At 69.9% G+C, this 56100-nt stretch carries 55 protein-coding genes, 1 tRNA gene, 1 pseudogene and 1 riboswitch (2 of these 58 cut by a window edge); of the genes and pseudogenes, 20 read left to right on the forward strand and 37 right to left on the reverse strand.

All coding sequences use genetic code 11. The annotated features are described in order from the left end of the window. Together AC1DS4_RS02965 and AC1DS4_RS02970 are read left to right on the forward strand one after the other, a co-directional pair. Positions 1-201, forward strand: the end of a protein-coding gene (locus tag AC1DS4_RS02965; protein WP_477612953.1) for a polyprenol monophosphomannose synthase. Its footprint begins 585 nt before the window's first position; 201 of the gene's 786 nt are visible here — the last part of the coding sequence; the start codon falls outside the window, past its left edge; it ends in the stop codon at positions 199-201. Continuing rightward, positions 186-719 carry an FxsA family protein gene (locus AC1DS4_RS02970; protein WP_477632172.1) on the forward strand — a complete coding sequence of 178 codons (534 nt, stop codon included), beginning with the start codon at positions 186-188 and terminating at the stop codon, positions 717-719. Before AC1DS4_RS02965 ends, AC1DS4_RS02970 begins: the two co-directional genes overlap by 16 nt. 77 nt (positions 720-796) lie before the next feature. Here the strand turns inward: AC1DS4_RS02970 and AC1DS4_RS02975 are convergent, their stop codons facing one another. The 4 genes from AC1DS4_RS02975 to AC1DS4_RS02990 all read right to left on the reverse strand — a co-directional run bounded on the left by AC1DS4_RS02975 (position 797) and on the right by AC1DS4_RS02990 (position 4951). Then, on the reverse strand, positions 797-1156 hold the full coding sequence (locus AC1DS4_RS02975; RefSeq protein WP_179423005.1) for an RNA polymerase-binding protein RbpA: 360 nt from the start codon (positions 1154-1156) through the stop codon (positions 797-799). 141 nt (positions 1157-1297) lie between these two features. After that, entirely contained in the window at positions 1298-2860 is a 1563-nt protein-coding gene (locus tag AC1DS4_RS02980; RefSeq protein WP_477632173.1) for an MFS transporter, read from the reverse strand. 81 nt (positions 2861-2941) lie between these two features. After that, positions 2942-4126 (reverse strand): D-alanyl-D-alanine carboxypeptidase family protein, encoded by a 1185-nt coding sequence (locus tag AC1DS4_RS02985; RefSeq protein WP_477623756.1) that lies wholly within the window; start codon positions 4124-4126, stop codon positions 2942-2944. 330 nt (positions 4127-4456) lie between these two features. Further along, positions 4457-4951 (reverse strand): GNAT family N-acetyltransferase, encoded by a 495-nt coding sequence (locus tag AC1DS4_RS02990; RefSeq protein ID WP_477632174.1) that lies wholly within the window; start codon positions 4949-4951, stop codon positions 4457-4459. A gap of 172 nt (positions 4952-5123) precedes the next feature. Between AC1DS4_RS02990 and AC1DS4_RS02995 the strand changes: the two genes are divergently transcribed. From AC1DS4_RS02995 to AC1DS4_RS03020, 6 genes are all read left to right on the forward strand, one after another. Continuing rightward, complete coding sequence (locus AC1DS4_RS02995; RefSeq protein WP_477632175.1) at positions 5124-6782, forward strand: HAD family acid phosphatase; 1659 nt, start codon at positions 5124-5126, stop codon at positions 6780-6782. A gap of 26 nt (positions 6783-6808) precedes the next feature. Then, a complete protein-coding gene (gene cax, locus AC1DS4_RS03000) occupies positions 6809-7939 on the forward strand; it encodes a calcium/proton exchanger (protein ID WP_477645985.1) in 1131 nt (376 codons plus the stop codon). Between the two features lie 140 nt (positions 7940-8079). After that, entirely contained in the window at positions 8080-8421 is a 342-nt protein-coding gene (locus AC1DS4_RS03005; RefSeq protein WP_477632177.1) for a single-stranded DNA-binding protein, read from the forward strand. Between the two features lie 125 nt (positions 8422-8546). Then, positions 8547-8996 carry a helix-turn-helix transcriptional regulator gene (locus tag AC1DS4_RS03010; protein WP_477612961.1) on the forward strand — a complete coding sequence of 150 codons (450 nt, stop codon included), beginning with the start codon at positions 8547-8549 and terminating at the stop codon, positions 8994-8996. Positions 8997-9001: 5 nt separating this feature from the next. Next, positions 9002-9409 carry a VOC family protein gene (locus AC1DS4_RS03015; RefSeq protein ID WP_477612962.1) on the forward strand — a complete coding sequence of 136 codons (408 nt, stop codon included), beginning with the start codon at positions 9002-9004 and terminating at the stop codon, positions 9407-9409. Positions 9410-9487: 78 nt separating this feature from the next. Continuing rightward, positions 9488-11878, forward strand: coding sequence for an ATP-binding cassette domain-containing protein (locus tag AC1DS4_RS03020; RefSeq protein WP_477612963.1), 2391 nt, complete (start codon positions 9488-9490; stop codon positions 11876-11878). Here AC1DS4_RS03020 and helR read toward each other — a convergent pair. Next, a pseudogene (gene helR, locus AC1DS4_RS03025) lies at positions 11865-14037 on the reverse strand (RNA polymerase recycling motor ATPase HelR). The gene AC1DS4_RS03020 and the pseudogene helR overlap by 14 nt on opposite strands. Before the next feature lie 226 nt (positions 14038-14263). Here helR and AC1DS4_RS03030 point away from each other — a divergent pair. Continuing rightward, the gene (locus AC1DS4_RS03030) at positions 14264-15121 is read left to right on the forward strand and encodes an aldo/keto reductase (protein WP_477612964.1); all 858 of its coding nucleotides are present in this window, start codon (positions 14264-14266) and stop codon (positions 15119-15121) included. 42 nt (positions 15122-15163) lie between these two features. Here AC1DS4_RS03030 and AC1DS4_RS03035 read toward each other — a convergent pair whose 3' ends face one another. Beyond that, positions 15164-15784 (reverse strand): L-threonylcarbamoyladenylate synthase, encoded by a 621-nt coding sequence (locus AC1DS4_RS03035; RefSeq protein ID WP_477612965.1) that lies wholly within the window; start codon positions 15782-15784, stop codon positions 15164-15166. Positions 15785-15878: 94 nt separating this feature from the next. Here AC1DS4_RS03035 and tdh point away from each other — a divergent pair, with 94 nt between their 5' ends. The 3 genes from tdh to AC1DS4_RS03050 are packed head-to-tail and all read left to right on the forward strand — an operon-like array spanning position 15879 to position 18708. Continuing rightward, positions 15879-16916 (forward strand): L-threonine 3-dehydrogenase, encoded by a 1038-nt coding sequence (tdh, locus tag AC1DS4_RS03040; protein ID WP_477612966.1) that lies wholly within the window; start codon positions 15879-15881, stop codon positions 16914-16916. Between the two features lie 4 nt (positions 16917-16920). Further along, a complete protein-coding gene (locus AC1DS4_RS03045; RefSeq protein WP_477612967.1) occupies positions 16921-18129 on the forward strand; it encodes a glycine C-acetyltransferase in 1209 nt (402 codons plus the stop codon). Between the two features lie 9 nt (positions 18130-18138). Beyond that, positions 18139-18708 carry a dihydrofolate reductase family protein gene (locus AC1DS4_RS03050; protein WP_477612968.1) on the forward strand — a complete coding sequence of 190 codons (570 nt, stop codon included), beginning with the start codon at positions 18139-18141 and terminating at the stop codon, positions 18706-18708. Here the strand turns inward: AC1DS4_RS03050 and AC1DS4_RS03055 are convergent. From AC1DS4_RS03055 to AC1DS4_RS03065, 3 genes are read right to left on the reverse strand one after another with little or no spacing between them, the layout of a single operon-like run. Further along, a complete protein-coding gene (locus AC1DS4_RS03055) occupies positions 18705-19151 on the reverse strand; it encodes an OsmC family protein (protein WP_477612969.1) in 447 nt (148 codons plus the stop codon). The two genes, AC1DS4_RS03050 and AC1DS4_RS03055, sit on opposite strands and share 4 nt — an antisense overlap. Further along, on the reverse strand, positions 19152-19691 hold the full coding sequence (locus AC1DS4_RS03060) for a DUF1697 domain-containing protein (RefSeq protein ID WP_477612970.1): 540 nt from the start codon (positions 19689-19691) through the stop codon (positions 19152-19154). After that, the gene (locus AC1DS4_RS03065; protein WP_477612971.1) at positions 19691-20536 is read right to left on the reverse strand and encodes a PhzF family phenazine biosynthesis protein; all 846 of its coding nucleotides are present in this window, start codon (positions 20534-20536) and stop codon (positions 19691-19693) included. Before AC1DS4_RS03065 ends, AC1DS4_RS03060 begins: the two co-directional genes overlap by 1 nt. 25 nt (positions 20537-20561) lie before the next feature. Between AC1DS4_RS03065 and AC1DS4_RS03070 the strand changes: the two genes are divergently transcribed. After that, positions 20562-21182 carry a histidine phosphatase family protein gene (locus AC1DS4_RS03070; protein WP_477612972.1) on the forward strand — a complete coding sequence of 207 codons (621 nt, stop codon included), beginning with the start codon at positions 20562-20564 and terminating at the stop codon, positions 21180-21182. A gap of 69 nt (positions 21183-21251) precedes the next feature. Here AC1DS4_RS03070 and AC1DS4_RS03075 read toward each other — a convergent pair whose 3' ends face one another. From AC1DS4_RS03075 to AC1DS4_RS03085, 3 genes are all read right to left on the reverse strand, one after another. Further along, complete coding sequence (locus tag AC1DS4_RS03075; RefSeq protein WP_477612973.1) at positions 21252-21887, reverse strand: RES family NAD+ phosphorylase; 636 nt, start codon at positions 21885-21887, stop codon at positions 21252-21254. Further along, entirely contained in the window at positions 21884-22429 is a 546-nt protein-coding gene (locus AC1DS4_RS03080; RefSeq protein WP_477645986.1) for a hypothetical protein, read from the reverse strand. Before AC1DS4_RS03080 ends, AC1DS4_RS03075 begins: the two co-directional genes overlap by 4 nt. A gap of 178 nt (positions 22430-22607) precedes the next feature. Further along, entirely contained in the window at positions 22608-24089 is a 1482-nt protein-coding gene (locus AC1DS4_RS03085) for a glutamate-cysteine ligase family protein (RefSeq protein ID WP_477612975.1), read from the reverse strand. 189 nt (positions 24090-24278) lie between these two features. On the opposite strand from AC1DS4_RS03085, the gene AC1DS4_RS03090 reads away from it, so the two are divergent. Both AC1DS4_RS03090 and AC1DS4_RS03095 read left to right on the forward strand, forming a co-directional pair. Further along, positions 24279-25463, forward strand: coding sequence for an exonuclease SbcCD subunit D (locus AC1DS4_RS03090; protein WP_477612976.1), 1185 nt, complete (start codon positions 24279-24281; stop codon positions 25461-25463). Further along, entirely contained in the window at positions 25460-28537 is a 3078-nt protein-coding gene (locus AC1DS4_RS03095) for an AAA family ATPase (RefSeq protein ID WP_477612977.1), read from the forward strand. Before AC1DS4_RS03090 ends, AC1DS4_RS03095 begins: the two co-directional genes overlap by 4 nt. Positions 28538-28574: 37 nt before the next feature. Here the strand turns inward: AC1DS4_RS03095 and gcvP are convergent, their stop codons facing one another. The 10 genes from gcvP to clsA form a co-directional block, all read right to left on the reverse strand. Next, positions 28575-31457 (reverse strand): aminomethyl-transferring glycine dehydrogenase, encoded by a 2883-nt coding sequence (gcvP, locus tag AC1DS4_RS03100; protein ID WP_477612978.1) that lies wholly within the window; start codon positions 31455-31457, stop codon positions 28575-28577. 72 nt (positions 31458-31529) lie between these two features. Next, positions 31530-31637: riboswitch (glycine riboswitch) on the reverse strand. A gap of 71 nt (positions 31638-31708) precedes the next feature. Continuing rightward, on the reverse strand, positions 31709-32299 hold the full coding sequence (locus tag AC1DS4_RS03105) for a MerR family transcriptional regulator (protein WP_477612979.1): 591 nt from the start codon (positions 32297-32299) through the stop codon (positions 31709-31711). 213 nt (positions 32300-32512) lie between these two features. Continuing rightward, a complete protein-coding gene (locus AC1DS4_RS03110; protein ID WP_477612980.1) occupies positions 32513-33010 on the reverse strand; it encodes a bifunctional nuclease family protein in 498 nt (165 codons plus the stop codon). A 19-nt stretch (positions 33011-33029) separates the two neighbouring features. Next, positions 33030-33758 (reverse strand): transcriptional regulator FtsR, encoded by a 729-nt coding sequence (gene ftsR / locus AC1DS4_RS03115; protein WP_477636253.1) that lies wholly within the window; start codon positions 33756-33758, stop codon positions 33030-33032. A gap of 33 nt (positions 33759-33791) precedes the next feature. Continuing rightward, entirely contained in the window at positions 33792-34247 is a 456-nt protein-coding gene (locus tag AC1DS4_RS03120; protein WP_477612982.1) for an FHA domain-containing protein, read from the reverse strand. Positions 34248-34357: 110 nt separating this feature from the next. After that, positions 34358-34744 (reverse strand): glycine cleavage system protein GcvH, encoded by a 387-nt coding sequence (gene gcvH / locus AC1DS4_RS03125; RefSeq protein WP_477612983.1) that lies wholly within the window; start codon positions 34742-34744, stop codon positions 34358-34360. A 73-nt stretch (positions 34745-34817) separates the two neighbouring features. Continuing rightward, a complete protein-coding gene (locus tag AC1DS4_RS03130; protein ID WP_477612984.1) occupies positions 34818-35513 on the reverse strand; it encodes a DUF881 domain-containing protein in 696 nt (231 codons plus the stop codon). Positions 35514-35563: 50 nt separating this feature from the next. After that, on the reverse strand, positions 35564-35896 hold the full coding sequence (locus AC1DS4_RS03135; RefSeq protein WP_056920954.1) for a small basic family protein: 333 nt from the start codon (positions 35894-35896) through the stop codon (positions 35564-35566). Continuing rightward, positions 35893-36885: a DUF881 domain-containing protein gene (locus AC1DS4_RS03140; protein WP_477645987.1), complete on the reverse strand. Its 993-nt coding sequence runs from the start codon at positions 36883-36885 to the stop codon at positions 35893-35895. The genes AC1DS4_RS03135 and AC1DS4_RS03140 overlap by 4 nt, the downstream gene beginning before the upstream one ends. Further along, positions 36882-37466, reverse strand: a complete 585-nt coding sequence (clsA, locus tag AC1DS4_RS03145; RefSeq protein WP_477612986.1) for a cardiolipin synthase ClsA — start codon at positions 37464-37466, stop codon at positions 36882-36884. Before clsA ends, AC1DS4_RS03140 begins: the two co-directional genes overlap by 4 nt. A gap of 86 nt (positions 37467-37552) precedes the next feature. On the opposite strand from clsA, the gene AC1DS4_RS03150 reads away from it, so the two are divergent. Further along, complete coding sequence (locus tag AC1DS4_RS03150; RefSeq protein WP_477632178.1) at positions 37553-38710, forward strand: MalY/PatB family protein; 1158 nt, start codon at positions 37553-37555, stop codon at positions 38708-38710. 37 nt (positions 38711-38747) lie between these two features. Here AC1DS4_RS03150 and AC1DS4_RS03155 read toward each other — a convergent pair whose 3' ends face one another. Together AC1DS4_RS03155 and AC1DS4_RS03160 are read right to left on the reverse strand one after the other, a co-directional pair. Then, a complete protein-coding gene (locus tag AC1DS4_RS03155) occupies positions 38748-39197 on the reverse strand; it encodes a YdeI/OmpD-associated family protein (protein WP_477612988.1) in 450 nt (149 codons plus the stop codon). 28 nt (positions 39198-39225) lie between these two features. After that, positions 39226-40791 carry a glycosyltransferase family 2 protein gene (locus AC1DS4_RS03160; RefSeq protein WP_477612989.1) on the reverse strand — a complete coding sequence of 522 codons (1566 nt, stop codon included), beginning with the start codon at positions 40789-40791 and terminating at the stop codon, positions 39226-39228. Between the two features lie 74 nt (positions 40792-40865). Between AC1DS4_RS03160 and AC1DS4_RS03165 the strand changes: the two genes are divergently transcribed. Then, positions 40866-41534 (forward strand): DUF2461 domain-containing protein, encoded by a 669-nt coding sequence (locus tag AC1DS4_RS03165; RefSeq protein WP_477612990.1) that lies wholly within the window; start codon positions 40866-40868, stop codon positions 41532-41534. Next, entirely contained in the window at positions 41531-42298 is a 768-nt protein-coding gene (locus AC1DS4_RS03170; protein ID WP_477612991.1) for a class I SAM-dependent methyltransferase, read from the forward strand. The genes AC1DS4_RS03165 and AC1DS4_RS03170 overlap by 4 nt, the downstream gene beginning before the upstream one ends. A gap of 53 nt (positions 42299-42351) precedes the next feature. On the opposite strand, the gene AC1DS4_RS03175 is transcribed toward AC1DS4_RS03170, so the two are convergent. The 10 genes from AC1DS4_RS03175 to xerD all read right to left on the reverse strand — a co-directional run bounded on the left by AC1DS4_RS03175 (position 42352) and on the right by xerD (position 51792). Beyond that, positions 42352-43332 carry an NAD(P)-dependent alcohol dehydrogenase gene (locus AC1DS4_RS03175; RefSeq protein WP_477612992.1) on the reverse strand — a complete coding sequence of 327 codons (981 nt, stop codon included), beginning with the start codon at positions 43330-43332 and terminating at the stop codon, positions 42352-42354. A gap of 178 nt (positions 43333-43510) precedes the next feature. Continuing rightward, positions 43511-43584 (reverse strand) — tRNA-Pro (locus AC1DS4_RS03180). Positions 43585-43686: 102 nt separating this feature from the next. Next, positions 43687-45144 carry a ribosome biogenesis GTPase Der gene (der, locus tag AC1DS4_RS03185; RefSeq protein WP_477612993.1) on the reverse strand — a complete coding sequence of 486 codons (1458 nt, stop codon included), beginning with the start codon at positions 45142-45144 and terminating at the stop codon, positions 43687-43689. A gap of 148 nt (positions 45145-45292) precedes the next feature. Then, positions 45293-45997 (reverse strand): (d)CMP kinase, encoded by a 705-nt coding sequence (cmk, locus tag AC1DS4_RS03190; RefSeq protein ID WP_477632179.1) that lies wholly within the window; start codon positions 45995-45997, stop codon positions 45293-45295. A gap of 51 nt (positions 45998-46048) precedes the next feature. Then, complete coding sequence (locus AC1DS4_RS03195; RefSeq protein ID WP_477612995.1) at positions 46049-47131, reverse strand: prephenate dehydrogenase; 1083 nt, start codon at positions 47129-47131, stop codon at positions 46049-46051. A gap of 36 nt (positions 47132-47167) precedes the next feature. Continuing rightward, complete coding sequence (locus AC1DS4_RS03200; RefSeq protein WP_477612996.1) at positions 47168-48154, reverse strand: pseudouridine synthase; 987 nt, start codon at positions 48152-48154, stop codon at positions 47168-47170. Then, positions 48151-48819, reverse strand: a complete 669-nt coding sequence (scpB, locus tag AC1DS4_RS03205; RefSeq protein ID WP_477612997.1) for an SMC-Scp complex subunit ScpB — start codon at positions 48817-48819, stop codon at positions 48151-48153. Before scpB ends, AC1DS4_RS03200 begins: the two co-directional genes overlap by 4 nt. After that, the gene (locus AC1DS4_RS03210) at positions 48812-49690 is read right to left on the reverse strand and encodes a segregation and condensation protein A (protein WP_477613423.1); all 879 of its coding nucleotides are present in this window, start codon (positions 49688-49690) and stop codon (positions 48812-48814) included. The genes scpB and AC1DS4_RS03210 overlap by 8 nt, the downstream gene beginning before the upstream one ends. Before the next feature lie 118 nt (positions 49691-49808). Continuing rightward, positions 49809-50624 carry a ParA family protein gene (locus tag AC1DS4_RS03215; RefSeq protein WP_477613424.1) on the reverse strand — a complete coding sequence of 272 codons (816 nt, stop codon included), beginning with the start codon at positions 50622-50624 and terminating at the stop codon, positions 49809-49811. Between the two features lie 217 nt (positions 50625-50841). Next, positions 50842-51792, reverse strand: coding sequence for a site-specific tyrosine recombinase XerD (xerD, locus tag AC1DS4_RS03220; RefSeq protein ID WP_477612998.1), 951 nt, complete (start codon positions 51790-51792; stop codon positions 50842-50844). Here xerD and AC1DS4_RS03225 point away from each other — a divergent pair. Then, the gene (locus tag AC1DS4_RS03225) at positions 51791-52414 is read left to right on the forward strand and encodes a hypothetical protein (RefSeq protein WP_477612999.1); all 624 of its coding nucleotides are present in this window, start codon (positions 51791-51793) and stop codon (positions 52412-52414) included. The genes xerD and AC1DS4_RS03225 overlap by 2 nt on opposite strands. Here AC1DS4_RS03225 and AC1DS4_RS03230 read toward each other — a convergent pair. The 3 genes from AC1DS4_RS03230 to AC1DS4_RS03240 are packed head-to-tail and all read right to left on the reverse strand — an operon-like array spanning position 52394 to position 55701. After that, positions 52394-53641 carry a 4-alpha-glucanotransferase gene (locus AC1DS4_RS03230; RefSeq protein ID WP_477613000.1) on the reverse strand — a complete coding sequence of 416 codons (1248 nt, stop codon included), beginning with the start codon at positions 53639-53641 and terminating at the stop codon, positions 52394-52396. The two genes, AC1DS4_RS03225 and AC1DS4_RS03230, sit on opposite strands and share 21 nt — an antisense overlap. Positions 53642-53647: 6 nt before the next feature. Next, entirely contained in the window at positions 53648-55003 is a 1356-nt protein-coding gene (gene hisS / locus AC1DS4_RS03235) for a histidine--tRNA ligase (protein ID WP_477613001.1), read from the reverse strand. Next, the gene (locus tag AC1DS4_RS03240; protein WP_477613002.1) at positions 55000-55701 is read right to left on the reverse strand and encodes an MBL fold metallo-hydrolase; all 702 of its coding nucleotides are present in this window, start codon (positions 55699-55701) and stop codon (positions 55000-55002) included. The genes hisS and AC1DS4_RS03240 overlap by 4 nt, the downstream gene beginning before the upstream one ends. A 45-nt stretch (positions 55702-55746) precedes the next feature. Between AC1DS4_RS03240 and AC1DS4_RS03245 the strand changes: the two genes are divergently transcribed. Then, positions 55747-56100 carry the 5' portion of a peptidylprolyl isomerase gene (locus AC1DS4_RS03245; protein WP_477632180.1) on the forward strand. It continues 465 nt past the right edge of the window, so 354 of the gene's 819 nt are visible here — the first part of the coding sequence; the start codon lies at positions 55747-55749; its stop codon lies off the right edge, out of view.

Consider the following 56100-nt stretch of genomic DNA (forward strand, 5'->3'; position numbering starts at 1 on the left):
CTCACCCAGCGCGCCGTCCGGCTCGGGCTGCGCGTCGTCGAGGTGCCGATCACCTTCGTCGAGCGCGAGGTCGGTGACTCCAAGATGAGCGGCGACATCATGCGGGAGTCCCTGCTCCGGATCACGTCCTGGGGACTGGCGCACCGATCCGACCAGGTGCGCCGGCTGGGCCGCAGGGAGCCCACGTGGCACCGGCTGTAGGACGCACCCCCTATGCGCGGCGACGTCGGCCGCGCTGGCTGGCCGTCGCGTTCGTGCTCCTGCTCGTCGTCCCGGTCCTGGAGATCGCGGCGATCATCGCGGTCGGCAAGGTCATCGGCGGCTGGCAGACGTTGGTCCTGCTGCTGGTCGAGTCGGCCCTGGGCGCCTGGCTCGTCCGGCGTGAGGGGGCCCGCGCCTGGAAGGCGCTCAGCACGGCTCTGACCACGGGTCAGATGCCGAGCCGACAGCTCGCGGACGCGGCGCTCGTCCTCGTGGGCGGGACCCTGTTGCTCACCCCGGGGTTCCTCACCGACATCGTCGGGTTCTTCTTCATCCTGCCCTTCACGCGGCCCATCGCTCGCACCCTGCTCGAGACCGTCGTCGCCAAGAAGCTGCTCGGGGGTCTCTTCGGTGGCCGGGTCACCAGTGCTGGTCCCGGTGCTGGTCCCGGTGGATCCGGCGGGGCCGGCGGACAGTCGTCCAGTGGACCCGACGTCATCGAGGGCGAGGTCCTCTAGCCGCTCACCACGCGGCATACCACGCATGACGAAGGCCGCSTCCCCTGATCGGGACGCGGCCTTCGTGCTGCTGTGGCTCAGGCGGTGCGCTTGCGGCGGGGCTTCTCGCCGCGCGACTCGCGCAGGAGCACCAGGCGCTCCTCGAGGAGCTCCTCGAGCTCAGGGATGGACCGACGCTCGAGCAACATGTCCCAGTGGGTGCGGACGTGCTTGACCTGCTTGACCTCGGGCTCGGGGCCGTCGACGAGACGGGCCTCCTCGCCGCAACGGCACTCCCAGGTCGACGGGATCTCCGCCTCGATCGAGAAGGGCAGCTCGGTCCGGTGGCCCAGTGGGCACACGTAGGACGTGATCTGTCGCTCGCTCGGGACGACGTGGTCGTCTGTCTCGAGACTGTGCGAAACCATTCGGCTGCCCCGGAGGGTGCGCTCTGCCATGACGGGGTTCTCCCAACGTGCTTGGTACCCTGCCCGCTCGGGTGGGGGCTCGGGGATTCACTCGGCATAACGCCGTAGACCCGTGCAATGTTCCGACGTTGGGGACGCCCGTTTCGTTGGCAGTTGTGACGCAAATCACATTCAGACGATCGCGGGCACCTCGTTGCCGGCGTCGATGATCCCCTGGCGTACGTCCACCCTGCGCAGGAGCACGAAGCCGAGGACGAAGAAGATGATCAGCGCGACGATCGCCGGCCGGTAGGAGTCGGTCAACTGGTGGACCAGGCCGAAGAGCAGCGTGCCGAACCACGACGTGCCGCGCTCCATGGCTTGGTAGAAGGCGAAGAACTCGGCCTCGCGGCTCCTGGGCACGAGCTGGCTGAACAACGACCGGCTCAGGGCCTGGCTGCCTCCCAGCACGATTCCGATGAGGACACCGAGGGCGATGAAGGGGATGAACGCCTTCTCCGGGACGAAGAACGCCGCAATGACGATGGCAGCCCAGGCCACCAGCGACCCGAGGATGGTCCGCCACGCCCCGTAGCTGCGGGCGAACCGGCCGAAGAGCAGCGCCCCTCCGAACGCCACGAACTGGACGAGCAGGATCAGGGCGATCAGCTGTTCCTGGGCGAACTTGAGCTCCTCGGCGCCATAGAGGCTGCTCGAGGAGATGACCGTCTGGATCCCGTCGTTGAAGAACAGGTAGGCGAGCAGGAACATCAGCGTGTGCGGGTAGGTCCGCAGGTCACGAAACGTGTGTCCCAGCTGGGCGTAGCTGCCGCGCACGATGCCTGCGGACGGCTGGTCGACGCGGGCGATCTCCCCACCGCGCAGGTCCCACAGCCCGCGCACGGGGATGAGCGTGAACAGACCCCACCACAGCCCAGCCGACAGCATGCTGATCCGCACCGCCATGCCCTTGTCCACGCCGATCAGGTCGGGCTTGGAGACGATGACCAGGTTGATCGCGAGCAGGAGCCCACCGCCGAGGTAGCCCAGGGCCCAGCCCCGCGACGACACGGCGTCGCGGTCGTCGGGGGAGGCGATCCGGCAGAGGATGGCGTCGTACACGACCAGGGACGAGCCCAGGGCGATCGTGGCCAGGATCATCATCAGCGCACCGAACCGCCAGTTCGACCCGTGGAGGAAGAACAGCAGCGACGCGGCCACGGCGCCCGCCCAGGCGAAGGCCCCGAGCAGTCTGGCCGGGCGCGGCGTCCGGTCGGCGATGGCTCCCACGAAGACCAGCAGGACCGCCGAGATGATGGTCGACAGGGTCACCGTGTAGGACGCGACGGACCCCGGGTCGAGGGGAGCGGTCAGGACGAGAACGAGGGCACCGAGGGCAGCGAACGACAGCGGGATGGCCGTCGGCACCAGCGCGGGCTTGTTGCGGACCATCTGGACGACCGTGAACACCAGCGCGGCCAGACCCAGGAGGGTGAGCGCCAGGGCGACCTGCCAGACCCCACTGGGCAGGTCGGCGGCAGCCGGGACGACGTGCAGGTCGACGTGGCAGCTCTGGTCGTCATCGAGTCCGGGACAGGCGGCCTCCTTGGCGACCGTCGTGAGGTAGGGCGCGAAGAGCACGGTGCCGACCGTCGTGACGAAGGCGGAGTTCGCCCAGTCGTACCAGTACCAGGGCCTCTTGTACTGCTCGTGCTCAGCCCACGTCGACTGTGGCGCGGCCGCCTCTGTTGTCATGCGTGAAGGGTGGCACAACGACTACTCGCGCAGATGGGTATTCCTACCCAAAAGAGGTGGCGAGTCGGGGCCTCGCGGTGACTACCCGGCATACTCCCAGTGCCACGGCTCGGGCAGCGAACCGGTGGGTTCGGCCCAGTCCGGGTGGAACCACCCGTAGAGCGGCGCGTTCTGCTTCATCCAGAGGTGCGCAGGCGTCCCGAAGCTGTTGATGCCTCCACAGAGGTCCACGGCCCGGCCCATGCCGTGCTCGCTGCGCCCGGGGGTGGCGGCCCACTTGCCCTTGACCACCTTCACCGCGACCTGCTCGGCGTACGAGCGGTAGGAGTCGGTGACGCAGATGGGGGAGCCCGTGTCCTTCTCGTACGCGAGGCTCATCGCGTTGAACGCAGCGGCCGCACCCGGGCGAAGGCTCTGCCCGAGGGCACCGAAGAGCGGACACAGACCGGCCACCGGGATCTTGCCGTTGGGGTACTCGGTCTCGTTGGTGCTGCACGCCTTGACCGACCCGTCGGCCAGCACTCCCGGCACGACGAGGGCAGCGCGCAGTCGCTTCGACGCGTCCATCGCGGCCGCGTTGCCACTGCCGAGGAGCAGACCTGCCACAGGCCCGGCCTTGGCGACCTGCTCCGCGTGCAGCTGCCTGGTCGCATCCAGCTGGGCCTTCTGCTCCTCGACCACCACGTCGAGCTTCTTCTTGGCGTCGGCGGCCTGGGTCGCGGCTTCGGTGGCCCTGGTGCTGGCCTCGACGGCCTTGATCGCGATGGTGCGCTGCAGCTGGGTCTGGTTCTGGACCCGTTCGATCTGGCCCGTGCGCTGGTCGGTGAGGTAGGACAGCTGGGCGGCGGTGTCGCTCGCCTCGCTCGCCGACTTCGCCAGGGAGTCGAAGAGGGTGCCCATGTCGCTGATGGCCCCGCCGGTTCCGGCGTAGGCGAGGTAGGCCCACTGGCCGAGGGCCCGGCGGTCCTCACCAAGGCGGGTGCTCAGCTGCTGGTACAGCAGCACGTTGCGGTTGGCCTCCTCGCGTGCGGCCCGTTCCGCGTCACGTGCGGCGGCATACTCCTGCAGGAGGGTGTTGGCCTCGAGGGCGAGTCGGTCGAGCTTGGTCGCCGCGGCCGCGATCCCGGCGTTGGAGGCGGTGAGGTCCCTCGTGAGCGCATCCGCGGCGGCGATCTGCGCGGCCAGCTCTGCGGGGCTGAGCGTTGCCTCGCCACCCGCTCCGGGCGTGGCCGTAGCCCCGGCAGTGACCGTCCCTCCACCGGTCACGAGACCGTCCGTCGGGTGCCCGGCCAGACCATCGGCCGGGTCGGTTGGCGGGGCGGAGGGCTTGGTCGACCTGGACTGCGGAGCAGCTGCCGACGAGGTGGACGAGGGGGCGGGTGTGGACGAAGTGGCCGATGGTGCGGGTGGGGCCGTCGTGGAGGCGTAGGCGGGCGTCCACCCTGCCAGCACCGCGGCGGTCAGGACGCCTGCGGCTACGCCGGCTCTTCCTGCGAGCCCAAGCACGGTCAGCCAACTCCCTCTGCTGCCCTCTCTGGGCAGCTCCGAACTCCTCAACGCACCTTAACCGCGATAGGTCACGTTTTCTCTCGTCCTTTAGTGGGAGAGCGACTGGGCCATCAGGCTGACGCGGTGACCGGGATCGCCCAGCTGGGCCACCTCGCGATAGCCCCGGCGTCGGTGGAACTCCAGGGACGGAACGTTCGGGGGATCGATGTTGACCTCGAGGACGAGTCGACCCCGCACCACGGCCGCATCCTCGACCGCGTCGTAGACCGCGGTCGCTAGGCCCCGGCGCCGGAAGCGGTCGTCGATGACGATCCGGTCGAGGTAGTCGAACTCGCTCCCGTAGCGATCACCGAACCAGCGGTAGTTCTCCGAGTCGTAGGCGGTGCCCGGCCCGAACACGAGGACGAATCCGGCCGTCTGCCCGTCGCACACGATCACATCAGCGCGCGAGGCCCATCGCCGGAGGTCGCCGAGTCGCAGCGCGTCGAGGGGGGAGAGCAGCTCGACGTGGTCGGCGTTGAGCCGGAGCACGTCGAGCACGTCGGTGTCGACCATCGGGCGCAGCACTTCCGGAGCCTCCATGGGCCGAGTCTGCCACCCATGACAGTTGTCACTTCCGGTGAGGTCAGGGCTTACGTAGCCTCCGCCAGTCACCACAACCGACAGCCGGAACCGGCACTCGCCAGCCCCGCTAGCCGACGCGTTGTCACCTCATCGAGTCGCTGTCCCCAACCCAACCCAGGAGCGTGCGTCCATGGCCAACCCCGTCCACAGCAGAAGGGGTGGCCCCACCGCCGCCCAGGTCCGGCGGGCGGCGGTGACGGCAGGAGCGGCAGTCCTGGCCCTCGCCGCTGCAGCCTCCACGGGCGCCGGCTCGGCCACCGCCCACGGCACGGACACCCGTCTCGCCCCTCGCACGCACTTCACGATGCAGGCTGACGGTTCCAGCGGGCTGACCGCTGGGGGAGAGGGCATCCCCAACATCGACTCGGTCAAGAAGACCATCTACGCCTACTACGGCGACCCGGCCGGCACCGGTGCAGCCAACCCCACCAGCTCGCCCTACATCAGCGAGCTGACGTCGATCCTGGACCGGCAGCGCCAGGCGCTTCCCCGCTTGCTGGCCAACGCCCAGCGGCACCACGAGAAGCCGGCCATCGTGTTCGATGCCGACGACACGACCCTGTGGACCTACCAGATGGAGGTCGGGGACATGAAGTTCGTGTTCACCCCGGCCGCCCAGGCTCCGTGGGTCAACGAGGAGCGGTTCCCGGCTGTCCCGGGGATGGTCGACTTCGTCAACGACGCCCAGGCGATGGGCTTCACGGTGTTCGGCCTCACCGGGCGCAGCGACAGCCAGAAGGCGCACACCGTCAGCAACCTCGCCAAGGTGGGCTACACCGCCTTCCCGGAGAGCCGGTTCTTCACGAAGTACAACTCCGGCACGACACCGCCCGGCTACCTCACGTGCGCGGCAGCGCCCACGTGCAACACCGTCGAGTACAAGGCGGGGACCCGCAAGCACATCGAGCAGGACCTCGGTTACGACATCGTGCTCAACGTGGGTGACCAGTGGTCAGACCTGCAGGGCGGGTATGCCGACCGGTCACTCAAGCTGCCGAACCCCACCTACTACCTCCCCTCGCCGAACCTGCCCGGCGTCAGCGAGCCGTGGCTGGCTCCGCGAACCCGCTTCACGATGAAGCCTGACGGGTCCAGCGGGCTGACCCAGGGCGGCGAAGGGATCCCCAACATCGACGTCGTGAAGAAGACCATCGCGGTCTACTACGGCGACTCCGGCAGCGGCATCTCCAACAAGGTCTCGTCGCCCTACATCTCGGAGCTCACCCGGCTCGTCGACCGACACAGTCGCCAGCTGCTCCGGCAGTGCCGCACCGAGACGAAGCAGGGCCGCAACCCCGCCATCGTGCTCGATGCGGACGACACGACGTTGTGGACCTACGACATGGAGGTTGCGGCGATGCACTTCGTCTTCAACCCCACGGTCCAGGACCAGCAGTGGGTCCAGCCGCAGCGATTCCCAGCCACTCCGGGCATGGTCTCCTTCGCCAACGCGGCGGCAGAGGCCGGCTGCACCCTGGTCGGGTTGACCGGTCGGAACACGACCCAGCGGGCCGCCACGCTGGGCAACCTCGCCAAGGTCGGGTACACCGGCTTCGGCCCCGACAACTACTACACGAAGTGGACGTCCACCGAGCCGATCCCGTCGTACGCGACCTGCGTCCTGGCACCCCGGTGCACGACGATCGAGTACAAGTCGCAGACGCGGGCGCACGTGGAGGCCCAGGGCTTCGACATCATCGCCAACTTCGGTGACCAGTACAGCGACCTGATCGGTGGGTCGGCGGACCGCGCGATCAAGCTGCCCAACCCGACGTACTACCTGCCCTAGCCCGACCACCCCCGAGCGGCGCGGAGGTGAGCAACCCCCCGCTTAGGGGTTGCAGCACCGCTCCCCGCACCGCGACCCCGGTCGAGTCCGTCCTCGTCAGGTCCGACTACGTCGTCCTGACCGGCGGTGGGCTCGCGGTCGCGCTGGCCGCGCTGACCCACTTCGTCGGGGCGGGTGCCGTGCTGCCGTTTGTCTGTTCGGCAGTGGCCGTCACCCTGCTCGCCTCGCTGGTGGGGCGGTCCGTGGAGCAGCTGGGAGACCGGTTCGGACCCGGCGCGACGGGCGTCCTGCAGTCGGCACTGGGCAACCTCCCCGAGCTGTTCATCGCCCTCTTCGCCCTCAAGGCCGGACTCGTGGCGGTGGTGCAGGCAGCCCTGATCGGGTCGATCCTCGCCAACCTCCTGCTGGTGCTCGGCCTGGCCTTCCTCGTGGGCGGGCTCAGGCACGGGACGCAACAGCTGAACTCCGAACGCGCCCGCAGCATCATCGTCCTGATGGTGCTGTCCGTCGCAGCCATGGTGGTGCCGTCACTCGCGCACTACGTGCACACGCCTGCCGCAGCCCACGAGAAGATCTTGTCGCTCATCGTGTCGGTGGTCCTCCTGGTCCTGTTCGCGCTGACCCTGCCTGCCTCGCTACGCCGGAGCTCGCCGACCGGGGGATCGGGAGCGGACGAGATGGAGCACGAGGCTCCCCGCTGGCCGGTCTGGCTCGCAGTCGGCCTGTTGGCGCTGGCCGCGGTGCTCTCGGCGTTCGTGTCGGACTGGTTCGTCGTGGCGCTCGAGCCGGCAATGAAGGCCCTGAGCATCTCCGACGCCTTCGCCGGTCTGGTCATCGTCGCGATCGCCGGCAACGCGATCGAGAACGTCGTCGGGGTGCAGCTGGCCGCCCGCAACCGGTCGGAGTACGCCTTCTCGATCGTCATCAACTCGCCGATCCAGATCGCCCTGGTGCTGGCTCCTCTGCTCGTCGTGCTGTCGTCGGTGTTCGGCTTCGCGACGCTGACCCTGGTGTTCCCACCCATGCTCGTGGTGTCCGTCGTGATCGCCGTCATCATCACGGCCTTCATCACCTTCGACGGTGAGTCCACCTGGATCGAGGGGGCCGCGCTGATCGCGGTGTATGCCGTGATCGCCACCTCGTTCTGGTGGGGCTGAGCAGCAACACCGGCCGGGGCCGCAGCGCCACGGCCCCATGACGGCTCCCTGTGTCCCCACGTGGGCGTCGTCGCCGCCGTCGTCCACACGTGGACCTCGCGGTCCTCGACCTGAGCCGGCACCACCGGCAGCGTGAACGCATGGATGACACAGTGGAGTGGGTCAACGAGGTGCGACTGGTGGGCAAGGTCAGCGGTGCCGTCCACGAGCGCGAGCTGCCCAGCGGGGACAGGGTGGCCGCCCTGCGTCTGGTGGTGCCGCGCCCTCCGGGTCGCGGTCCGGGCTCCGCCAGTGTCGACACGATCGACGTGGCCTGCTGGACGGGACGCACCCGTCAGGCTGCCCGACGACTGGCCGCCGGGGACCAGGTCGAGGTCGCGGGTGCCCTGAGGCGCCGCTTCTTCCGCGCGGGGGCGGCAACCGCGAGCCGCTACGAGGTCGAGGCGCACCGGCTGACCCGGAGGCGGACTCCAGCGGGGTAGGGGAGTGGTCGCGCGGGGAGGTGGTGCCGGGGAGGTGGTGGTGCCGGGGAGCCTGCACCGCGTGGCGAGCCTGCCCTGTGCCGAAGGCGCTGGCACGGGCGCGCGCCACGTGGCACGCTTTCGAGGTGACCAGCACTCCCGCCGCCGAGCAGCACCTGCGTGACCTCGCACGGCTGCGCCGGGTCCGCGACCGGATCGACCGCGAGTACGCCCTGCCGCTGGACGTCGAGGCGCTGGCCCGTGGCGCCCACATGTCGGCCGGGCACCTGAGCCGTGAGTTCAAGCAGGCCTACGGTGAGTCTCCGTACAGCTACGTCATGACCCGGCGCATCGAGCGCGCCATGGCGCTGTTGCGTCGCGGGGAGCTCAGCGTCACCGAGGTCTGTTTCGCGGTGGGGTGTTCGTCGCTGGGCACCTTCAGCACCCGGTTCACCGAGCTGGTCGGCGTCCCACCGAGCACCTACCGGCAGCGGATGGCAACGCCGACGCCGGAGATGCCGTCGTGCGTGACGAAGCAGGTGACCAGACCGATCAGGAATCGAGAAGCGCGGGCCACCGAGGCGCAACTAGCCTGAACCTCATGGACATCACCATTCACGCCAGCTTCCTGCCACAGGACGACCCGGACGCCGCACTGTCCTTCTACCGCGACACACTCGGCTTCGAGGTCCGGGGCGATGTCGGCTACAACGGGTTGCGGTGGATCACGGTCGGCCCCGTCGACCAGCCCGGCACGTCCATCGTGCTGCACCCGCCGGCAGTCGACCCGGGCATCACCGACGAGGAACGTCGCACCATCGTCGAGATGATGGCCAAGGGCACCTACGCCACGATGCTCCTCGCCACCGCCGACCTCGACGCCACGTTCGAGCGGGTCGCGGCAAGCGGCGCCGACATCGTGCAGGAGCCGACCGAACAGCCGTACGGCGTGCGCGACTGCGCCGTCCGCGACCCCGCCGGCAACCTCCTGCGCATCCAGCAGGGCTGAACCGCACCGCACCCTTGCTGCACGCCAACTCGGCAGCACACCCCGCGCATCGCCTCACGGACGGAGACACGACCGAGCATGGCCACACCGAAGGACAGCCAGGTGCAAGCGGTCCACGCCGCCGACAGCCACGACACGATCAGCGTGCTGGGCGCGCGGGAGAACAACCTGAAGGACGTCAACGTCGAGCTCCCCAAGCGCCGGTTGACGGTCTTCACGGGCGTGTCGGGTTCGGGCAAGAGCTCGCTGGTGTTCGCGACCATTGCCGCGGAGTCGCAGCGGATGATCAACGAGACCTACAGCGCCTTCGTGCAGGGTTTCATGCCGAGCCTGGCCCGCCCCGAGGTCGACCTGCTCGAGGGACTCACGACGGCCATCATCGTGGACCAGGAGCGGATGGGTGCGAACCCCCGCTCCACGGTCGGCACGGCCACCGATGCCAACGCCATGCTCAGGATCCTGTTCAGCCGCCTCGGACACCCGCACGTCGGGCCGCCGACTGCCTTCTCGTTCAACGTCCCGACGCGCAAGGCGAGTGGGGTCATGAGCACGGAGAAGGCCTCGGGTCGCGTCGAGAAGAACGTGGTCCGCGACGTCGTCTACCTGGGAGGGATGTGCCCACGTTGTGAAGGCATGGGCGCGGTCTCCGACTTCGACCTCACGGCGTTGTACGACGAGAGCAAGTCACTGAGCGGGGGCGCGCTGACGGTTCCGGGCTTCAGCATGGACGGCTGGTACGGCCGGATCTTCGCCGGAGCCGGCTTCGACATGGACAAGCCGATCGCGAAGTTCACGAAGAAGGAGATGCACGACCTGCTCTACAAGGAGCCGACCAAGATCAAGGTCGAAGGCATCAACCTCACCTACGAGGGCCTCATCCCCAAGATCCAGAAGTCGATGCTCTCCAAGGACGTCGACGCGATGCAGCCGCACATCCGTGCCTTCGTCGAGCGCGCGATCACGTTCCAGACCTGCCCCGAGTGCGACGGCACCCGGCTGACCCCTGAGGCAAGGTCCTCCAAGGTCGCGGGCAAGAACATCGCCGAGCTGTGCGAGATGCAGATCAGCGACCTGGCCGAGTGGGTCCGCGCGCTCGAGGAGCCGTCGGTCGCGCCGCTGCTCACCGGGCTGCAACACCTCCTCGACTCGTTCGCCGAGATCGGGTTGGGGTATCTGTCGCTGGACCGGCCGGCAGGCACCCTGTCCGGGGGAGAGGCCCAGCGCACCAAGATGATCCGGCATCTCGGGTCGTCCCTCACCGACGTCACGTACGTCTTCGACGAGCCGACGATCGGGCTGCACCCCCACGACATCGAGCGGATGAACCAGCTACTGCTCCAGCTCCGCGACAAGGGCAACACGGTGCTCGTGGTGGAGCACAAGCCCGAGACCATCGCCATCGCCGACCACGTCGTCGACCTCGGTCCCGGCGCCGGCACCGAGGGCGGCAGCGTCTGCTTCGAGGGGAGCGTGGAAGGACTGCGGCGCAGTGACACCATCACCGGCCGCCACCTCGACGACCGCGCTGCCCTGAAGGAGTCGGTCCGTCCCTCGGCCGGCGCGCTCGAGGTCCGTGGTGCGTCGACGCACAACCTCCAGGACGTGGACGTCGACGTACCGCTCGGCGTCCTCTGCGTCGTCACGGGCGTCGCAGGGTCGGGCAAGAGCTCACTGATCCACGGCTCGGTCGCCGGTCGCGACGGCGTCGTGGTCGTCGACCAGGGTGCCATCAAGGGCTCACGCCGCAGCAACCCGGCCACCTACACCGGACTGCTTGAGCCGATCCGCAAGGCGTTCGCCAAGGCCAACGCCGTCAAGCCGGCCCTGTTCAGCTCGAACTCCGAGGGCGCCTGCCCCTCCTGCAACGGCGCGGGCGTGATCTTCACCGAGCTGGGTGTCATGGCGACCGTCGAGTCCACCTGCGAGGAGTGCGAGGGGAAACGCTTCCAGGCGTCCGTGCTGGAGTACACGCTGGGAGGTCGCAACATCGCCGAGGTCCTGGCGATGTCGGTCACCGAGGCGGAGGCGTTCTTCGGCGACGGCGAGGCGAAGACCCCTGCCGCCCACAAGGTCCTCGACCGGCTCGTGGACGTCGGGCTCGGGTACCTCACCCTCGGCCAGCCCCTGACCACCCTGTCCGGCGGCGAGCGGCAGCGAGTCAAGCTGGCCACGCAGATGGCCGAGAAGGGCGACGTCTACGTCCTTGACGAGCCGACCACCGGCCTGCACCTGGCCGACGTGACAAACCTGCTCGGGCTGCTCGACCGGCTGGTCGACTCGGGCAAGTCGGTCATCGTCATCGAGCACCACCAGGCCGTCATGGCGCACGCAGACTGGGTCATCGACCTCGGCCCGGGTGCCGGCCACGACGGTGGCCGGGTCGTGTTCGAGGGCACTCCGGTCGAGCTCGTCGCCGACCGTTCCACCCTCACGGGAGAGCACCTGGCCGCCTATGTCAGGAGCTCGTGAGGATGACGAGCTGCCCCGTCGCTCGGGTCATCGCGACGTAGCGGTCGACCGCTCCCTCGATGCCCGTACCGAACTCCTCGGGGTCGACGAGGACCACCAGGTCGAACTCGAGCCCCTTGGACAGCTCGGGGGTCAAGGACTGGACGCGGGAGGTCGCCCGGAACGCCGGGCGACCGATGACGCAGGCGACCCCTTCGGCATGCTCGCCCAGCCAGGCGTCGAGAGTGGCGTCCAGGTCTGACGTCGCGCCGTGGACCACAGGGACACCGGTGCTGCGGATCGAGGTGGGCACGTTCGCGTCCGGGATCGCTGCCCGGATGACCGGCTCGGCCCCGGGCCATCACCTCCACCGGCGTCCGGTAGTTGACGCTCAGGGAGGCGAGGTCGACCCGGTCGAGCCCGATCCGCTCGAGTCGCTCCTGCCATGTCTCGGTGAACCCGTGCCGGGCCTGGGCGCGGTCCCCGACGATCGTGAAACTCCTCGACGGGCACCTCGCCAGCAGCATCTGCCACTCCGCGTCAGTGAGCTCCTGGGCTTCGTCGACGACGACGTGCGCGAACGGGCCGGCGAGCTGGTCGGAGCCGGCGTGGGGGAGTGCCTCCTCGTCCAGCATCGCTGCCTGGAGGTCCTCGCCACGCAGCATCGACATCACGTGCATCTCCGAGTCGTCCGTGGCGATCAGGTCGTCGACGACCCTGGCCATGCGTTCGCGCTCGGCGGTCACCACGGCGTCGTGCCGGCGTTTGCGGAGGGAGGCTTCCGAGTCGCCGAGCCGCTGACGGGCGGCGTCCAGCAGAGGCAGGTCGGAGACCGTCCAGGCCTGGGCATCGGCACGCTGGAGAGCCCGGATGTCCTCCGTGCTCAGCCAGGGAGCGCACATCCGCAGGTAGGCGGGCACCGTCCAGAGGTCACCGACGAGGTCGGCTGCCTCGATCAGGGGCCACGCGTTGTTGAGGACCGTCAACAGCTGCCGGTTCTGCTGCAGCCACCTGCGGAGCAGCTCGGGGGAGATCTCGCCGTCGTCAGGATCACCTTCGGGGTCGTCGGCCAGTCGGTCCACCAGGATGGTCAGCAGCTCGTCCCAGATCTGGTCGCGCGCCTCGTTGTGCGGAGTACCGGGGTCGGGCGCGTCGAACGCGGTTGCCCAGTCGTCGGCACCCACCCAGACGTCGGACCACGGGGTGGTGACCGTCATCCCCGTCGTGGGTGGCTCCTCGTAGAACCGGACGGCGGTCTCGATGGCCGCCACGATTTCAGCCGACGACTTGAGGACGGCCACGATCGGGTCGCTCTCCGTCGGGGCAGTTGCGCCTCCGGGGACGAGGTCGCGGACGGTGCACGTCTGGACTCCTTCCTCGCCGAGACTCGGGAGCACGTCGGAGACATAGGCCAGGTAGGGCTGGTGCGGGCCCACGAACAGCACCCCTCCGCGGCGGTGCCCGAGTCGTGGGTCCGAATAGAGCAGGTATGCCGTGCGGTGCAGGGCGACCACGGTCTTCCCCGTCCCGGGACCACCGTCCACGACGAGTGGCCGGCGGGACCCTGCGCGGATGATGGCGTCCTGGTCGGACTGGATCGTGCCGAGCACGTCCCGCATCCGGGCTGACCTGTTGGTCCCCAGGCTGGCGATGAACGCGGACTGGTCGTCGAGGGAGGCGGCGTGCCCGGCATACCCGTCCGAGGTGAACACCTCGTCCCAGTAGTCGCTGACCCGACCACGGCTCCAGCGATACCTGCGCCGGCTGTCCAGGCCCATCGGGTCGGCGTGGGTAGCTCCGAAGAACGGCTCGGCCGCGGGGGAGCGCCAGTCGAGCAGCAGCCGACGGCCGTCGGTGTCCGTGAGGCCGAGCCGTCCGACGTAGACGGGCACGGGGTCGTCCCTGAGGACGATGTGCCCGAGGCACAGGTCCAGCCCGAACCGGCGCAGGGCGCGGAGCCGGGCACTCAGCCTGCGGACCTCCACGTCACGTTCCAGGGCCTCCTGACCCAACCGGCCCGGCGCCCTGCGAGCGACCTCCAGCCGGTGTGAGAGGTCTTCGATCGCCTGTTCGAGGCTCTCGGCGATGGCAGCGAAGTGCTGCTCGTCGCCGGCGATCAGGCTCGGGTCAGCCTTGGCGGTCAGATGGACGGGCAGGTCGAAGGCGCTGGTTGTAGTCATCGGCCGACGATTCTGCGGCACGACCCGGGCCTTGCTGCAAGCCCCGGGGTGCGCTATACGTTGGGAGTGGAAGGGAGCGGTTGCTCTCTTCCACTGTGTTGTCCAGCGGTGCGTTCCACGGGCTCCATCGAGCACCTTGATCGGCTGGTCCAGTGTGAAGGATAAACGCCGATAATCGACATTATGTCAATCTAGGGATTCTGGAAGCCACCCCTACGGTGGTGCCATGGGCACTGACACACCGACCGCCGGCGACACCACCTACTCCCTCAACGACGGCACGTCGTTGCCGGCCATCGGCTTCGGCACCTATCCGCTCAAGGGCGCCGATGGCATCGACGCGATGGTCAGCGCCCTCGAAGCCGGTTACCGACTGCTCGACACGGCGGTCAACTACGGCAACGAGGAAGAAGTCGGCGAGGCCCTGCGTCGATCGGGAGTCCCCCGTGAGGACGTCGCCATCGCCACCAAGATCCCCGGCCGCTTCCACGCGAAGTCCCTGGCGCTGGAGTCGCTTCGGGACTCTGCGGACCGACTGGGTGTCGACCGGCTCGACGTGGCCCTCATCCACTGGCCGAACCCCAGCCAGGACCTGTATCCGCAGGCCTGGGAGGCGCTGGTCGACGCCCGACGCGAGGGCCTGGTCCGCACCGTCGGCGTCAGCAACTTCACGGCGCAGCACCTGCGCCGGATCATCGACGAGACCGGCGTGACGCCGGCGGTGAACCAGATCGAGCTGCACCCGTACTTCCCCCAGCAACAGATGCGCACCCTCCACGAGGAGCTGGGGATCCGCACCCAGGCGTGGAGCCCGATGGGCAAGCGGCAGGCGCCCTTCGACGCGCCGCCGGTGGCCGATGCGGCAGCTGCGCACGGGGTCGCCCCGGGTCAGGTGATCCTGCGCTGGCACGTCCAGCTGGGGTCGCTACCCCTGCCCAAGTCCGCCACGCCTGAACGACAGCGACAGAACCTCGACGTCTTCGGCTTCGAGCTCACGCAGGCCGAGATGGCTGCGATCACCGCCCTCGGCCGCGAGGACGGACGCCTGTTCGGCGGCGACCCGGACACCCACGAGGAGATGTAGGGGGCGAGCACCCCTCTCGCACTCCCCCGTTCGAACATCTGTCTACTCGAACGGCGTCGGGTCTCCCGCGCCCACGCGGGTCACCTCGGGGGTCCCGTCGGAGTAGTCGATCACCGTCGTCGGGTCGGTGCCACACTCCCCCGCGTCGATCACCGCGTCGACCTGGAGGTCGAGCTCCTCCTTGACCAGCCAGCCCTCGGTCATCGGCGCCGTCTCCTCGGGCAGGATCAGCGTGCTCGACAGCATCGGCTCCCCCAGCTCGGCCAGGAGCGCCTGAACGACGCGGTTGTCCGGGATCCTCACGCCGACCGTCTTCTTCTTGGGGTGCAGCAGCCTCCGTGGCACTTCCTTCGTGGCCGGGAGGATGAACGTGTAAGGCCCGGGGGTCGCGGCCTTGATGGCGCGGAACACCCGGTTGTCGATGTGCACCAGCTGCCCGAGCTGGGCGAAGTCGGCGCACACCAAGGTGAAGTGGTGCTTGTCGTCGAGGTGCCGGATCCGCACGATCCGCTCCTTGCCCTCCTGGTTGCCCAGGGCGCACCCGAGTGCGTAGCCCGAGTCCGTCGGGTAGGCCACCAGCCCTCCGTCCCGGATCAGCGCCACCGCCTGCCCGATCGCCCGTGGCTGCGGGTCAACGGGGTGGACGTCGAGATAGCGGGCCATGGGGTGACTGTATGCCGCGTGGTAGCGCCTGCGCGCACGCGGCGCAGCCACGCGGCATACCTCCCCTTTCCGCCAGCCGACTATGTTGTTCGGCGTGCGAGCACTCGTGAAGACCCATGCCGGCCCCGGACTCGAGCTCAAGGACGTGCCGGAACCACAGCCCGGACCCACGGACGTGAAGATCCGCGTCCAGCGGGCGGGTCTGTGCGGCACCGACCTGCACCTCGAGCAGTGGGACGACTGGGCGGCATCCACCGTCACAGCGCCGATGACCATCGGACACGAGTTCTACGGCGAGGTCGTCGAGGTCGGTGAGGACGTCGACTCGGTGAGGGTCGGGCAGCGTGCTTCCGGCGAGGGACACATCGTCTGCGGGACCTGTCGCAACTGTCGGGCTGGGCGGCGCCACATGTGCATCCACACCAAGGGAATCGGCGTGAACCGCGACGGGGCCTTCGCCGACTTCGTGGTGATCCCGGCCCCGAACGTGTGGGTCCAGCCCGATGACCTCGACCCCGACCTGGGTGCGGTGTTCGACCCCCTGGGCAACGCCACCCACACGGCGCTGTCGTTCCCCATGGCCGGGGAGGACGTCGTCATCACGGGCGCAGGACCGATCGGCGTGATGGCTGCCGCGCTGGCGCGCCACGTGGGAGCCCGACACGTCGTCGTCACCGACCTGAGCGACTACCGGCTGGACCTGGCCAAGAACGCCGGAGCCGACCTCGTCGTCAACGTCCGCACCTCCGACCTGGGCGAGGCCATGAGGTCGCTGGGCATGAAGGAGGGCTTCGACATCGGTCTCGAGATGTCCGGAGTGCCGAGTGCCGTCGAGGACATGCTGGCGCACATGAACCACGGCGGCCGCGTGGCGATGCTCGGCCTGCCCAAGGATCCCTTCCCCATCGACTGGGGCCGGGTCATCACCCACATGATCACCATCAAGGGGATCTACGGGCGCGAGATGTACGACACCTGGTACGCCATGAGCTCGATGCTCGGCAACTCACCGGTGCTGCGCGACCGGATCGCCTCGGTGATCACCCACCGCCTCCCTGCCGAACAGTGGCAGGACGCCTTCGCCGCGGCCCGTTCGGGTCAGTGCGGCAAGGTCATCATGGATTGGAGCTGACCGGATGTACGGCACCGTGAAGGACGAGCTGGCCACGACGTTGCGGGAGATCGCTGACGCCGGGCTGTACAAGCACGAGCGCGAGCTGAGCTCGCCGCAGTCCGCCCACATCACGACAGCCCGAGCAGACGGGCTGCGGTCGGCAGCGCTCAACTTCTGCGCGAACAACTACCTGGGCCTGGCCGACCACCCCGATGTTGAGGCTGCAGCCGCAAAAGCGTTGCAGGACTGGGGATTCGGCATGGCCAGCGTGCGGTTCATCTGCGGCACGCAGGAGCTGCACAAGCACCTGGAGCGGGCGATCTCGGACTTCCTCCAGATGGAGGACACCATCCTCTACTCGTCCTGCTTCGACGCCAACGGCGGAGTGTTCGAGGTGCTCTTCGGGGCGCAGGACGCGATCGTCTCCGACGAGCTGAACCACGCCTCGATCATCGACGGCATCCGCCTGTCCAAGGCCAAGCGGTTCCGCTACAAGAACGCCGACATGACCGACCTGCGCACGCAGCTCGAGGCCGCCGCCGAAGGGGGCGCGCGGCGCACGGTCATCGTCACCGACGGCGTCTTCTCCATGGACGGGTTCCTCGCCCCGCTCGACCAGATCTGCGACCTGGCCGACGAGTTCGGTGCCATGGTCCTGGTCGACGACAGCCATGCGGTCGGGTTCGTCGGCGACGGCGGTCGGGGCACCCCGGAGCGGTTCGGCGTGATGGACCGCGTCGACATCGTCACCGGGACGCTGGGCAAGGCCCTCGGAGGCGCCTCCGGCGGCTACGTCAGTGCCCACCAGGAGATCGTCGACCTGCTGCGCCAGCGTTCGCGGCCCTACCTCTTCTCCAACGCGGTGGCCCCGAGCGTTGCCGCGGGCTCGCTCAAGGCGCTGGAGATCGCGGCGGGTTCCCAGGAGGCGCGCGCCCGGTTGCGCTCCAACACCGAGCTGTTCCGCGCCCTGATGACCAAGGCAGGGTTCACCCTCCTGCCCGGCGAGCACCCGATCACCCCCGTCATGTTCCCCGGTGAGGACGGCGCCCGGCTGGCCGCGCAGGTTGCCGACGCCATGCTCGAGCAGGGCGTCTACGTGATCGCCTTCTCCTACCCCGTGGTCCCGCAGGGCAAGGCGCGCATCCGCGTGCAGCTGTCCGCCGGGCACTCGGAGGACGACGTGCGTACGTGCGTGTCGGCCTTCACGGCGGCGCGCGACGGCCTCGCCTGAGCGTCGGCCATGGCCCGCCTGCGTTACACGGCCATCGCCTCGCTCGACGGATACGTCGTCGACGTCTCGGGCAGCTTCGACTGGGCCGCCCCGAGCGAGGAGGTGCACTCCTTCGTCAACGAGCGTGAGCGGCCGGTCGGGACCTACCTCTACGGCCGTCGGATGTGGGACGTGATGAGGTACTGGGCAACCGCGGACCACGACGCCGACGACGCCTCGCCGGCCTCCGCCGACTACCGGCGGATCTGGCAGGCCGCAGACAAGGTCGTCCACTCACGGTCCCTCGCCGGGGTCGACACCCCGCGCACCGAGCTGGTCGCCGAGTTCGATGCAGAGGCGGTCCGGCACCGCAAGGCGACGGCTGCCGCGGACCTCAGCATCGGGGGGCCCACCCTGGCGGCCGAAGCCCTCAGGGCCGGTCTCGTCGACGAAGTCGCGCTGTACCTACATCCGGTCTCGGTCGGTGGTGGCACCCCGGCCCTGCCTCGACAGCACCGCGCGGAGCTGGTCCTGGCCGAGCAGCACACCTTCCGGGACGGCGTGGTCTTCCTGCGCTACGACGTCCCAGGACGTCCTTAGCCCTCTGCGACTCCGCTGTCGATCGGCGTGCCGATCACGACGGTGCGACTCACCGTGCACAACCGGTCGTGCGACATGGCAATCGCCTTGGGCAGCATGTCGCGCGCGCTGTCACCCGCCTCCCCCTCGGGAAAGGTCACCGAGAAGCGGACCTTGATGTCGCCCAGGTGGTTGCCGTTGTCGTCCCGGAGCTTGTCGCCCTCGGCCGTGACGGTGAAGCCCTCGGGCTCGGCCCGCTTGACGGTGATGAAGTCGACGTCCACGGCGCTGCACCCGGCAATGGCGGTGAGCAGCAGCTCGACGGGCGTGAAGTCGGCGTTGTCCCCTCCCCCGATGCGCATCGTGCCGCCGCGCACGTTGGTCACCTCGAAGACACCCTTGGAGACCCGTTCCATGCTCACCGAGCGATGTCCCAGTCCGGTGCCACCAGTCTCTTCGGCCATTCAGGTTCCCCATTTCTGCGCCAGGGCGCGGACGACGGTCAGGTTCCGGGCCGTGCCCGGGATCCCGAGGATCTTCTCGATGCGGGCGCCGGTCAGCTTCAACTCGTTGAACGGCACGGACAACTCCAGGAGGACATCCTTGCCGATGACGGTGGCGCGCTCTCCCTCGACCTCCCACGCCTGCAGCTCCGTGGTCGCGGCAGCGGTGGGCGCCGTAACGCAGAAGCTGACATACCGGCTGGCCTCGTGCGGCAGCTGATCGGGTATGCCGTCGACCGCCTGCACGAGCACCGGCAGCTCCGCGGCCTTCCTGGCGATCGCGACGATGTCGAAGCCCGCGGACTCACCGAGGAGCCGACCGACCTCGGCCTCGACCTTCGGGACGCTTCGCATCGGGGTCGTGACGAAGACGTTGCCGGTCTGGATGTAGGTCTCGACGTCGCCGAAACCGTTGTCGGACAGTACTTTCCGGGCGTCCGCCATTTTCAGCTGTCGCTTGCCGACGTTCACCGCCCGCAGGAACACGACGTAGCCGGGCATCAGAGCTCGACCTCTCCGGAGCCCACCGGACGCACCAGCCCGCCCACCCGGACCGTGCCGTTGTCATCCACGGTCAACTCGAGGAGCGACGGCCGCCCGACCTGGGCGCCCTGGCTCACCGACCACCGACCCGATCGACCCTGACCCACGAACCACGCGCCGAGGTTGGAGCAGGCCGAGCCCGTGGCGGGATCCTCCGAGACGGCGTCGCCGTCGCTGATCAGGGCTCGCGCCTCGATCTGCCCCTCCCCCGCCGCCGACCACACGTAGACGAGGGTCTCGCCACCCTTGGCGCCCATCCCGGCATACCGGGCTAGCAGCTCGGGCCGGACTCGTGCCCGGCGCACGGCGTCGACCGAGGTGGCCTGGGCGATGACCTGGGACGTCCCGACACTCACCTGCTGCACCGGTCCGACGAGGTCAGCCGCCCCGAGTCCGATGGCCTGCGCAAGGTCCTCGATGGCGAGCTCGGCCTCGACCCGGCCGGTGTTCGCGGTCAGTGTCCAGCGGTCACCGTCGGCCTCCACCGGGATGACCCCTGCCGGCATGGACAGACCGAGCTGGTCGCCGCGTCCGTGGAGGTCTCGGGCGACGTGGGCGGTGCCGAGGGTCGGATGCCCGGCGAAGGGCATCTCGAAGGACGTCGTGAAGATGCGCACCCCAGCGTCCGCCCCATCGCGCGGTGGGACGAGGAACGTCGTCTCGGACAGGTTGAACTGTCGGGCCAGGCCCTGCAGCTGGTCCTCCGACAGGCCCAAGCCGTCCTCGAAGACGCACAGCGGGTTGCCCGAGAACGGGTCGGAGGCAAGGGCGAAGACGTTGAGCAACCGGTACCTCAGGCGCATGCGCCCACTCTGTCATGCTTGCTCCGTGACCTCTGCGCCAGCGCCACCGGCCGGCCGCCTCGTCCTGCTGCGGCACGGCGAGACCGAGTGGTCGAAGTCCGGGCGGCACACCGGACGGACCGACATCCCGCTCACGTCGCACGGCGAGGAGCTGGCCCGGCAGTCGGGGAGGCTCGTCGCCGACTACGACTTCGTGCTGGCCCTCAGCTCCTCGTTGCAGCGAGCGCGGCGCACCGCCGAGCTCGCCGGTCTGACGCCCGAGGTGGACGACGACCTGCTCGAGTGGGACTACGGCGGCTACGAAGGGCTGACGACGGCCCAGATCCGCGAGCAGCTCGGCTACGACTGGACCGTGTTCCGCGACGGCGTGCCGACTGGGGACACCCCTGGCGAGACCGTGGAGGAGGTCGCCGCCCGCGCCTCACGCGTCGTCAAGCGCGCCATGGCCGCGATGGCGGAGGGCGACGTGGCCCTGGTCGGGCACGGCCACTGCCTGCGGGTGCTGGCCAGCGTCTTCCTGCGCCAGGAGCCGCGGCTCGGCGCTCAGCTCCTGCTCGACGCCGGTTCGGTCAGCGTGCTGCAGTTCGACCGCGAGCAGCCCGCCATCCGGGTCTGGAACCACGGCCCGGCCGTCGCCGGCCACTGACGACACGGACGGCACCCACCGCACAGACGGCAGCGACGGCCTTGACGACGGTTGACGACCGGCGCCGGGTCAGTCGCGCGTGGTGCGAGTCCGCGGTGGCCGCACGACGGTGAGGTCAGCACGTCGCGGAGTCGGCAACGACGTCGGCGCCCCGGGAACCTGTTGCGCCGGAAGGGGGTCGGGGTCGACCGGCCAGTCCGCCGCCCCGGCGGCGTCGAAGAGGGCAAGGGCACTGGAGTCGCCCGGGGTGAAGCGCGGCCCGTACTTCACTCCCCCACTACCCGCCTCGTCCAAGGCGCGCGCCCAAGCCTGTGGCACGGCATACGGAACCATCGACTCCAGCTCGCGGGTGACGCCGAACGGCGCTGCTCGACCATCCTGCACATCGGCAACCTCGCGGGCCGCCGTGAGCCGCAACCGCGACACGACGGACGCCTCCAGCAGGCCCTCGGGCACCGCCTGTGAGCCACCCAGGACAGGGCCCAGGCGTTCGCGGAGGGCGCTGAGAGGGTCGAGGGCGACGTAGCACGTGCCGCGCGGTGGGGACAGGTCGAACCGCCCGCTGCCGTCGTTGCCGAACCACCACGGCCCCAGGTCCACGCCGTGGGCACGGAACAGGTCGGTGTCGGTGTCCACGCGGTGGGCCGGGAAGCCGGCCAAGGCCGCCGGGGGCGGTCCTTGCGCGGGGCGCTCGCGTGATGTCACGCGGCCCACTGGGACGCGTCGGCGACCGCGGCCGAAGCCACTCTGGACACGGCCGTCGGTGAGGACCGGTGCACGACGAGGTAGTCGACCGCGCTGTGCCCGTCGAAAACTGCTGACGGTGTCGTGAGCCACGCGCCGATCGACCAGCCGTCCGCTCCCCTGCGGCTGAAGGCACCCACCGCGTCCTGGATCCCGGGGCGGACGGCTCCGTTGCGCCCGAACTGCAGCGAGGGATAGAGGAGGTGACCGTCGACGGTGCGGCAGGCGAGCACCGTCCCCCGCCGGATCCTGTCGAACAGGGCCTGGCGCGAGATGCCCAGCCAAGCCACCAGCCCGGCGGTGTCGTAGAACGGGCCCAGGGGCTGGTCGAGCGGGTGCACGGTGGGCAGGGCCGCGAGCATCCGGKCGGCCAGGTCCTGGACGTCCCCGAGGTCGAGGCGGCGTCCCTGGGCCGCGAGCTCGGCGGCCCGCAGCTCGATCCTCGTGCGCACCGCCTCAGTGAGCGCGTCCACCTCTGTCGTGGTGCGGGTGCGTGGTGCCATCCGGTGCCTCCCGGTGCGTCAAGGGCGTCAAGGTCTCAGACACCACCATAGCGTCCCGGCACGACAGCCCGAGGCCCTGGCCCCCGAGGCGCAGGTATGCCGCGTGGCTGGCCCCGCGGCATACCTCACCGATGGGCTCCGGACCCTGCCGTGGGCAGGCCGATGGTCGGGCCGATGGTCAGGGCAACGGCCAGGTGTGCACCGGCTCGTTGCTGTGCATGTGCTTGGCGTAGAGGCGCAGCATCTCGGCCAGGGCCGTCTGGCGGTCCATTCCCGCTCGCTCGAAGCGCTCGACGGCATCGGTCTGCCAGGTGGCGCCGTTGGTGCTCGTCTTGCAGCGGCCCTCGATGACCGAGAGGTAGCGGTCGCGCACCGCCTCGGAGACGCCCCAGTCCGCGAGCCCCTCGTGCGCCATCGGCAACAGGTGGCGCAGCACCAGCTCCTCGGCGCGCACCTCTCCGAAACCCGGCCAGTAGAGCCGTGACTCGATGCCGTCGCGAGCCGCGTTGTGGAAGTTCTGCTCCGCGGCGGCGAAGCTCATCTTGCTCCAGATCGGCCGGTCGTCGGAGGCGAGCTTGCGGATGACGCCGTAGTAGAAGGCGGCGTTGGCCAGGACGTCGACCAGCGTGGGGCCGGCCGGCAGGACGCGGTTCTCGACACGGAGGTGCGGGGTGCCGTTGACGACGTCGTAGATCGGCCGGTTCCAGCGGTAGACGGTGCCGTTGTGCAGCCGCAGCTCGGCCAGGTTGGGCGCCTCGCCGGCCGCGAGCTTGGCCACCGGGTCCTCGTCGCTGACCTCCGCCAGGAGTGCCGGGAAGTAGCGGACGTTCTCCTCGAAGAGGTCGAAGATCGAGGTGATCCACCGCTCGCCGAAGAAGACCCGGGGACGGACTGCCTGGTTCTTCAGCTCGATGCTGCGCGTGTCGGTGGCCTGGCTGAACAGCTCGATGCGAGTCTCGGCGTGCAGCCGCTTGCCGAAGAAGTAGGGCGAGTTGGCGGCCAGCGCGATCTGGGGCGCGACGAGGGCCTGGGCGGCGTTCCAGTGTCCGGCGAAGTCCTGCGGCGCGACCTGCAGGTGCAGCTGCACGCTCGTGCAGGCCGACTCTGGGGCGATCGAGTCGCAGTAGGTGGCTATCCGCTCCCCCGTCGGGCCCTCGATGTCGAGGTAGATGTCCTCGCCGCGGGCGTAGAAGATCGAGTCGTTGAGCGCGGTGTAGCGGTTGTTGGCGCTGATCCAGTCACCCTCGAAGTGCTCGGGCATGATCGTTGGCAGGATCCCGACGGCGACGATGTGGGCACCACGCTTCTCCGCCGCGGCGCTGGCCGCGTTGAGCGAGGCCCGCATCTCGTCCTCGAGCTCGATGGCCGAGTCGCCCGGCAGCGGACGTGGCGGGACGTTGAGCTCGATGTTGTACTGCGCGAGCTCGGTCTGGTATCCGGGGTCGGCGATCGCCTCGAGCACCTCGGCGTTGGCGAACTTCGGCTGGTATGCGTCGTCGACGAGGTTGAGCTCTATCTCCATCCCGGTCATCGGCCGGTCGAACTCGAACTGGCTGGTCGCCAGCATCCGTTCGAAGACGTCGAGGTTCTGGCGCACCTTCTCGCGATAACGCTGGCGCTGCTCGCGCGTGTAGCTCTGCGCGTTGACCTCTTCGCCCACGGCACCTCCTGGGTGTGGCAGCTGGGATGTCCTCCCCGAGCGGGGAGGACCCAACGCCCTGATGACCTGACGCTGTCAGACCTAACTCGGTGATGAGCTAACTCTGTGATGACCTAACTCTGTGATGACCTAACCACGTGCAGGGCGCGCCTGCCAACGGCTGTCGGTGCGCACTCCTAGCCTGCAGGTGTGCGGTTCCTCCACACCTCCGACTGGCACCTGGGGCGTTCGTTCCACCAGGTGGGGCTGCTCGGCGCCCAGGCCAGCTTCGTCGACCACCTGGTGGAGACGGTCCGCGCCGAGGGGATCGACGCAGTGCTGGTGTCCGGCGACGTCTACGACCGCGCCCTGCCCTCGCCCGACACCGTGGACCTGCTCTCGCAGGCGGTCACCCGGTTGATCGACGCCGGGTCCGCGGTGGTCCTGTCCAGCGGCAATCACGACTCGGCCATCCGGTTGGGGTTCGCCAGCGACCTGCTGGCGCGCTCCGGGCTGCACATCCGCACCGCGGCGCAGTCGATCGGCGTGCCCGTCGTCGTCGGCGACGTCGCTGTCTACCCCGTGCCCTACCTCGAGCCCGCCGTGGCGGCAGAGCCGTTGGGCGCCGGTGAGCGATCGCACGCAGGCGTGCTGCGGGCTGCGATGGCCAGGGTGGAGGCCGACCGGGCCCTGCGGGGCGGGCGCTCGATAGTCATGGCGCACGCGTTCGTGACCGGCGGGGCGACCAGTGACTCCGAACGTGACATCTCCGTGGGTGGTGTGTCCGCGGTGCACCCGAGGATCTTCGCTGGCACCGACTACGTCGCCCTCGGCCACCTGCACGGGCGACAGCAGATCGGCGACAGGGTGCGCTACAGCGGGTCCCCCGTGGCGCTGTCCTTCAGCGAGGCCACCCAGACCAAGGGTTACTGGTTGGTCGACGTCGGCGAGTCGGGAGTCCAGGTCGAGGCGGTGGACGCGCCCGTCGAACGTTCGCTGGCCGTCCTGCGCGGTGACATCGACAGCCTGCTCACCGATCCAGCGCACACGACCGCCGAGCGCGCCTGGTGCCAGGTCACCCTGACCGACCCGGTTCGTCCGTTGGGCGCGATGGAGCAGCTCCGGCGACGGTTTCCCCACACGCTCGTCCTGCAGTTCGATCCGCAGGGCGCTCCCGTGTCGGTGCGCAGCTATGCCCAGCGGACCATGGCCGAGTCCGACCTCGACGTCTGCTGCTCCTTCCTGACCCACGTCCGCGGCGGCCACGGCCCCACCCAGGACGAGCAGGCCGTGCTCGCGTCGGCTGTCGAGGCGGTCCGCGTCGGTCGTGCCGGTCACGAGGACGAGGGGCAGCTGCCGCTGCGCTTGCCATCAGCGCGAGAGGGGGCGGCGTGAGGCTGCATCGCCTCGAGGTCACGGCCTTCGGGCCGTTCGCCGGCACGGTGGAGGTGGATCTCGACGCCGTCTCCGCCGGGGGCTTGTTCCTCATCCGGGGCGCCACCGGCGCTGGGAAGACCAGCCTGCTGGACGCGGTCGCGTTCGCGCTCTATGCCGACGTCCCCGGGGCGCGCTCCAAGAAGCAGCTGCACAGCGACCACGCCGAACGCGGCACGGTTCCCTCGGTCACCCTGGAGTTCACCGCCACCGGGCGGCGCCTCAAGATCGAGCGCTCACCCGAGTTCCACCGGCCCAAGTCGCGTGGCCGTGGCGAGACCAAGGTCCAGGCCAAGGCCGTTCTCTGGGAGCACCGCGGCGGTCAGTGGGTGGCCCTCAGCACCCGGCACGACGAAATCGCCGACGTCGTCAAGGACGTGCTCGGCATGGGGCTCGAGCAGTTCAGCAAGGTCGTCCTGCTGCCGCAGGGCGACTTTGCCGCGTTCCTGCGTGCCACGCCTGAGGAGCGCCGCGAGCTGCTCCAGCGGCTGTTCGACGTGTCGGCCTTCGCCGGCATCGAGGAGTGGTTCGCCGCGCAGCGCAAGGAGTCCGCCACGCTCGTCGCCGAGCACCGCTCCGCGCTGAACTCGGATCTCGCCGTGCTGGCCGACGTGCTCGCCGATGCTCCGGCGGTCGATGGCGGCTCGCGCAACTGGTCCGACCTGCCGCTCACCGAGCTCCCGTCGGCGCTCGAGGCAGCCAGGAAGTCCCTCGATGCCGGGTCGACGGCGCGGCTGGCGGCCGTCGACGCCACCCGGCTCTCCGACGCGGCCGCGACGACTGCACACGCCACCGCCAGCGAGACGGCGGCGCGGCGGCGGCGCGGGTTGGCCGCGCGGTCCGCCTTGGCGGCACTCGAGGCCGAGCACGACGCCCACGACGCGAGAATCGCCCGCCTCGAGCTCGGCGAGCGAGCGGCTTCCGTCGAGGGTGATCTCAAGGCACTGGGGCGGGTCACGACGGCCCTGCAGTCGGCACGGGACCTCGCGACCTCCACGGAGCCGGGTGTTGCGCGCTGGGCACTGACAGGACGCGCGCAGACAGCCGTCGACCTCCTCGTCGACCGTCTCGACGCCGCTCGCGACGCCCTCGCCACCGCAGCGCGGGTACACACCTCGCTGAAGGCGCGCGAGGCAACCCGCGAGCGGCTCGCGAAGACGCTGTGGTCAGCCGAGCAGGGAGTCGAGCGGTCCACCACGGCGCTGTCAGCCCACCAGGAGCGGGCAGCTCAGGCGACCGAGGCGCTGGAGACGGCCCAGCAGAGCGCGGCCAAGGTCGAGGCAGCCACGGCGCGGGTGGCCCACGGGTCCACCCTCCTCAAAGCCCGTACGGCGCTAGATGCGACGATCCACCAGCAGGTCGAAGCCGAGTCTGCGATCGGCATCCAGCGAACCCTCACCCAGGACCTGCGCGACGTCTACCAGGACCGCCGCCAGGCCAGGCTAGACGCGATGGCGGGCGAGCTGGCCAGCCGGCTCGAGCAGGCCCAGCCGTGCCCGGTCTGTGGATCGCCCGACCACCCGTCTCCAGCGCCCTCGGGCGACCTCGTCAGCGCCGAGGACGTCGCGGCGGCAGAGGACGCCTGGCAGTCATCAGCAGCGCAGCTCGGCGCCGCGGAGCGCATGGCCGCCGGCCTCGCGGCCACCGCCGCCCAGCTGCGCGAGCAGCTCGGCGACGAGGATCGTGACCAGGATGCCCTGGCCGCTGCCCTCGTCGACGCCAGGCAGGTCCTCGCCGAGCTGACCAGCTCGGCCGCGACGCTTGACCACGCGAGGGCGACCGTGGAGTCGGTCAATGCGGCCGTCGAGACCTTGACGGCTCAGCTGGCCGGCCTGCGGGCAGAAGCGGCCGCGGCCGCCTCTCGCATCGACGCGCTCGACACCGAGCTGGCGACGGAGCACTTGGCGCTGGTGAGCGCCGTGGCGGCCCACAGCGACTCGTGCCCGTGCGCCGAGCCGGGTCCGGCAGACCAGGACCTCATCGCGACCCTGGCTGACCCGGACCGGTTGGAGGCGACCACCACGCACCACGAGGCTGCGGTCGTCGCCGCAACGGCCCACGCAGCCAGCCTTCGCGAACTGTCCCGAGCGACTCGCGACCACGAGGATGTCGTTGAAGTGACGGGCGATTCGTTCCGCGCCGCGGGATTCTCCGATGCCGCCCAGGCACGAGTCGGACTGCTCCCGGCCGCCGAGGTGGCGCGTTTGCGAGTGGCGGTGGCGGCGCACGTCGAGGCTGCCCTGGTGGCGCGCACCACACTCGACGAGCCGGGCGTCCTCAGCGCGCTGGAGGCGCCGGTTCCCGATGTGGCCTCGCTGGCAGCAGCACGCGACGCGGCACACACGGCCTACACCGCTGCGGTGGCGGCTGACACGTTGGTGCGGCGCACGCTGGCCGGTCTGGAACGCGTCCGCGGCAGCCTCACACGTCGCTGTGCCCAGATCACGGAGGCCGAGTCACGGCACCACGTGCTTCGGGAGCTCGCCGACACCGTGGCAGGTACCAGCCCCAACAATGCTCTCCGGATGCGGTTGTCGGCGTTCGTGCTGGCCGCCCGGCTGGAAAAGGTCGCCACCCTCGCCAACGAGCGGTTGTCCGGCATGGGAGAGGGCCGCTACCAGCTGCGGCACACGGACCACCTCGCGGCCCGTGGCGCACGCAGCGGCCTCGGGCTCGAGGTGCTCGACCTGTGGACCGGGCAGGCGCGGGACACCTCGTCGCTGTCGGGCGGTGAGTCGTTCATGGCGTCGTTGGCGCTGGCGCTGGGACTGGCCGACGCCGTCCGCGAGGAGTCCGGTGGGTTCGACCTGCAGACCCTCTTCGTCGACGAGGGTTTCGGCACCCTCGACGACGAGAGCCTCGAGCAGGTCATGTCGGTGCTCGACGACCTTCGCGAGGGCGGCCGTGCCGTGGGGGTCGTGAGCCATGTCGCCGAGCTGCGCACCCGCATTCCCAGCCAGATCGTGGTTCGCAAGACCGAGCGCGGCTCGTCGGTGCAGGTGACCACCACCGACGAGGCCGCGCCCGCGGCCTAGCGAGCCAGGCTCAGGTCGCTCGGCTCTCGAATGCCTCTCAGCTCTCGAACGCCTCGGGCGGAGGGCAGCTGCAGACCAGGTTGCGGTCCCCGTAGGCACCGTCGATCCGAGCCACCGGAGGCCAGTACTTGTCGGCTGCCTCCACGCCTACCGGGAACGCTGCGGCGGAGCGCTCATACGGGTACTCCCACTTGCCAGCCAGGGCCTTGGCGGTGTGCGGAGCGTTGCGCAGCATGCTGTCGACGACGGCCACCTCACCGGACTCGACCTCGGCGATCTCGTGACGGATCGCGATCATCGCGTCACAGAAGCGGTCGATCTCGTAGCGGTCCTCGCTCTCGGTCGGCTCGACCATCAGGGTCCCCGCCACCGGGAAGGACATCGTCGGTGCGTGGAAGCCGTAGTCGATGAGCCGCTTGGCCACATCGTCCACGCTGACCCCGCTGCGCTTGGTGAGGTCGCGCAGGTCGAGGATGCACTCGTGGGCGACGACGCCGTCGTGGCCGGAGTAAAGGACCGGGTAGTGCTCGCGAAGCCGGGCGGCAATGTAGTTGGCGTTGAGCACGGCCACCTGCGTGGCGCGGGTCAGACCCGCACCGCCCATGAGGCGCACGTAGGCCCACGAGATGGGCAGGATGCTCGCCGAGCCGTAGGGCGCGGCAGAGATCGGGCCGACCCCCGTCTCCGGTCCGGCCTCGGCCGCCAGCGGGTGGTTGGGCAGGTGCGGCGCCAGGTGGGCGCGGACCGCCACCGGACCGACGCCCGGGCCGCCACCACCGTGGGGGATGCAGAACGTCTTGTGCAGGTTCAGGTGCGAGACGTCGGCGCCGAACTTGCCGGGTCGGGCCAGGCCCACCAGCGCGTTGAGGTTCGCCCCGTCGACGTAGACCTGACCACCCGCGTCGTGCACGAGGGCGCACAAGTCCGTGATGGTGTCCTCGAAGACGCCGTGCGTCGACGGGTAGGTCACCATGATGGCCGCGAGGTCATCGCGGTGCTGGTCGACCTTGGTCCGCAGGTCGTCCATGTCGATGTCACCGCCGGCGGCAGTCTTGACGACCACGACCTTCATGCCTGCCATCACCGCACTGGCGGCGTTGGTGCCATGGGCGCTGGCGGGGATCAGGCAGATGTCGCGCTGCGACTGACCGTTCGCCTCGTGGTAGGCGTGGATGGCCAGGAGCCCCGCGAACTCGCCCTGCGAACCCGCGTTGGGCTGCAGCGACACCGCGTCGTAGCCGGTGATCTCGCAGAGCCAGTCGGACAGCTCGGCGATCAGGTCGCGGATCCCCTCGGTCTGGTGAGCCGGTGCGAACGGGTGGAGGTGCGCGAACTCGGGCCACGTCACGGCGACCATCTCGGTGGTCGCGTTGAGCTTCATCGTGCACGAGCCCAGCGGGATCATGCCGCGGTCCAGCGCGAAGTCACGATCGGACAGTCGGCGCAGGTAGCGCAGCATGGAGGTCTCGCTGTGGTGGCTGCTGAAGACCGGGTGGGTGAGGTAGTCACTCGTCCGGACCAGGTGATCGGGCCACGAGAGCTCGGCGATGGTGACCTCGTTCGGTCCGGGAACGCCGAACGCGCTCCAGACGGCCTCGAGGTCGCGCAGGTCGGTGGTCTCGTCCATGCTGACCGACACGTGGTCGTCGTCGACGCGCCAGACGTTGACCCCGCGCTGGGCGGCTTCGCTGAGCACCTCGTCGGCTCGGCCGGGCACCGACACGGTGATCGTGTCGAAGAAGTTCGTCGTCACCACGTCGATGCCCGCAGTCGCCAGCCCGGCGGCCAGGGTCTCGGCGTGGCCGTGGACTCGCCGTGCGATCGCGGCCAGACCTGCGGGCCCGTGGTAGACGGCATACATCGAGGCCATCACGGCCAGGAGCACCTGGGCGGTGCAGATGTTGGAGGTCGCCTTCTCGCGGCGGATGTGCTGCTCGCGCGTCTGGAGGGCCAGCCGGTATGCCGGTGCCCCCTCGGTGTCGACGCTCACGCCGACGAGGCGGCCGGGCAGGGACCGCTCCAGGCCCGCTCGCACGCTCATGTAGCCCGCGTGGGGACCGCCGAAGCCCATGGGCACGCCGAAACGCTGGCTGGTGCCGACGGCGACGTCGGCGCCCCACTCCCCCGGCGCCGTGGCCAGGGTGAGCGCGAGCAGGTCCGCAGCGGCGGTCACGAGTGCGCCGGCGTCGTGGGCGGCGGAGGCCAGCGCGCGCCAGTCGCGCAGCTCGCCGTCGGCCCCGGGGTACTGCACGAGGACGCCGAAGACGGCGCGGTCGCCGGCTGCCGCGCGCAGCGCGTCGGCGCTGTCCACCGCGTCGAGGTCGGCCACGACGACGTGGAGGCCGAGCGGCTTCGCCCGGGTCTGCATCACCGCGAGCGTCTGGGGGAAGACGTGCCGGTCGACGACGAGCACGGCATCGGCGGCGACCTTGCTGGAGCGACGCATCAGCGTCATGGCCTCGGCCGCCGCGGTCCCCTCGTCGAGCAGCGATGCCCCGGACGTGGTCAGGCCGGTGAGGTCGCTGACGACCGTCTGGAAGTTCAGCAACGCCTCGAGCCTGCCCTGGGAGATCTCGGGCTGGTACGGCGTGTAGGCCGTGTACCAGGCGGGGTTCTCCAGGACGTTGCGCTGGATGACGGCCGGGGTGATCGTCCCGTAGTAGCCGAGCCCGATCATCGAGGTCATCACCTGGTTGCGCCGAGCCAGGGCGCGCAGCTCATCGACGACGGCCGCCTCGGACGCCGCTGGCTCCACGCGGAGCGGGCCATCGGTGCGGATCGCGGCAGGCAGGGCGTGGTCGACCAGCGCATCGAGGGAACTGTGCCGGACAGCCGCGAGCATGGCGTCGACATCGGCATCGGACGGGCCGATGTGGCGCCCGGCGAACTCGGGCAGGTCGGTGGTGAACTGGGCGGACATGAGGCTCCTGAAGCTCGGGGTGCTCGGATCGCCTCCCCTTCTGTCACGGCGCGGACGCCGCTCCAGAGGTGCCTGTCCCACGCGGTCCTGGCGCCTGAGAGGTTCCGGGGAGTTTGCCCCTTCGGCGCCCCGCCGTGCGACCCGTGAGGGTGCACGCGGGGACTCTCCCGCGCGGGATGTTCAGCGCAGCCAATCTACAACACTGCCGCCGCTCCCGAGGGAACGGCGGCACTGATGGACGTTCGGGCGAGTCAGGCCAAGCGGGCCGCGCGGCGCTCGCGCAGCTCGTCGCCGGGGTGGTCGGCGGGCACCTCATCGTCGGTGCGTTCGCTGGGCAGGGCGGCGAGCTCTCCCTCGACCTCGCGCCAGACGCGGCCGACGGCGATGCCGAAGACTCCCTGACCGCCCTGGACGAGGTCGATGACCTCGTCGGCGGACGTGCACTCGTAGACCGAGGCGCCGTCACTCATCAAGGTGATCTGGGCCAGGTCCTCCACACCGCGTTCGCGCAGGTGGTTGATCGCCACGCGGATCTGCTGGAGCGACACCCCGGTGTCGAGCAGGCGCTTGACGACCTTGAGGACGAGGATGTCGCGGAAGCCGTAGAGCCGCTGCGTGCCGGAGCCGGTGGCGCCACGCACGGACGGCTCGACCAAGCCGGTGCGGGCCCAGTAGTCGAGCTGGCGGTAGGTGATGCCGGCTGCCTTGCACGCGGTCGGACCGCGGTAGCCGATGTCGTCGCTCAGCTCAGGAAGGTCGTCCGTGAACAACAGCCCCTGTGCCGAAGCCGGCACGCTCGTGTGGCCGTGCTGAGCCTCGTTGCTCGGGTTCACAGCGCTCACCTCCTGGAAACTTCTACTGGATACCGCTGCGGGCAATGTCGAGGCGGTGTAGTTACACCGATCGCATTACGGGTCTGTGCCGAAGGTACGGCCGCGCGGAACCAAAGGTCAACAACCACTCGACCTTCGTGCTTCGGCGTGTCGCGGCCGCACGGCCTACTCTCGATGTTCAGTTGAGGGTCATGGTTGCGAGCACAAGAACGACGTTTGTACCTAGCCGGTTGTCCCGGTTTCATCCGGTTTGGTCTCGAAGTCTTCGGCCGAGACGTGGTCCAGGAACTCCCGGAACTTCTCGACCTCGTCGTCCTTGTCCTCCTCGCCGGACATCGCGACGCCTGCCTCCTCGAGCAGCGACTCCCCCGCGACGATCTGGGTGCCGGTACGCAGCGCCAGGGCGATGGCGTCGGACGAGCGCGAGGAGATCTCGGTGGTTCCGTCGAGGATCAGGGCTGCGTGGAAGACCCCGTCACGGAGCTCGACGATGCGCACCTCGGTGAGCCGGTGGCCCAGCCCTTCGATGACGTTCTTCATCAGGTCGTGGGTCAGCGGGCGGGGCGGCTCGATGCCCTGTTGCGCGTACGCGATCGCCGTGGCCTCCGCCGCACCGATCCAGATGGGCAGGTAGCGGTCGCCATCACGCTCGCGCAGCAGCACGATGGGGTGGTTGGTGGGCATCTCCACCCGGACGCCGAGGACCTCGAGCACCTTCACCGTTCCACCTTAACCCGGTTCAGCCGCGCTGGAGCCCGTCCCTCACGAGTGCCGTGTGCAAGGCGATGCACAGGCGTAGGACGTCACCGGTCGGATCGGTCGCGGGGCCACCGTGCGTCCCCTTCGTCGACGCCGAACGGTGGGGCGTCACGACCTGCTGGACCAGACCGATCTCGCGGTCGGCCGCGGTGCGGAACGGCCTCAGATGGCGAGGTTCGAGCCCGTATGCCGCCAGCTCGGCAGCCGCGTGAGCGACCGCGAGTGCCGCATCACCGAAGTGCCCCTGCGCGTCAGCGTGCAGGAGGCCGTAGTTCTCGAGCGCGTCGACCGTGTCGGCATCCAGCCCCGAGGACGTCGCCAGCTCGGCCCGGGTGAGTCGCAACGACCCGACCGACGTGAGCGCTTCCGCGCTCGGCACCTCAGGGTCCGCGCTCGGCGCCGGGACGGTGGGCCGCGGCATACCGGTGTCTGTGCGCTCGGGTGTCAGACCACGGTCCAGGGCATCCAGCGCCGCGGCGATCACCTTCAGCGGCCAGAAGTGGTCGCGCTGGGCGGTGAGGATGTAGCGCAGCCGGTCGAGGTCCTCCACCGTGTAGGTGCGGTAGCCCGACCCGGTGCGAGCCGGCGTGACCAGCCCCTCTGCCTCGAGGAAGCGGATCTTGGAGATCGTGACATCGGGAAAGTCCTGCTTGAGGGCAGCCAGGACCGCACCGATGGTCATGGTCTGTCGCGTCGTGCGAGCACTCACCAGGAGCCTGTGTTCCTTCTCTGGAAGGCTCGGTCAGGCCTTGCCGGCATAGAAGACGAGACGGAACTTGCCGATCTGGACCTCGTCGCCCGTCTGCAGGGTGGCCTCGTCGATCCGCTCGCGGTTGACGTAGGTGCCGTTGAGCGAGCCGACGTCGCGGACCACGAAGGTGTTGCCCTCACGCCGGAAGTTCGCGTGCTTGCGCGACACCGTCACGTCGTCGAGGAAGATGTCGCTGTCGGGGTGGCGCCCCGAGTTCACCTCGTCGTCGTCGAGGAGGAACCGGGCGCCGGTGTTGGGGCCACGAAGAACCACCAGCAGCGCGGTGCCGGGGCGCAGCGCGTCCACCGTGGCCTGGTCGGCCTTGCTGAGGGCGATCTCGATCTCGGCGCTGGTGTCGACCTGCTCGAGGTCGTGGATGCCGGGCAACCGCATCGTCGTCGGCTCGTGCGGGCGCGACGTCTGGTCGTCGTTCTCAGTGCCGTTCATCAGGTCCGCACTCCTCGTGGTGGTTCTGTCCGCCCCCTCTAGCAAAGCACAAACCCTAAGGGACGCCGGTGTCGTCTGCAGCGAAATGTGTGATCGGGCGCCCCCCCGGGTCAGAGGAGGGCCTGGTATGCCGCTGGGTCGAGCAGGGCTGCGACGGCTGCGTCGTCCGACGGGCGCAGCTCGTACATCCAGCCCTCACCATAGGGGTCGCTGTTGACCAGCTCTGGGGTGGCGTCGAGGGAGGCGTTGACTGCCGTCACCTCGCCGGCGAGCGGCGCGTACAGATCGCTGACCGACTTGGTCGACTCGACCTCGCCGCACGCGTCTCCCGCGGCTACCGTGTCACCCACCGTGGGGAGGCTGACATAGACGACGTCACCCAAGGAGTCCTGCGCGAACGAGGTGATCCCGATCCGCACCGTCCCGTCGTCGCCCGACCGCACCCACTCGTGCTCGGCCGTGTAACGCAGGTCCTGGGGGTACTCCAGCTCGCTCATGATGCTCCTCGGTGGATGGTGGTGGGACGGACCCGCCGGCGACTGCGGTGCCGGCGGGCCACGCTGATGCTGCTCAGGGTGACGGCGCCGGGACGGGCCGAGCGTAACGAGGCTCGCTCAGACTGTGCAATGCGGTGATGGCGACGTCGTCGGACTGGCGCACGGTGGGCAGCGCACCGTCCCCGCGGACCGACTCGCTGACGCCGCCCGGGATCTCCATCGCCGAGGCCATCGTCGCGCTGTCGCCGATGGCCTTGATGACGTAGGGCGGCGCGACGCGCTCCCCCCCGATCTCGATCGCACCGTCCACGTCGGCGAACCAGGTGTCGGCCACGACACGCACGTCCCCGATCTGGACCGCCTCGGCTCCGGCGTCGCGCAGCTCCTGGAGGGCGTCGAGCAGCCTGGCTGCGGTGACCTTGTGGTCAGGGTCGTTGATGGTGATGACGACGCCGGGACCGGTGGCCGGCGACGTGCCGGTGAGGATGCCCAGGGTGTCGAGCCGCTCCTGGGCCGACTTCAGTGCCTCCGCGCTGGAGTCGACGCCCGAGATCAGCCGGTCACGACTCACCTCGAGCTCGCGCGAGTCCGACGTCAGCCGGTCCTGCTCCTGGCTGACGTCGTCGAGGATGCGCACCAGCTCGTCCTCGCGCAGCTGTTCCAGGCCGCTCTGGTTGGTCTGCTGCACCTGGGTGGCGATGGCGAAGCCCAGCACGATCGCCAGGAGCGCCGCGAAGGCGTTCGCCCGGGTCGCCCGGGGCCGGGCCATCCGGATCAGGGTCCTCCACGACGAGTCCGGTGGCTCCGGACGGTCAGCACTCATGCCTTGAACAGGTGCCTGCGGATCGAGGCGACGTTGGAGAAGATCCGCACCCCGAGGACGACGACCACCCCCGTGCTGAGCTGCGAACCCACACCCAGCTGGTCACCCAGGAACACGATGAACGCGGCGACCACGACGTTGGCCAGGAACGACACGACGAACACCTTGTCGTTGAAGATGCCGTCGAGGACCGCACGGACCGCCCCGAAGACCGCGTCGAGCGCCGCGATCACCGCGATGGGCAGGTAGGGCTGCAGCGCGACGGGAACGTCGGGACCCCAGAGGAGTCCCACCAGCACGCCGCCGATCAGGCCGAGCAGGGGTATCACGGTGAACTCTCCGACGTGTACGGGGTGGACGAGCTGGAGGAGCTGGAGGAGCCGGACGAGCTGGACCCGGTCGGGGCCGGGGAGCCGCTCTTGGGCTTGGGGACCGTCGCCTCACGCACCGTGAGGGACGTGGCGGCGGGCAGGGTGAGCTTGTCCGCCGCGTCTATGGAAACACGGATGCCGTAGTTGTCCTTGAGGGCGCGCGCGTACGCACCGCCGTCGTTCTCCGCGAACTCCACCTGGAGGTCGCCGGGGTCGCCGATCACGCTGATCGTGTACGGCCTGGCCAGCGGGCGGTAGTTGACCAGGATCGCCTCACCCGCGAAGCGGATGGCGGACGTGGACGTCAGCCGCTGGCCGTTGACCGAGATCGCCTCGGCACCGGCCTCCCACAGACCGTTGACGACGATCTGAAGGTCCTTGGAGAAGACGACGCCATCGTCCTTCTTCCCGTCGGTGCGCGGGTTGCCGTCGGCGCTGGTGCCGCCACTGCCCGGCGCGTTGTCGAGCTGGACCGTGATCCCCGTGCCCGTGACGGACTGGGCACCCGAAGCCAGGGTGAGGGCCGCGAGCCGGGTCTGCAGCGACGACTCGTCCTGCCCGAGAGCCTGGGCCTGGAGCTTGTCGACCTCGGCCTGGACGGCGCGCAACGACGTCCCCTGCTTCTCGACCGCGGCCCGACGGGCCTCGATCTGGTTGACCAGGTTGGCCTTGGCCTTGATGGCGGACGACGACGGGGTGCGCAGCGCCACCGCTCCGAGGGTCAGCAGGAGTCCGGCCACCACCGCGGCGACGACGACGGTCGGGGTCCGCGTGCCGGTGCTCGGCGGCAGTCCGGCCGCCTCGCGCKCGGCGGCCGCGGCGGCATACCCGGGATCGAGCGGTCGCTCCATCATCGAGATGAGGAGCGTCATCGACTCGTCGGGGCGCCTGCCGGGTGTGGTGACCGGTGGCGGCTCGCCGCGGTGCGACGTGGGTCCGGGGTTCATCTCGCCGGCACCGTGTGTGCGGCGACCACCTGCCGGGCCTGCACGATGTACATGACCCCTGCGATCCAGTAGAGGACGGTGCCCCACCACGCGAACGCCCAGCCGATCGGCAGCGCCCACTCGGCGAAGGTGCTGGTGCCCTCGCCCAGGAGGAGCAGCGGGAAGGCGTAGAGCAGGTTGAACGTGGCCGCCTTGCCGACGAAGTGGACCGGCAGCCCGGTCTGGCCATAGCGACGGATCCGCCACAGCACCGCGGCGAGCAACACCTCGCGGCCGACGAGGGCGAGGACCAGCCACCAGGGGATGATCTCGCGCAACGCCAGGCCGAGCAGCGTCGTGGCGATGTAGAGCCGGTCTGCGAACGGGTCGAGCAGCTGGCCCAGCCGGGACTCGAGCCCGAAGCGACGCGCGATCTTGCCGTCGAGGTAGTCGCTGACGCCCGAGAGCATGAGCGTGACGAGGGCGATGACGTCGTGCTGGGCCAGGATCGCCCACAGGAAGATCGGCACCCCGACGAGTCGCAGGACGGACAGCACGTTGGGCAGGGTGAGCACCCGGTCGGAGACGACGGGCTCACTCACGAGCCTCCCCCGATCTCGCTCCCCCCGATCGTGTTGTGCTGGCACGCAGGCAGCCTAACTGCCAGCCCGTCGTAGAGTTCGCAGGCATGGGCAACCCGCTTGTCGACAACCCACTGCTCGGTCCCGGCCTCGATCGTCTCCGCGAGCGGCGCAGCGTCAAGTGGCGGCTCTACGACCCGGACATCCTCCCCCTCTGGGTCGCCGAGATGGACGTCGTGCCGGCCGAGCCGATCCAGCGCGCCGTGGTCGAGGCCATGCATCGCGGCGACACCGGCTACCCGTGGGCAGCGGACTACGCGGAGGCGTTGTCCTCCTTCGCCTCGGAGCGGTGGGCCTGGAAGCCGGACCCGACCACGATGCAGATCGTGCCCGACGTGATGCTCGGCGTGGTCGAGGTCCTCAAGCTGGTCACGGGTCCCGGTGACGCGGTCGTGGTCAACTCCCCCGTCTACCCGCCGTTCTTCGACTTCGTGAGGCACCTGGACCGTCGGGTGGTGCGGGCGCCCCTGGATGCCAACGGCCGGATCGACCTCGCGTCCCTGGAGCTGGGGCTCACGGAGGCGACGCGCGGCGGKGGCCGCGCGGCGTACCTGCTGTGCAACCCGCAGAACCCGACGGGCGCGGTGCACACGCCGGAGGAGCTCACGGCCGCACTCGACCTCGCGGAGTCGCTCGACGTGCGGGTCGTCGCCGACGAGATCCACGCCCCGGTGGTCCCCGCCGGCGCGAGCTTCACCTCGGTGGCCTCCCTGCCGGCGGGGTCGCGGTCGATCTCGGTCATGTCGGCCTCGAAGGCCTTCAACCTCGCCGGTCTCAAGGCCGCGATGGCCGTGCCGGGACCCGAAGCGGCCGCCGACCTGGCGCGCATGCCCGAGGAGGTGTCGCACGGAGCCAGCCACGTGGGGGTCATCGCGCACCGCGCCGCCTACCTGGAGGGCGGGGCCTGGCTGGACGCTCTGCTGAACGGGCTCGACCAGAACCGCCGCCTGTTGGCCGACCTGCTCGCGGAGCACCTGCCGGACGTCGGTTACCGCATCCCCGAGGGGACGTTCCTGGCCTGGCTGGACTTCAGTCGGCTCGGACTCGGCGACGACCCGGCTGCGGTGCTGCGCGAGCGGGCCCGGGTGGCACTGCACCCGGGGCCCGGCTTCGGCCAGGGAGGAGCCGGCTGTGCGCGTCTGAACTTCGGCACCTCACCCGACATCGTTCGCGAGGCCGTGCGCCGGATCGCCGCTTCGCTGTGAGCATCAGCCACCTGGCTCCGAGCCGTTGCCGCTCGCTCTAGGCGTTCGCCTTCGCCTGCAGCATCTCCACCGCCTTGTCGATGCGGCGACGGCGCGTCTCGGGTGTCTTGGCACCGTTGATCGCGTCCACGTGGGCCCGCTGGTGGCTGTAGGACTGCCGGGCGAAGGCTGCCTTCGCATCGGGGACCACCTCGAGCGCGGCCGCGAAGTCCTCCGGCACCTCGACCTCGCGAGGCGCCGTGTCGAGCTCGAGGGTCACCTCGACGACATCGCCGCCGCTGACCCCCGTGAGGGCGCGGTTCTCCGCGCTGACGCCGACCATGAACCTCCCACCCATCACGGCGACGCTGCTGCGGTAGGTCTTGCCGTTGATGGTGACGTTCACCTTGGGACGCTTGCCGCCACCGAGTCCCTCGACGACCTCCGGCGGCACCTCGATGCCCGTGGCCGTCCCGCCTCCCTGCTGCACCTGCGTGGTGAACTTCATGACCGCGAGGGTATGCCGCCGGGCAGCTTCAGGACAGCGTCCTGCGCACCCGCGCGGCAAGCTTCCGAGCCAGGCTCCTGCGGGCCGGAGACGGCGCCTTGGTGACCTTGAGCGCCAGGCGGCCACCTTTGGTGACGTAGGGGCTGATGACGACCCCCGCCTCGGTGAAGGGCTGCGGCACGTGTTCGGGGTCGATGCGCACCGCCACCCGGGAGTCGTACCCGAAGGCGGTGGTGCGTGCCTTGACGTCCCAGGTGCCGGGAGTGATCGGGCTCCCCAGGAGTGCGGTGGCGGGGGCAATCGTGGCCGACCCCTCCGCCGCCCAGACCAGCCCGTCACCGGAGTCGGTCAGTCCACCGCTGACCTGCGTCGGCTGGAACCACTCGGCGTTCGTCGAGCGATGCGTCAGGAGCAGCTCGACACCCGCGTCGTCCACGTCCGAGGTGACATCCAGGGCGCCCAGCGCAACGTCGTCCGACACCGGCGCCGAGGGCTCCATCAGGACCCGTCCCTGCTTCTCGCGGAAGGTCTGGGGGCCCGCGGCTCCCTCCAGCCGGACCCGCAACCGCAAGGCCAGGACTGCCCCGGTCTGCGTGGCCTCGAGGACCTCCGCCCTCGTGGTGACAGCGCTGTCGGCATCGACGTAGCGCAGGACCGCGTCCAGGTCGCCCGCGCGCACGAGCGCGGCCCGGACCCGATCGGCAGCCGCGAGTCCCGCATCGAGTGACTGGTCGAACCGCTCCGACATGACCGCCGTGATCGCCCCGAAGAACTCGCGCTGGTACTCCGCCGGCCAGGTGCGCAGCCCGTTGGCGCCGAACCTGTTGAGTACGACCGAGAGCTCCCACAAGCGGTAGGCGTCCTGGCGGACACGCTCCCCGTACGGCCACTTGTCGACGAGGTCGAGGACCTCGCGGACTGCGGCGAAGTACTCGGCCGGGTCCGGGTGTCGCATCGAGTTGTTCGTGTCGTGGATGACCCAGCGGTAGCACGGGTAGTCGGCGACCACGGACACCACCGGGTCGTGGACGAAGGCGGCCGCGAGCAGGTGGTGGTCCTCCAGGCGCCTGAGGTGCTCGGCGAACTTCACGTCGTGGTCGAGCAGGAACCGGGTCCTGAACATCTTGTGGGGCGTCAGGATGTCGATCACGTGGTCGTCGATCACGTGCGCGTGCGACACGTTGGCGCGGAACGACTCCAGTCCCATCGTGCGGGCACCCGTCCGAACCTCCTTTCCCAGCACCATGTCCGCGGCGTTGGCGTCGGCCGCAGCAAGCATGCGTTCGACCGCCTGGGGGTAGAGCAGGTCGTCGTGGTCCATGAAGAGGACGTAGTCGCCGCGGGCCACGGCGAGCCCCGTGTTGCGGGGACGGCTGGGCCACCCCGAGTTCGGGATCTCCAGGGCCGTGATCCAGTGCTCGCCGCCAAACGCCCGGACCCGCTCAGCGGTCTGGGCGTCGGTCGACCCGTCGTCGACGAGGATGAGCTCGAGGGCCTCCAGGCCCACGCTCTGGCGCCGGACGGACTCCACGGTGCGGTCCAGGTCCGGCCCGCTGTTGTAGGTGGCAATGACGACGCTGACACGAACGGGCATGTCCCAAGCCTCCCATCCTCGGACCGCCGTGCTCACCGGCCCCGAACCGGCCGGCGTGTGCCACAGTGGGCGCCATGGCTGACCGTGCGGGTTTCGAGGGCTTTCCGGCCTGGGGTGTGACCTTCTACCAGGAGCTCGAGGACAACAACACGAAGGAGTTCTGGGCGGCCAACAAGGCGCGGTGGGAACGCGACGTGCGGGAGCCGATGCTGGCACTGGTGGATGCTCTGGAGGACGAGTTCGGGCCGGCGAAGCTCTTCCGGCCCAACCGCGACGTCCGGTTCAGCGCGGACAAGTCGCCCTACAAGACCCACCAGGGCGCGATCGTGGGTCGGGGTGCCGGAGTGGGCTACTACGTGCAGCTCAGTGGGGACGGCCTCGCGGTCGGCGGTGGCTTCCGCACCCACTCCCCTGCGCAGACGCAGTCGTTTCGACGCGCGATAGCCGCGCAGGACACCGGCGAGGAGTTCGAGGGCATCGTGACCGGTCTCGCCCGGGCCGGTTTCGACCTGGAAGGCGACACTCTCAAGACCAGACCCAAGGGATTCGATGCCGACCATCCGCGGCTGGAGCTGTTGCGACGCAAGGAGATCATGGCCCTGAACCGCGTCGGTTCGCCTGACTGGTTGTCGAAACCCGCCGCTCTCGACCACGTGCGGTCGGCCTGGACGGCGATTCGCCCGCTCGCTGAGTGGGTCCTTTCCAACGTTCCCATGGAAGAGCCCCGCGGGAGGGGCAGATGAGCTTCCAGGTACCGGCGCAGGCCTACGGAAGCTTCATGGGGCGGTTCTCCGAGCCGCTGGCCGACCAGTTCGTCGAGGTCGGACGACTGGGCCACGGACAGCGCGCGCTGGATGTGGGGTGTGGCCCGGGCGCGCTCACCGCACGGCTGGTCACCGTCGTCGGCGAGTCCGGCGTCAGTGCCGTCGATCCCTCCGAACCTTTCGTGGCCGCCGCCAAGGAACGCTTTCCTGGTGTCGACGTCACGGTCGGTCACGCGGAGTCGCTGGCGTTCGGGGACGCCACCTTCGACGCGGCGCTGGCCCAGCTCGTGGTGCACTTCATGCGCGACCCGGTCGCCGGGCTTCGCGAGATGGCCCGAGTGACGCGGCCGGGAGGCGTGGTCGCGGCCGCCGTGTGGAACCACGCCGCCAGTGCCGGTCCCCTGTCGCTGTTCTGGGAAGCGGTCCGCGCCGTCGACCCCCAGGCGGAGGGAGAGGGTGACTTCGCGGGCGTGAGGGAGGGCGACCTCGCGAGGCTGTTCGGCGCCGCCGGGCTGGACGCGCTCGAGGAGTCGATCCTCACGGTGCAGGTCCCGTTCGATTCCTTCAACCAGTGGTGGGAGCCCTACACCCTGGGCGTGGGACCGGCGGGGCAGTACGTCCTGGGTCTGGACGACTCGCGTCGCGAGGCGCTGCGGGACGAGTGCCGACGCCGGGTGCCCGACGGAGCGTTCACCGTCGATGCGTCAGCCTGGTGCGTCGCCGCCACCGTCCCGACCGCCTGAGCGGCCGTCGCGAGCACCTGAACCACTGCCCTCCGGCAGAGACGGCGCCGGCATCACTCCGACGTCGTGCCGGGCACGACGCTGACGATGACGTTGCCGACCTTCTGGCCGCTGCCGGCATACCGGTGGGCCTCCACGATCTCGTCCAGCGCATAGCGGCGATCGACGAGCGGTCTGAGGGCGCCGGTCCCCAGGAGTCCGGCCAGCTCCTCGATCATCGCCTGGTTGTGGGTGGGGATGGGGAAGAGCGCCCGTTGGCCACGGCTCACCGGCGCGACAAGGGCGCGGCGGGGGTTCTGGAGCCACGGACCGAGCTCGGAGGAGACGTAGGTGCCGCGTGGCCCGAGGACTCGCCGGGCTGCGGTGAAGGTGCTCTTGCCCACCGCGTCGAGGACGAGGTCGAAGCGGTTCGCGTCGCGGGTGAAATCGTCAGCAGAGCAGTTGATGACCCGGTCGGCACCCAGCCTGCGCACGAGGTCGACGTGTTCGCCGAAGCAGACGGCGGTCACGACCGCACCCATGGCGCGAAGCAGCTGGACCGCGGCTGATCCGATCCCTCCTGTCGCGCCGTTGACCAGCACGCTGTCGCCGGCTCGCACCCGCGCAGCCCTGATCATGCCCATGGCGTAGTGCGCACCCTCGGTCCCTGCCGCGGCCTGCTCAAACAGGAGGCCGGGTGGCATCGGGGCGACCGAGGCGCGTTCCCCGACAACGAGGAGCTCGGCATGGGCGCCGAACGGGCCTTCCGTGTAGCCGAACACCCTGTCTCCCGTCGCGAACGCGGAGACGGAGCCACCCGTCCGGACCACGGTCCCCGCGAACTCGCACCCGAGGATCTTCGCCTTGGGACCGCGGATTCCGTAGACGGCCCGGGCCAGCATGGGCGTTCCCGCGCGGAAGGCGCAGTCGGTTCGGTTGACCGTCGTCGCGTGGACCTGGACCAGCAGATCATGTGGTCCAGGTCTGGGCGCCTCGACGTCGACCACGCGGACGACCTCCGGACCTCCGTACTCGGTGTAGACCGCGGCCTTCATGGGCCGACGGTAGCCCCATCGAGCGCATTGCCTCTGCCACGGTGACCGGAGGACATCGAGCTCGTGGCGGCTCCGTTCAGAGCCACCCGAATCGGCCAGCAGTCGTAGCACATCGAGGAACCTGGGCCGGGGCATGAAAACGGGGCCCGAAGTGTGTGGACAAGTCGGACCCCGTTAGTCGGGCTGACAGGATTTGAACCTGCGACCCCTTGACCCCCAGTCAAGTGCGCTACCAAGCTGCGCCACAGCCCGTGGCTTGCCCACGCAGAATCCAGCCGAAGCAGGACCGCGGGAGCGAACGAAACCTTAGCGCACGGCATACCTCCGCTTGAAATCGGTATGCCGTGCTGCCAGCTATCGGCGCTTGCGCTTCTCGCGGACCCGGACGGAGACCTCGATGGGGGTGCCCTCGAAACCGAACTCCTCACGCAACCGGCGCTCGAGGAAGCGGCGGTAGCCGGCCTCGATGAAGCCGGAGGCGAAGATCACGAACCGCGGCGGACGGGTGGAAGCCTGCGTCGCGAACAGGATTCGCGGCTGCTTGCCACCTCGCACGGGGTGCGGGTGGGCGGCCACGATCTCGCCGAAGAACGCGTTGAGCCGACCCGTGGGGACGCGGAAGTCCCACGACTCGAGGGCACGCTCCAACGCCGGCACGAGCTTCTCGACCGAACGCCCGGTCTTGGCGGAGATGTTGACCCGCGGCGCCCACGGCACCTGGACCAGCTCGCGCTCGATCTCGCGCTCGAGGTAGTGGCGACGCTCCTCGTCGAGCAGGTCCCACTTGTTGTAGGCCACCACGAGGGCGCGACCGGCGTCGATCACGTGCTGCACGACGCGGACGTCCTGCTCCGCGATGGACTGCTCGGCGTCGATGAGGACGACGGCCACCTCGGCCTTCTCGAGCGCGGTCTGGGTGCGCAACGAGGCGTAGAAGTCGGCGCCCCTGGCCTGGTGGACGCGACGGCGGATGCCGGCCGTGTCGACGAAGCGCCAGGTCTTGCCACCGAGCTCGATGAACTCGTCGACCGGGTCGCGCGTGGTGCCGGCGACGTTGTCGACGACGACGCGGTCCTCGCCGGCGAGCTTGTTGAGCAGGGAGGACTTGCCGACGTTGGGCCGACCGACCAGGGCGACCCGACGGGGGCCGCCGCGCTGGTACGCGTCGCCGTTGGCCGAGATCGAGGGCAGCACGTCGAGGACGGCGTCGAGCACGTCGCCACTGCCGCGACCGTGCAGTGCGGAGACGGGCCACGGTTGGCCGAGGCCAAGGTTCCATAGGGCGGCGGCGTCGGCTTCGGTGCGCTGGTCGTCGACCTTGTTGGCCACGAGGATGACCGGTTTGCCCGAACGGCGCAGCAGCTTGACCACTGCCTCGTCGTCGTCGGTCGCACCGACGGTGGCGTCCACGACGAACATCACCACGTCGGCCAGGTCGACGGCCACCTCGGCCTGCTCGGCGACGCGAAGGTGGATGCCGGTGGCGTCGATCTCCCAGCCACCGGTGTCGACGAGCGTGAACCGGCGACCGGTCCACTCCCCGTCATAGGCCACGCGGTCGCGGGTCACGCCGGGGACGTCCTCGACGACGGCCTCGCGCCGGCCGAGGATGCGGTTGACCAGGGTGGACTTGCCGACGTTCGGGCGACCCACGACGGCGACGACCGGCAGCGGACCGTCGACGACGGCATACCCGTCCTCGTCGTACTCGCCGTCGATGAGTGAGCGGTCCTCCTCACTGAGGTCGAACTCGTCCAGTCCGACGCGCAGGGCGCGCTCGACGGTGGAGTCGTCGGTCAGGTTCTCGCTCACTTCGGGGGTTCCTTGCGTTGTTCGTGGGGGCCGGACCGCGAGCAGGGTGCCGCGTGGCCGCCCACCATTGTCGCGCACATTTGAGGTCGGACCTACCAGGCCAGCCCCGCAGCCCGTGCCCCGGAACCAGTCCGGCGCCCGGCATCGGTCACGCGGGGACCTTGTCCGGCGCCTCGCTGCGCACCACGTCGAGCAGGGCCTGGACGCTCTGCTGGAAGTCCAGATCAGAGGTGTCGACCAGGGTCACGCCCTCGGCGGCCTCCATGAAGTCGGACACCGTGGAGTCGTCGGCATCACGGCGCACGATCTGGTCACGGGTCGCCTCGACGGCGTGGTCGGCTGCGTGGCCGTGCAGCTCCTTGGACCGCCGCCGCAGGCGCGCCTCGACGCTGGCCGTCAGCAGGATGCGCACGTCGGCGTCGGGTGCCACCACGGTGGTGATGTCGCGCCCCTCGGCCACGACTCCGCCGGTGCGGGTAGCGACCTGGTCGATGAGGTCGCGCTGGAGCTGCTGCAGGATCGGGCGCACCAGCGTGTTGGTGGCCACTGTGGAGACGGCCTCGCTCACGCGGGTCGTGCGGATGTCGCCCTCGATCTCGCGACCGCTCACGTGCACGCTCGGACTGGTCGGATCGGTGCCCATCTCCAGGGGGATCTCGCGAGTCGCCTGTGCCACGGCCTCCTGGTCGAGAAGGTCGACGCCCTCTTCCAGGCACCACCAGGTGACGGCGCGGTACATCGCACCCGTGTCGAGGTAGCCGACCCGCAGGGCCTCGGCCGCAGCGCGCGACACGCTGGACTTGCCGGAACCCGAGGGCCCGTCGACGGCAACGACGAGGTGCTTGCTGTTCATGACGGGCAAGCCTATGGGCCACCCGCCGTCCTCCGCGAAGTCGTTCACCCCTCAGCCGTGCAGCCGCCAGCCCCTGGTGGTCAGCTCGTCGCCGAGCCGCTCGGCAACGGCGGGCAGCACCGAGATCTCCGCGAGGCCGAAGGGCTGCCCCATGCCGTGCTCGAGGTGCAGGTCCTCGAGGTTGACGCCGGCGTCCCCGACGTCATGCAACAGCCGGGCGAGCTCACCGGGCTGGTCGGGCACCAGCACCACGACCACGCTGTATGCCGTGGGGGCAGCACCGTGCTTGCCGGGGATCCGCGCATGGCCAGCGTTGCCCTGGGCCACGATCCGGGCCAGCACCTCACGGGCGCCGACACCGTCACCGTGCGCGAGCACGTCGAGGGCTCCGATGACCTCCGTGAGCTCGGCGTGGACATGGGCGAGGACCCCGCGCACGGCCACGGCGTTGCCGGCGAGGATCTGGGTCCAGAGCTGAGGGTCGCTGGCAGCCACGCGCGTGACGTCACGAATTCCCTGTCCTGACAAGGCCACCGCGGGATCGGTGAGCTCCCGCAGCCGCCCGGCGACCAGCGACGACGCCAGCTGGGGCACGTGGGAGACCACTGCCACGGCAGCGTCGTGCTCTTCCGGACTCATCGTCGAGACGGTGCCCCCGGCCGCCACGGCCAGCTCCTTGACCGCCGCGATCGCGGCCTCGGACGAGTGGTCGTTCGGCACGACCACCCAGGCGCGCCCGTCGAACAGGTCACCCCGGGCGGCCACAGCACCGGAACGTTCGCGCCCCGCCATCGGGTGCGACCCGGCATACCGAGACAGGTCTGCGCCTCGTCGTCGCACGTCCTCGAGCACGGCGACCTTGACCGACGCCACGTCGGTCACGACGGAGTCGGGCCACGCCTCGAGCTCGTCGGCGACGACAGCACCCGCCACATCAGGCGGCGCAGCCACCACGACGAGGTCGGGTGCTGCGTCGTCGTTGCTCGCCACAGCACCGGCGCCGAGGTCCCGGGCCAGGGCCACCGCCGTCGGCGAGGGGTCGGCGAGGACCACGGCATAGCCGGCACGGGTCAGGGCGATGCCCAGGCTGGTGCCGATGAGGCCGGTGCCGACGATGCGGACGCTGGTGGTCACGTCGGGAAGGTTACCGACGGCCGCGACGCAGTGCGCTCACATTCCAGCCGCGGAGTAGAGCTGCCCGACCTCTGCCTTGTTGAGCTTGCGCATCTTGCCCGGCTTGGTGTCGCCGAGGTAGATGGGCCCGACCTGCACCCGCACGAGGCTGATCACGGGGTGACCGACGGCGTCGAGCAGACGACGCACGATGTGCTTGCGCCCCTCGTGCAGGATCACTTCGACGAGCGCCTTGCCCGGCTGCGAGTCGACCACCTTGAACGAGTCGACCGACGCAGGTCCGTCCTCGAGCTGGACGCCCTCGCGCAGCTGCTTGCCGATGTCGCGCGGCACGGGGCCACGGATCTGCGCGAGATAGGTCTTGAGCACGCCGTACTGCGGGTGCTGGAGGCGGTGGGCGAGCTCGCCGTCGTTGGTGAGGATCAACAGGCCCTCGGTGTCGGCATCGAGGCGGCCGACGTGGAACAGCCGCTCGTTGCGGTCCCCCACGTAGTCGCCGATGCTGATCCGGCCGAGCTCGTCGTTCATCGTCGTGACGACGCCCAGGGGCTTGTTGAAGGCGAAGTAGACGCGGGTCTCGTCGAGCTGGACCTTGACCCCGTCGACGTGGACGGTCTGGTCCGGACGGATCCGCACCCCGAGCTCGGTGACGATGTTTCCGTCCACCTCGACCCGGCCGGCGGTGATGAGGTTCTCGCACACCCGGCGCGATCCCACTCCGGCGGCGGCGAGGAGCTTCTGCAACCGGATGCCATCGGGGTCGTGCATGTCGACCTCGGGCGTGGCCCGCTCACGGGGCACCCGGGTCGGCTGGCTCTTCTTGGTCGTGCCGGAGCTCCCGCGCTGGGGCCGCTCGGGGCGCCCCCCCTCGGACGCGGTCGGGCCTCCGCCCCTCGGTGGGCTGGTGCGACCACTGCCGCCCTGCCCCGCTCGGGAAGAGCCTTGGCCGCCGGCGCGACCACGCCCACCCCCCGGTCGGTCCGAGCCGGATCCTGCGGGGCCTCTGCTGCGTGGGGGTGTCATCGGCGTCCTTGTTCTGCGATCTCGTCGAGCACGTCGACTTCGGGGAGGTAGGGCGCGAGGGCGGGCAGGTCGTCGATGCTGCCGAGACCCAGGCGTTGGAGGAAGTAGTCGGTGGTGCCGTAGAGGAACGCGCCGCCGTCGCCGTCGGACCCCAGCTCCTCGATGAGCCCGCGGTTGAGCAGGGTCCGGACCACGCCGTCGACATTGACGCCGCGGACCGCACTGACGCGCGACCGCGAGATCGGCTGGCGGTAGGCGATCACGGCCAGGGTCTCCAGAGAGGCCTGGGTCAGCTTGGCCTGCTGCCCGTCGAGCAGGAACTTCTCGACCACGGGGGCGTAGTCGGACCGGCTGTAGATCCGCCAGCCGCCTGCCACCGACCTGAGGGTGAAGCCACGCTGCTGCGCGGCGTACTCGGCCTCGAGGTCCCTGAGGTGCATGAGCACGTCGTCGACGGGCAGCTCCAGCGCAGAGGCGAGCGACACCTCGGTGATCGGCTCGTCCACGACCATGAGGACCGCCTCGATGGCACTGCGCGCGCCGCCGGGGAAGTCGTTGACGTCGAACGCGAACTGCTCGTCGGCGGCACTCTCGTTCGGCGCAACGACGCCCTCGTCACGCTCGTGGTCGGGCTCGTGGTCGGGCACGACCTCAAGGTCACTCATCGTCGCTCTTTCCGTCGTCGTCGTCCGGCTCGTCTGCGGGTGGTTCCTCGTCCAGCTCGTCGAACTCGTCGCTGACCTCGATCTCGCCCTCGTCGTCGCCCGTCCAGCGGACCGTCAGCTCGCCGAGCGCCTCGGCCTGCTCGAACGCGATCGCCGCCTCGCGGAACAGCTCGAGCAGGGCCAGGAACCTGGCCACGATGACCAGCGTCGAGTCGGCGTCGGCCACCAGGGCCCGGAACGAGCACACGCGTTCGGCTCGGAGCCTGACGCCCAGGATGCCCGCCTGCTCGCGCACGCTGACCTGTGGAGCGTGCAGGTGGTCCAGGCCGACGCTCGGCGCCACCTTGGGCACCATCGCCCTGGCCGCGATCATGGCCAGCTGCTCGGGCGTGATCCCCATGACCAGCTCGGGCAGGAGCCTCGCGAACTGGGGCTCGAGACCCGCCTGCCGCGGTGTCATCCTGCCTGCGGTGGCCATCCGCTCGCCGAAGGTGAAGGCGATGTCCTTGAAGGCGCGGTACTGCAGCAGCCGGGCGAAGAGCAGGTCGCGGGCCTCGATGAGGGCGAGGTCCTCCTCGTCCTGCGGCCCGGTCTGCGGGAGCAGCCGCGCAGACTTGATGTCGAGCAGGGTCGCCGCGATCAGCAGGAACTCCGACGCCTGGCCCAGGTCCCACTCCGTGTGCGACGACTGGGCTGCCTTGATGTGGGCGATGAACTCGTCGGTGACCTTGGCGAGGGCGATCTCGGTGATGTCGAGCTTGTGCTTGCTGATCAGGCCGAGGAGCAGGTCGAAGGGCCCGGAGAAGTTGTCGAGGTGGACCTGGAACGGCGTGGACCCGCCGCGTCGGGTGATCACGCCACCCGGCGTCATCGTCGCCTGGTCCGCGAGCTGGTCCGCGAGCTGGTCCTCGAGCTGGGCCGCGGGCTGGGCGTCCTCCAGCTGCACCGCGCCTCCCGGCGCAGTGGCGATGGCCTCCTGGCTCACCTCGTCAGGCCGCCCCACCACGGGCGATCAGCTCTCGGGCGAGTTGCCGGTAGGACGCTGCGGAGGCGTGCGTCGAGGCGTAGGTCGTGATCGGCTCAGCAGCGAGCGTGGCGTCCGGGAACTTCACCGTGCGGCTGATCACCGTGTGGAACACCTGGTCGCCGAAGTGGTCGACGACGCTGCGCACGACCTCCTTGCTGTGCAGGGTGCGCGAGTCGTACATCGTCGCCAGGATGCCGTCGACCTGCAGGCGCGGGTTGAGGCGGTCGGTGATCTTGTCGATCGTCTCCACGAGCAGCGCGACCCCACGCATGGCGAAGAACTCGCACTCGAGCGGGATCACCACACCGTGCGCCGCGGTGAGGGCGTTCACGGTGAGCAGGCCGAGCGAGGGCTGGCAGTCGATCATGATGACGTCGTAGTCGTCCATGACCGGCCGGAGCACCCGCGCGAGGATCTGCTCCCGGGCGACCTCACCGACGAGCTGCACCTCGGCGGCGGACAGGTCGATGTTGGCGGGAATGACGTCGAGGTTCTCGGTGGCCGTGGCCTGGATGACGTCGCGCACGTCGTGACCGCGCTCGACGAGAAGGTTGTAGATGGTGACGTCGAGCTCGTTGGCGCGCACTCCGAGCCCCACGGACAGGGCACCCTGGGGGTCGAAGTCGACCAGCAACACGCGTCGGCCGACCTCGGCGAGAGCAGCACCCAGGTTGATGGTCGTCGTCGTCTTCCCGACGCCACCTTTCTGGTTGCACATGGCGATGATGCGGGCGGGGCCGTGGGCTGCGAGGGGCTGCGGGTCGGGGAAGACCGGCATCGGGCGCCCGGTCGGACCGATCTGTCCAGCGCCCGCAGACTCGGTCCCGGGCAGGTGGACGTGGTCGCGTTCAGCACCGTTGGGGGCCGACTCGGAGGTGTCGCCCGAATGGGTGGGCGGCGACTGCTCCTGCGTGGTCACCTCAGATTCCACAGGCGTTTCACTCCCGGTGAGTTGGCGTTCGTCGGTCAGCCTCGCGCTGATCGGCACGACCCTATCAGCGGGCACGGGGGTGACTCTGGGCATACACCTCACGCAAACGCTGCACCGTCACCAGCGTGTAGATCTGCGTGGTGGTCACCGAGGCGTGCCCCAGCAGCTCCTGCACGACCCGGACGTCGGCGCCGCCGTCGAGCAGGTGCGTCGCGAACGAGTGTCGCAACGTGTGCGGCGACAGGTGGCCGCCGAGGTCCGCGCGTTCGGCCGCGGCGCGCAGCACCGCCCAGGCCGACTGGCGCGAGAGCCTGCTGCCCCTCTGGTTGAGGAACACCGCAGGCGTCCCCTTCCCCTTGACCGCGAAGGTGGGCCGTCCCCGGACGAGGTACGCGCCCAGTGCCTGCGCGGCATACGAGCCGAGGGGGACGATGCGCTCCTTGCTGCCCTTCCCGAAGAGCCGCACCACTCCCTCCTCGGTGTCGATGTCGTCGACGTCGAGGCCGACGGCCTCTGAGATGCGTGCGCCGGTGCCATAGAGGACTTCGAGCAGGGCCCGGTCGCGCAGCGACCCGGGCGTGTCACCCAGGCTGGCCGCTTCGAGCAGGCGCTCGACGTCCTCGATGCTGATCGCCTTGGGCAGGCGTGCGGGGGGCTGTGGCGGGCTGACGGCCGACGCCGGGTCGGTGGGCAGGTCGCCCTCGAGGACGAGAAACCGGTGAAAACCACGCACCGCGACGAGCGTCCGCGCCGCCGACGACGCCGCGAGCGGAGGGTGGTCGGTGGTCCCCTCTCGCAGCGTCGCGAGGAAGTCGCTGACGTGCGCCTCCGTGATGCCCGCGGGGTCGTGCACCCCCCGACCAGCGAGGTATGCCGCGTAGCGGGCCAGGTCGCGCCGGTAGGACGTGAGCGTGTTGGCGGCGACGCCGCGCTCGACGTCCAGGTGGTTGAGCCAACCGCGGACAGCGCGCTCGATCGCGCTCGAGGGTGGCACGGATGGGAGTCTAGGTGGCATGAAGCTCTATGCAGACCTGCCGGGCCGCCGCACCGTCCAGATCCTCGCCGACGTCGGGATGCTCGCGTGGGGGTGCCTCTGGGCGTGGGTGGGACGGCTCGTCCACGACACGACCCTGGAGCTCGCAGCGCCCGGTCGACAGCTGCAGACGGCGGGTTCGGGGTTCCGTGACCAGATGACCAGCGCCGGCGACTCGGTGCGGGACCTGCCCCTGGTCGGCGACAAGATCGCCGCGCCGTTCCGGCAGGTCAGCGGTGCGGGCACCACGATCGAGCAGGCCGGCACCGACCTCGTCGACGCCGTCACGAAGCTCGCCAACATCCTGGGGTGGGTCACTGCGCTCGTGCCGATCCTCATCGTCGGGTTGGTGTGGCTGGTGCTCCGCGGGCGTTTCGTCCGCCGGGCGAGCGCCGCACAGCGGTTCATCGACACCGCGGCCGACCTCGACCTGTTCGCCCTGCGGGCCATGGCGGGCCAGCCGATGCGCAAGCTCGCCGCCATCTCGTCGGACCCGACGGGAGCGTGGCGGCGTGGTGACGAGGCGACGATCCGGTCGCTGGCCCTGCTGGAGCTGCGGGACACCGGCCTGCGTCCTCCCGCGTCAGCGGGCAGCGCGGCCTGAGGACTCGGTCAGGGCGCGCAACCGGGCGGCGTGCTCCGACGTCAGCGCACCCGGCGCCATCTGCCAGGACCAGCCGCCCTCGATGCCGGGCGCGTTCATGCGCGCCTCTGAGCCGAGGGCGAGCACGTCCTGGGCCGGCATCATCGACAACCCGCACGGCCCTCGCAGTGCGAGCTCGATGAAACCCCACGACGGTTCGGCGTCGACGTCGGCGCCGACTCCGGCCTGTCGACAGGCTTCGCGGGCAAGTTGCCTGCGGTGGTCGGGGAGGTCCCACCACCAGCCGTTGACCGTGTCGTTGTCGTGGGTGCCGGTGTAGACGACCTGGTTGGGCTCGTGGTTCTCGGGGTCGTGGGCGTTGTACTCGTAGGCCGGCTCGAAGGCGAACTGCAGCACTGCCATGCCGGGGAACCCGAGCGACCTGCGCAGGTCGATGACAGGCTGGTCGATGTCGCCGAGGTCCTCCGCGAGGACCGGCAGCGGGCCCAGGGCACCGAGCGCGGCGTCGAACACCTCTCGCCCCGGGCCCTGCTCCCACTTCCCGTTGAGGGCGACGTCGTCACCTGCCGGGATCGCCCAGTAGGCCGCGAACCCGCGGAAGTGGTCGACGCGCACGACGTCGAACAGCGCGAAGGTGCGGCGCAGCCGCTCGATCCACCAGCGATAGCCGTCGTCGCGCAGCACGTCCCAGCGGTACAGCGGGTTGCCCCAGAGCTGGCCGGTCGCGGCATACGCATCGGGCGGGCAGCCGGCGACGGCGTCGGAGCGGAAGAACTGCGGCCACGCGCGCTCGTCGGCGGCGTCGGGGGCGACGTAGATGGGGACGTCGCCGAGGATCCTGATCCCGCGGTCGTGGGCGTACTCGCGCAGCGCCGACCACTCGCGGTCGAAGCGCACCTGGTCCGCGAGGTCGCCACCGAAGGACGTCCACGAGTCAACCCAGTAGGCCTCGCGGTCAGCGAAGTCCTCCACCTCCTGCTGGCTCACCGGGGCCTCGGGGTGCTCCAGCAGGGCCGGTGACGCGGCGAAGGCGGACGGGGACTTGTAGGGCGATCGGTGCTTGTCGGGGATCGACACCGGGAGCACCTGCCACACCGACTGCCCCGCCTCGACGAGCCAGTCCACGAAGTCGCGCGCCGGCTGGCCGAGGCGGCCACCGGGCAGCGACGTGATGTGCAGCTGCACGCCGCTGGCGCGGGTCTCGGTCAGCGGTCGGGTGGAGTCCATGGGTGCTCAGCTCTCCGCGCGGATGATCTGCGGGCGCAGGTCCTGGGTCGGAGGCTCCCACGAGATGGCGTCGGCGTCGACCTGGTCGCCCGACCGGATGTCCTTGACCTGGTCGCCTCCCCCGCTGCCTTCGTCGCCCGCTGAGCCGGGGAACCAGACGTACGGAATCCCCCGGCGCTCGGCATACCGGATCTGCTTGCCGAACTTGGCGGGCTTCGGCGCCACTTCGCACGGTATGCCGCGTGCCCGCAGCTGCGTGGCGACCCGGGTGGAGCTCGCTCGGCTCTCGTCGTCGTTCACGGCGACGAGGACGCACGCGGGGGTGGACCGGCTGGACCGGAGCAGTCCCTTGCCGATGAGCAGCCCCAGGAGGCGGGAGACACCGATCGAGATGCCGACCCCGGGGTAGGTCGTCTTCCCGTCCGAGGCCAGCGAGTCGTAGCGGCCGCCGGAGCAGAACGAGCCCCACGACTCGTAGCCCACCAGCTGGGTCTCGTAGACCGTGCCGGTGTAGTAGTCCAGGCCCCGCGCGATCTTGAGCTCGGCCACGAGCGCGCCGGGAGCATTGTCGAGGCCCGCCTGGATGACGGCCGCCAGCGCGTCGAGTCCCTCGTCGAGCGTGGGGTGCTCGACTCCCAGCTCGCGCACCTGCGCGACGAAGGAGAGGTCCGCTGTCCGGATCGCGGCCAGGGCGAGGCACTTGTCCGCCTGCTCGGGAGTCCGCCCGGCGTCGACCAGGAGGTCCTTCACCTTGGCCGGGCCGATCTTGTCGAGCTTGTCGACGATGCGCAGCGTGCCCGCGACGTCGTCGATGCCGATGCCGAGGTAGAAGCCTTCGGGGATCTTGCGGTTGTTGACCTGGATGACCATCTGGCCGACCGGAAGCTTGCGGAACACCTCCGCGACGACCAGGGGCATCTCGGCCTCGAAGTGTGGCGCCAGCTCGCCCACGTCGACCACGTCGATGTCGGCCTGGGTGAACTCGCGGTAGCGGCCCTCCTGGGGACGCTCGCCGCGCCACACCTTCTGGATCTGGTGCCGTCGGAAGGGAAAGGACAGGTGGCCGGCGTTCTCCAGCACGTAGCGCGCGAACGGGACGGTGAGGTCGAAGTGCAGCCCGAGCTCGGCATCGGAGTCGGCGCGCCCCTCGGACTTGTCGGCGAGCCGGGTGACGCCGTAGATCTCCTTGTCGGCGTCGCCACCCTTGCCGAGCAGCCGGTCGACGGGCTCCACGGCACGGGTCTCGATCGAGGGGAACCCGTGCAGCTCGAAGGTCTCGCGGATGACGTCGAGGAAGTGCTGCTCGATGATCCGCTGGGCCGGGAGGTACTCGGGGAAGCCGCTGATCGGGGTGATCTTCACGGGGCCAATCCTTGCAAATAGGGGTTGGTCGCCCGTTCGCGGTCCATCGTCGTGGCCTGGTAGTGCCCGGGGAGCACGAGGGTGGTGTCGGGGAGGGGCAGGACGACGTCGCGCAGTGAGCGGTTCATCGCCGCCGGGTCGCCGCCGGGCAGGTCGGTGCGACCGATGGACCCTGCGAAGAGCACGTCGCCGCTGAGGAGCGTGCGGTCGACCTCCACCTGGTCGGCGATCCCGTCCGGGACCGCGTCGACGCTGAACATCACCGAACCCTCGGTGTGGCCCGGCGCGTGCAGCACCTCGAACCCGAGCCCCGCCAGGTCCAGCCTCGCGCGGTCCTTCACCTCGACCACAGTGCTGGGTTCGGTCCAGGTCGCCTTGCTGCCGAACTGCTGCTCGAGCATGCCGAGCAGCCCCGGGTTGACGTTGGCGAGCAGGTCCACGAGCCGATAGCGGTCGTCCGCGTGGATGTATGCCGCGGTGTCCGCTCCGCAGACGGGCGTCACCGAGTACACGTGGTCGATGTGGCCGTGGGTGAGCAGCACCGCGGCTGGGCGCAGTCGGTGCTCGGTGAGCACCGCGCGCAGGGTCTCCTCCACGCCGATGCCTGGGTCGACGATGACGCATTCCTCCCCTGCGTCAGGGGCGAGGACGTAGCAGTTGGTGTCGAAGGCAGCGGCGGGAAAGGCAACGGTGAGCACGGCCCGCAGCCTAGCCACAGCGCCGTGCTGCCTAGACTGGCGCGCGTGACGAGGGAACAGGAACGCGCCGCTGCGCGCCGCCGTGCCGTGAAGCTCGAGGCCAAGCAGGTTCAGAAGGAACGTGAGGCCGCGCGCAACCGCCAGGTCGTGGTGGTCGTGCTCGCCGTGCTCGCCGTGGTCGCCGCCTTCGTGTTCCTCGCGACCCAGCTCAAGGACGACAGGACCCCCGCCGCCACTCCGCCGTCAGCCACGACTACGACGACCAGTCCGGCAGTCGCAGGCTGCACCGCGCCGCCCGCTCCCCCGTCCGCCGTGAAGAAGGTCGCCAAGCCCGACAAGGCCACGGCCGCCGGCAAGACCTTCACCGCCGTCGTCACGACCAACTGCGGCGACCTCACC

The organism is Pedococcus sp. P3_C7 (assembly GCF_056402615.1).

Excerpts from the sequence above, each read along its gene's own strand:
- AC1DS4_RS03045 (WP_477612967.1), top strand. The coding sequence starts at position 16,921 with ATGTACGGCACCGTGAAGGACGAGCTGGCCACGACGTTGCGGGAGATC.
- AC1DS4_RS03020 (WP_477612963.1), top strand. The coding sequence starts at position 9,488 with ATGGCCACACCGAAGGACAGCCAGGTGCAAGCGGTCCACGCCGCCGAC.
- AC1DS4_RS03230 (WP_477613000.1), bottom strand. The coding sequence starts at position 53,641 with ATGGACTCCACCCGACCGCTGACCGAGACCCGCGCCAGCGGCGTGCAG.
- AC1DS4_RS03160 (WP_477612989.1), bottom strand. The coding sequence starts at position 40,791 with ATGCCCGTTCGTGTCAGCGTCGTCATTGCCACCTACAACAGCGGGCCG.
- AC1DS4_RS02980 (WP_477632173.1), bottom strand. The coding sequence starts at position 2,860 with ATGACAACAGAGGCGGCCGCGCCACAGTCGACGTGGGCTGAGCACGAG.
- AC1DS4_RS02975 (WP_179423005.1), bottom strand. The coding sequence starts at position 1,156 with ATGGCAGAGCGCACCCTCCGGGGCAGCCGAATGGTTTCGCACAGTCTC.
- AC1DS4_RS03215 (WP_477613424.1), bottom strand. The coding sequence starts at position 50,624 with ATGCCGGTCTTCCCCGACCCGCAGCCCCTCGCAGCCCACGGCCCCGCC.
- AC1DS4_RS03175 (WP_477612992.1), bottom strand. The coding sequence starts at position 43,332 with ATGAAGGCCGCGGTCTACACCGAGTACGGAGGTCCGGAGGTCGTCCGC.
- AC1DS4_RS03130 (WP_477612984.1), bottom strand. The coding sequence starts at position 35,513 with ATGGCCCGGCCCCGGGCGACCCGGGCGAACGCCTTCGCGGCGCTCCTG.
- AC1DS4_RS03170 (WP_477612991.1), top strand. The coding sequence starts at position 41,531 with ATGAGCTTCCAGGTACCGGCGCAGGCCTACGGAAGCTTCATGGGGCGG.
- AC1DS4_RS03155 (WP_477612988.1), bottom strand. The coding sequence starts at position 39,197 with ATGAAGTTCACCACGCAGGTGCAGCAGGGAGGCGGGACGGCCACGGGC.
- gcvP (WP_477612978.1), bottom strand. The coding sequence starts at position 31,457 with ATGTCCGCCCAGTTCACCACCGACCTGCCCGAGTTCGCCGGGCGCCAC.
- AC1DS4_RS03015 (WP_477612962.1), top strand. The coding sequence starts at position 9,002 with ATGGACATCACCATTCACGCCAGCTTCCTGCCACAGGACGACCCGGAC.
- AC1DS4_RS02990 (WP_477632174.1), bottom strand. The coding sequence starts at position 4,951 with ATGGAGGCTCCGGAAGTGCTGCGCCCGATGGTCGACACCGACGTGCTC.
- AC1DS4_RS03065 (WP_477612971.1), bottom strand. The coding sequence starts at position 20,536 with ATGCGCCTGAGGTACCGGTTGCTCAACGTCTTCGCCCTTGCCTCCGAC.
- AC1DS4_RS02995 (WP_477632175.1), top strand. The coding sequence starts at position 5,124 with ATGGCCAACCCCGTCCACAGCAGAAGGGGTGGCCCCACCGCCGCCCAG.
- AC1DS4_RS03200 (WP_477612996.1), bottom strand. The coding sequence starts at position 48,154 with ATGACACCCCCACGCAGCAGAGGCCCCGCAGGATCCGGCTCGGACCGA.
- AC1DS4_RS03120 (WP_477612982.1), bottom strand. The coding sequence starts at position 34,247 with ATGAACGGCACTGAGAACGACGACCAGACGTCGCGCCCGCACGAGCCG.
- AC1DS4_RS03060 (WP_477612970.1), bottom strand. The coding sequence starts at position 19,691 with ATGCCCGGCTACGTCGTGTTCCTGCGGGCGGTGAACGTCGGCAAGCGA.
- AC1DS4_RS03035 (WP_477612965.1), bottom strand. The coding sequence starts at position 15,784 with ATGGCCCGCTATCTCGACGTCCACCCCGTTGACCCGCAGCCACGGGCG.
- AC1DS4_RS03210 (WP_477613423.1), bottom strand. The coding sequence starts at position 49,690 with ATGACGCCGGGTGGCGTGATCACCCGACGCGGCGGGTCCACGCCGTTC.
- gcvH (WP_477612983.1), bottom strand. The coding sequence starts at position 34,744 with ATGAGCGAGCTGGAGTACCCCCAGGACCTGCGTTACACGGCCGAGCAC.
- AC1DS4_RS03055 (WP_477612969.1), bottom strand. The coding sequence starts at position 19,151 with ATGGCCGAAGAGACTGGTGGCACCGGACTGGGACATCGCTCGGTGAGC.
- AC1DS4_RS03050 (WP_477612968.1), top strand. The coding sequence starts at position 18,139 with ATGGCCCGCCTGCGTTACACGGCCATCGCCTCGCTCGACGGATACGTC.
- cmk (WP_477632179.1), bottom strand. The coding sequence starts at position 45,997 with ATGAACAGCAAGCACCTCGTCGTTGCCGTCGACGGGCCCTCGGGTTCC.
- AC1DS4_RS03225 (WP_477612999.1), top strand. The coding sequence starts at position 51,791 with ATGAAGCTCTATGCAGACCTGCCGGGCCGCCGCACCGTCCAGATCCTC.
- AC1DS4_RS03165 (WP_477612990.1), top strand. The coding sequence starts at position 40,866 with ATGGCTGACCGTGCGGGTTTCGAGGGCTTTCCGGCCTGGGGTGTGACC.
- scpB (WP_477612997.1), bottom strand. The coding sequence starts at position 48,819 with ATGAGTGACCTTGAGGTCGTGCCCGACCACGAGCCCGACCACGAGCGT.
- AC1DS4_RS03030 (WP_477612964.1), top strand. The coding sequence starts at position 14,264 with ATGGGCACTGACACACCGACCGCCGGCGACACCACCTACTCCCTCAAC.
- xerD (WP_477612998.1), bottom strand. The coding sequence starts at position 51,792 with ATGCCACCTAGACTCCCATCCGTGCCACCCTCGAGCGCGATCGAGCGC.
- AC1DS4_RS03005 (WP_477632177.1), top strand. The coding sequence starts at position 8,080 with ATGGATGACACAGTGGAGTGGGTCAACGAGGTGCGACTGGTGGGCAAG.